General features: G+C 69.6%; 54 protein-coding genes and 2 pseudogenes (1 of these 56 only partly in view). 37 read left to right on the forward strand and 19 right to left on the reverse strand.

Annotated features, from left to right (window positions below):
* Positions 1 to 336: 336 nt before the first annotated feature.
* The 5 genes from ABT154_RS25155 to ABT154_RS25175 form a co-directional block, all read right to left on the reverse strand.
* Positions 337 to 1,995: a protein kinase domain-containing protein gene (locus tag ABT154_RS25155; RefSeq protein ID WP_351859275.1), complete on the reverse strand. Its 1,659-nt coding sequence runs from the start codon at positions 1,993 to 1,995 to the stop codon at positions 337 to 339.
* Between the two features lie 75 nt (positions 1,996 to 2,070).
* Positions 2,071 to 5,292: a type I restriction endonuclease subunit R gene (locus ABT154_RS25160; RefSeq protein ID WP_351859277.1), complete on the reverse strand. Its 3,222-nt coding sequence runs from the start codon at positions 5,290 to 5,292 to the stop codon at positions 2,071 to 2,073.
* Positions 5,293 to 5,303: 11 nt separating this feature from the next.
* Complete coding sequence (locus ABT154_RS25165) at positions 5,304 to 6,581, reverse strand: restriction endonuclease subunit S (RefSeq protein ID WP_351859279.1); 1,278 nt, start codon at positions 6,579 to 6,581, stop codon at positions 5,304 to 5,306.
* Positions 6,578 to 8,608 (reverse strand): type I restriction-modification system subunit M, encoded by a 2,031-nt coding sequence (locus ABT154_RS25170; RefSeq protein ID WP_351859281.1) that lies wholly within the window; start codon positions 8,606 to 8,608, stop codon positions 6,578 to 6,580. The genes ABT154_RS25165 and ABT154_RS25170 overlap by 4 nt, the downstream gene beginning before the upstream one ends.
* On the reverse strand, positions 8,605 to 10,338 hold the full coding sequence (locus tag ABT154_RS25175; protein ID WP_351859283.1) for an N-6 DNA methylase: 1,734 nt from the start codon (positions 10,336 to 10,338) through the stop codon (positions 8,605 to 8,607). Before ABT154_RS25175 ends, ABT154_RS25170 begins: the two co-directional genes overlap by 4 nt.
* A 157-nt stretch (positions 10,339 to 10,495) precedes the next feature.
* Here ABT154_RS25175 and ABT154_RS25180 point away from each other — a divergent pair, with 157 nt between their 5' ends.
* The 3 genes from ABT154_RS25180 to ABT154_RS25190 all read left to right on the forward strand — a co-directional run bounded on the left by ABT154_RS25180 (position 10,496) and on the right by ABT154_RS25190 (position 14,170).
* Positions 10,496 to 11,068 carry a hypothetical protein gene (locus tag ABT154_RS25180; protein WP_351859285.1) on the forward strand — a complete coding sequence of 191 codons (573 nt, stop codon included), beginning with the start codon at positions 10,496 to 10,498 and terminating at the stop codon, positions 11,066 to 11,068.
* Between the two features lie 232 nt (positions 11,069 to 11,300).
* Positions 11,301 to 12,992, forward strand: coding sequence for a DUF6119 family protein (locus tag ABT154_RS25185; RefSeq protein ID WP_351859286.1), 1,692 nt, complete (start codon positions 11,301 to 11,303; stop codon positions 12,990 to 12,992).
* A 242-nt stretch (positions 12,993 to 13,234) separates the two neighbouring features.
* On the forward strand, positions 13,235 to 14,170 hold the full coding sequence (locus ABT154_RS25190; protein ID WP_351859288.1) for a DUF5655 domain-containing protein: 936 nt from the start codon (positions 13,235 to 13,237) through the stop codon (positions 14,168 to 14,170).
* Between the two features lie 98 nt (positions 14,171 to 14,268).
* On the opposite strand, the gene ABT154_RS25195 is transcribed toward ABT154_RS25190, so the two are convergent.
* A complete protein-coding gene (locus tag ABT154_RS25195) occupies positions 14,269 to 15,015 on the reverse strand; it encodes a DNA-methyltransferase (protein WP_351859290.1) in 747 nt (248 codons plus the stop codon).
* Positions 15,016 to 15,592: 577 nt separating this feature from the next.
* Between ABT154_RS25195 and ABT154_RS25200 the strand changes: the two genes are divergently transcribed.
* The 10 genes from ABT154_RS25200 to ABT154_RS25245 all read left to right on the forward strand — a co-directional run bounded on the left by ABT154_RS25200 (position 15,593) and on the right by ABT154_RS25245 (position 25,411).
* Entirely contained in the window at positions 15,593 to 16,738 is a 1,146-nt protein-coding gene (locus ABT154_RS25200; RefSeq protein ID WP_351859292.1) for a C40 family peptidase, read from the forward strand.
* A gap of 87 nt (positions 16,739 to 16,825) precedes the next feature.
* Positions 16,826 to 17,134, forward strand: a complete 309-nt coding sequence (locus ABT154_RS25205) for a DUF6112 family protein (RefSeq protein WP_030195549.1) — start codon at positions 16,826 to 16,828, stop codon at positions 17,132 to 17,134.
* Positions 17,134 to 17,823 carry a hypothetical protein gene (locus ABT154_RS25210; RefSeq protein ID WP_351859294.1) on the forward strand — a complete coding sequence of 230 codons (690 nt, stop codon included), beginning with the start codon at positions 17,134 to 17,136 and terminating at the stop codon, positions 17,821 to 17,823. Before ABT154_RS25205 ends, ABT154_RS25210 begins: the two co-directional genes overlap by 1 nt.
* 27 nt (positions 17,824 to 17,850) lie before the next feature.
* Positions 17,851 to 19,248 carry an SCO6881 family protein gene (locus tag ABT154_RS25215; RefSeq protein ID WP_351859296.1) on the forward strand — a complete coding sequence of 466 codons (1,398 nt, stop codon included), beginning with the start codon at positions 17,851 to 17,853 and terminating at the stop codon, positions 19,246 to 19,248.
* A 131-nt stretch (positions 19,249 to 19,379) separates the two neighbouring features.
* On the forward strand, positions 19,380 to 20,846 hold the full coding sequence (locus ABT154_RS25220) for an SCO6880 family protein (RefSeq protein WP_351859298.1): 1,467 nt from the start codon (positions 19,380 to 19,382) through the stop codon (positions 20,844 to 20,846).
* A 34-nt stretch (positions 20,847 to 20,880) separates the two neighbouring features.
* Positions 20,881 to 21,333, forward strand: a complete 453-nt coding sequence (locus ABT154_RS25225; RefSeq protein ID WP_351859300.1) for a DUF6238 family protein — start codon at positions 20,881 to 20,883, stop codon at positions 21,331 to 21,333.
* Between the two features lie 28 nt (positions 21,334 to 21,361).
* The gene (locus tag ABT154_RS25230) at positions 21,362 to 22,867 is read left to right on the forward strand and encodes a putative type IV secretion/conjugal transfer ATPase (RefSeq protein ID WP_351859302.1); all 1,506 of its coding nucleotides are present in this window, start codon (positions 21,362 to 21,364) and stop codon (positions 22,865 to 22,867) included.
* Positions 22,868 to 22,887: 20 nt separating this feature from the next.
* On the forward strand, positions 22,888 to 23,586 hold the full coding sequence (locus ABT154_RS25235; RefSeq protein ID WP_351859304.1) for a hypothetical protein: 699 nt from the start codon (positions 22,888 to 22,890) through the stop codon (positions 23,584 to 23,586).
* A gap of 133 nt (positions 23,587 to 23,719) precedes the next feature.
* Positions 23,720 to 24,547: a hypothetical protein gene (locus ABT154_RS25240; RefSeq protein ID WP_351859306.1), complete on the forward strand. Its 828-nt coding sequence runs from the start codon at positions 23,720 to 23,722 to the stop codon at positions 24,545 to 24,547.
* 99 nt (positions 24,548 to 24,646) lie between these two features.
* A complete protein-coding gene (locus ABT154_RS25245; protein ID WP_351859308.1) occupies positions 24,647 to 25,411 on the forward strand; it encodes a hypothetical protein in 765 nt (254 codons plus the stop codon).
* 162 nt (positions 25,412 to 25,573) lie between these two features.
* Here ABT154_RS25245 and ABT154_RS25250 read toward each other — a convergent pair whose 3' ends face one another.
* Positions 25,574 to 26,890: an outer membrane protein assembly factor BamB family protein gene (locus ABT154_RS25250; protein WP_351859310.1), complete on the reverse strand. Its 1,317-nt coding sequence runs from the start codon at positions 26,888 to 26,890 to the stop codon at positions 25,574 to 25,576.
* 706 nt (positions 26,891 to 27,596) lie between these two features.
* Between ABT154_RS25250 and ABT154_RS25255 the strand changes: the two genes are divergently transcribed.
* The 15 genes and pseudogenes from ABT154_RS25255 (at position 27,597) to ABT154_RS25325 (ending at position 39,242) form a co-directional block, all read left to right on the forward strand.
* Positions 27,597 to 28,004, forward strand: a complete 408-nt coding sequence (locus ABT154_RS25255; RefSeq protein WP_351859311.1) for a hypothetical protein — start codon at positions 27,597 to 27,599, stop codon at positions 28,002 to 28,004.
* Positions 27,976 to 28,872, forward strand: a complete 897-nt coding sequence (locus ABT154_RS25260) for a hypothetical protein (protein WP_351859313.1) — start codon at positions 27,976 to 27,978, stop codon at positions 28,870 to 28,872. The genes ABT154_RS25255 and ABT154_RS25260 overlap by 29 nt, the downstream gene beginning before the upstream one ends.
* Positions 28,873 to 29,138: 266 nt before the next feature.
* Complete coding sequence (locus ABT154_RS25265; protein WP_351859315.1) at positions 29,139 to 30,926, forward strand: type IV secretory system conjugative DNA transfer family protein; 1,788 nt, start codon at positions 29,139 to 29,141, stop codon at positions 30,924 to 30,926.
* Complete coding sequence (locus tag ABT154_RS25270) at positions 30,923 to 31,153, forward strand: hypothetical protein (protein ID WP_351859317.1); 231 nt, start codon at positions 30,923 to 30,925, stop codon at positions 31,151 to 31,153. The genes ABT154_RS25265 and ABT154_RS25270 overlap by 4 nt, the downstream gene beginning before the upstream one ends.
* The gene (locus tag ABT154_RS25275) at positions 31,150 to 32,325 is read left to right on the forward strand and encodes a DnaB-like helicase N-terminal domain-containing protein (RefSeq protein ID WP_351859319.1); all 1,176 of its coding nucleotides are present in this window, start codon (positions 31,150 to 31,152) and stop codon (positions 32,323 to 32,325) included. Before ABT154_RS25270 ends, ABT154_RS25275 begins: the two co-directional genes overlap by 4 nt.
* Positions 32,326 to 32,368: 43 nt before the next feature.
* Complete coding sequence (locus ABT154_RS25280; RefSeq protein WP_351859321.1) at positions 32,369 to 32,953, forward strand: hypothetical protein; 585 nt, start codon at positions 32,369 to 32,371, stop codon at positions 32,951 to 32,953.
* A 1-nt stretch (position 32,954) separates the two neighbouring features.
* Positions 32,955 to 33,128 (forward strand): annotated as a pseudogene (locus ABT154_RS25285) (DNA cytosine methyltransferase); the annotation flags it as partial.
* 121 nt (positions 33,129 to 33,249) lie between these two features.
* Positions 33,250 to 34,155 (forward strand): annotated as a pseudogene (locus tag ABT154_RS25290) (DNA cytosine methyltransferase); the annotation flags it as partial.
* 93 nt (positions 34,156 to 34,248) lie between these two features.
* Entirely contained in the window at positions 34,249 to 34,866 is a 618-nt protein-coding gene (locus ABT154_RS25295; protein WP_351859323.1) for a DUF4913 domain-containing protein, read from the forward strand.
* The gene (locus ABT154_RS25300; RefSeq protein ID WP_351859325.1) at positions 34,863 to 35,645 is read left to right on the forward strand and encodes a glycosyl hydrolase; all 783 of its coding nucleotides are present in this window, start codon (positions 34,863 to 34,865) and stop codon (positions 35,643 to 35,645) included. The genes ABT154_RS25295 and ABT154_RS25300 overlap by 4 nt, the downstream gene beginning before the upstream one ends.
* On the forward strand, positions 35,642 to 36,121 hold the full coding sequence (locus ABT154_RS25305) for a hypothetical protein (protein ID WP_351859327.1): 480 nt from the start codon (positions 35,642 to 35,644) through the stop codon (positions 36,119 to 36,121). Before ABT154_RS25300 ends, ABT154_RS25305 begins: the two co-directional genes overlap by 4 nt.
* The gene (locus tag ABT154_RS25310; protein ID WP_351859329.1) at positions 36,118 to 36,786 is read left to right on the forward strand and encodes a hypothetical protein; all 669 of its coding nucleotides are present in this window, start codon (positions 36,118 to 36,120) and stop codon (positions 36,784 to 36,786) included. Before ABT154_RS25305 ends, ABT154_RS25310 begins: the two co-directional genes overlap by 4 nt.
* Positions 36,783 to 37,634, forward strand: a complete 852-nt coding sequence (locus tag ABT154_RS25315; protein ID WP_351859331.1) for a winged helix-turn-helix transcriptional regulator — start codon at positions 36,783 to 36,785, stop codon at positions 37,632 to 37,634. Before ABT154_RS25310 ends, ABT154_RS25315 begins: the two co-directional genes overlap by 4 nt.
* Before the next feature lie 129 nt (positions 37,635 to 37,763).
* Complete coding sequence (locus ABT154_RS25320; protein WP_351859333.1) at positions 37,764 to 38,702, forward strand: DUF317 domain-containing protein; 939 nt, start codon at positions 37,764 to 37,766, stop codon at positions 38,700 to 38,702.
* Between the two features lie 51 nt (positions 38,703 to 38,753).
* A complete protein-coding gene (locus tag ABT154_RS25325) occupies positions 38,754 to 39,242 on the forward strand; it encodes a hypothetical protein (protein WP_351859335.1) in 489 nt (162 codons plus the stop codon).
* Between the two features lie 4 nt (positions 39,243 to 39,246).
* Here ABT154_RS25325 and ABT154_RS25330 read toward each other — a convergent pair whose 3' ends face one another.
* Positions 39,247 to 39,513: a hypothetical protein gene (locus ABT154_RS25330; RefSeq protein WP_351859337.1), complete on the reverse strand. Its 267-nt coding sequence runs from the start codon at positions 39,511 to 39,513 to the stop codon at positions 39,247 to 39,249.
* 223 nt (positions 39,514 to 39,736) lie between these two features.
* On the opposite strand from ABT154_RS25330, the gene ABT154_RS25335 reads away from it, so the two are divergent.
* The 7 genes from ABT154_RS25335 (at position 39,737) to ABT154_RS25365 (ending at position 42,274) form a co-directional block, all read left to right on the forward strand.
* Entirely contained in the window at positions 39,737 to 40,084 is a 348-nt protein-coding gene (locus tag ABT154_RS25335; RefSeq protein WP_351859338.1) for an SPDY domain-containing protein, read from the forward strand.
* A 129-nt stretch (positions 40,085 to 40,213) separates the two neighbouring features.
* Positions 40,214 to 40,339 carry a hypothetical protein gene (locus tag ABT154_RS25340; RefSeq protein WP_351859340.1) on the forward strand — a complete coding sequence of 42 codons (126 nt, stop codon included), beginning with the start codon at positions 40,214 to 40,216 and terminating at the stop codon, positions 40,337 to 40,339.
* 105 nt (positions 40,340 to 40,444) lie between these two features.
* Positions 40,445 to 40,705, forward strand: a complete 261-nt coding sequence (locus ABT154_RS25345) for a hypothetical protein (RefSeq protein WP_351859342.1) — start codon at positions 40,445 to 40,447, stop codon at positions 40,703 to 40,705.
* 41 nt (positions 40,706 to 40,746) lie between these two features.
* Positions 40,747 to 40,959 carry a hypothetical protein gene (locus tag ABT154_RS25350; RefSeq protein WP_351859344.1) on the forward strand — a complete coding sequence of 71 codons (213 nt, stop codon included), beginning with the start codon at positions 40,747 to 40,749 and terminating at the stop codon, positions 40,957 to 40,959.
* Positions 40,960 to 41,455: 496 nt separating this feature from the next.
* Positions 41,456 to 41,698 carry a MarR family transcriptional regulator gene (locus tag ABT154_RS25355; protein WP_351859346.1) on the forward strand — a complete coding sequence of 81 codons (243 nt, stop codon included), beginning with the start codon at positions 41,456 to 41,458 and terminating at the stop codon, positions 41,696 to 41,698.
* Positions 41,695 to 42,012, forward strand: a complete 318-nt coding sequence (locus ABT154_RS25360; protein ID WP_351859348.1) for a hypothetical protein — start codon at positions 41,695 to 41,697, stop codon at positions 42,010 to 42,012. The genes ABT154_RS25355 and ABT154_RS25360 overlap by 4 nt, the downstream gene beginning before the upstream one ends.
* A 31-nt stretch (positions 42,013 to 42,043) precedes the next feature.
* Positions 42,044 to 42,274: a hypothetical protein gene (locus tag ABT154_RS25365; protein WP_351859350.1), complete on the forward strand. Its 231-nt coding sequence runs from the start codon at positions 42,044 to 42,046 to the stop codon at positions 42,272 to 42,274.
* Between the two features lie 179 nt (positions 42,275 to 42,453).
* Here the strand turns inward: ABT154_RS25365 and ABT154_RS25370 are convergent, their stop codons facing one another.
* Positions 42,454 to 44,976 carry a hypothetical protein gene (locus tag ABT154_RS25370; protein WP_351859353.1) on the reverse strand — a complete coding sequence of 841 codons (2,523 nt, stop codon included), beginning with the start codon at positions 44,974 to 44,976 and terminating at the stop codon, positions 42,454 to 42,456.
* A 541-nt stretch (positions 44,977 to 45,517) separates the two neighbouring features.
* Positions 45,518 to 46,165 (reverse strand): hypothetical protein, encoded by a 648-nt coding sequence (locus tag ABT154_RS25375; protein WP_351859355.1) that lies wholly within the window; start codon positions 46,163 to 46,165, stop codon positions 45,518 to 45,520.
* 252 nt (positions 46,166 to 46,417) lie between these two features.
* Here ABT154_RS25375 and ABT154_RS25380 point away from each other — a divergent pair, with 252 nt between their 5' ends.
* Positions 46,418 to 47,599, forward strand: a complete 1,182-nt coding sequence (locus ABT154_RS25380; protein WP_351859357.1) for a Shedu anti-phage system protein SduA domain-containing protein — start codon at positions 46,418 to 46,420, stop codon at positions 47,597 to 47,599.
* Between the two features lie 131 nt (positions 47,600 to 47,730).
* Here ABT154_RS25380 and ABT154_RS25385 read toward each other — a convergent pair whose 3' ends face one another.
* From ABT154_RS25385 to ABT154_RS25425, 9 genes are all read right to left on the reverse strand, one after another.
* Positions 47,731 to 48,135 carry a hypothetical protein gene (locus tag ABT154_RS25385; RefSeq protein WP_351859359.1) on the reverse strand — a complete coding sequence of 135 codons (405 nt, stop codon included), beginning with the start codon at positions 48,133 to 48,135 and terminating at the stop codon, positions 47,731 to 47,733.
* A gap of 108 nt (positions 48,136 to 48,243) precedes the next feature.
* Complete coding sequence (locus ABT154_RS25390; protein WP_351859361.1) at positions 48,244 to 50,001, reverse strand: relaxase/mobilization nuclease domain-containing protein; 1,758 nt, start codon at positions 49,999 to 50,001, stop codon at positions 48,244 to 48,246.
* Complete coding sequence (locus tag ABT154_RS25395; RefSeq protein WP_351859362.1) at positions 50,001 to 50,666, reverse strand: plasmid mobilization protein; 666 nt, start codon at positions 50,664 to 50,666, stop codon at positions 50,001 to 50,003. Before ABT154_RS25395 ends, ABT154_RS25390 begins: the two co-directional genes overlap by 1 nt.
* Positions 50,663 to 50,887: a hypothetical protein gene (locus tag ABT154_RS25400; protein ID WP_351859364.1), complete on the reverse strand. Its 225-nt coding sequence runs from the start codon at positions 50,885 to 50,887 to the stop codon at positions 50,663 to 50,665. The genes ABT154_RS25395 and ABT154_RS25400 overlap by 4 nt, the downstream gene beginning before the upstream one ends.
* Positions 50,888 to 50,989: 102 nt before the next feature.
* The gene (locus tag ABT154_RS25405; protein ID WP_502969584.1) at positions 50,990 to 52,057 is read right to left on the reverse strand and encodes a DUF2637 domain-containing protein; all 1,068 of its coding nucleotides are present in this window, start codon (positions 52,055 to 52,057) and stop codon (positions 50,990 to 50,992) included.
* Positions 52,058 to 52,062: 5 nt separating this feature from the next.
* Positions 52,063 to 52,629 carry a WhiB family transcriptional regulator gene (locus ABT154_RS25410; RefSeq protein ID WP_351859368.1) on the reverse strand — a complete coding sequence of 189 codons (567 nt, stop codon included), beginning with the start codon at positions 52,627 to 52,629 and terminating at the stop codon, positions 52,063 to 52,065.
* Positions 52,630 to 52,746: 117 nt separating this feature from the next.
* On the reverse strand, positions 52,747 to 53,445 hold the full coding sequence (locus ABT154_RS25415) for an ATP-binding protein (RefSeq protein ID WP_351859370.1): 699 nt from the start codon (positions 53,443 to 53,445) through the stop codon (positions 52,747 to 52,749).
* Positions 53,445 to 54,464 (reverse strand): hypothetical protein, encoded by a 1,020-nt coding sequence (locus tag ABT154_RS25420; RefSeq protein WP_351859372.1) that lies wholly within the window; start codon positions 54,462 to 54,464, stop codon positions 53,445 to 53,447. Before ABT154_RS25420 ends, ABT154_RS25415 begins: the two co-directional genes overlap by 1 nt.
* 1 nt (position 54,465) lies before the next feature.
* The gene (locus ABT154_RS25425; protein WP_351859374.1) at positions 54,466 to 54,792 is read right to left on the reverse strand and encodes a transcriptional regulator; all 327 of its coding nucleotides are present in this window, start codon (positions 54,790 to 54,792) and stop codon (positions 54,466 to 54,468) included.
* A gap of 641 nt (positions 54,793 to 55,433) precedes the next feature.
* On the opposite strand from ABT154_RS25425, the gene ABT154_RS25430 reads away from it, so the two are divergent.
* Positions 55,434 to 55,908, forward strand: the 5' portion of a protein-coding gene (locus ABT154_RS25430; protein WP_351859376.1) for a helix-turn-helix domain-containing protein. It continues 398 nt past the right edge of the window; the window shows 475 of its 873 coding nt (coding positions 1-475); its start codon is at positions 55,434 to 55,436; its stop codon lies off the right edge, out of view.

Here is a 55,908-nt window from a genome sequence, read left to right on the forward strand (position 1 = left end):
AGCCGGGCCATCAGCCTGGCCACCACCGACCCGAACAACCGAAACGACCCACCGAAAGAACCGACGGACCGTCACGACAGATCGAAGCTAGAGCCGAAATGAGCTTTGTGAGACAGGTCGAGTTGTTCCTGACCTGACACCAGTCGGCCACGGTACTGGAAGCGCGACGCCGAGGGCCTCGCCGCCGTGACCTGGCTCCGCGCGCTCGTCCTCTTATGGAGTCCAGTCCAGCGAGGACATCGGATCCAATCATTACAAACCTCGGTTGCCCGATGGTCTGACCATAGAGGCGGACACGCGCGTCAGCGCCGATGGATCCGGAGAGGTAACCGCCGATCAGCCCATGTCCTGGCGAAGGCGGCGGAGATAGGTGTCGATCTGCGCCAGTCCAGGCCATTCACTCCCCCGTAGACGGAAGGTCTCCGATCGGAGCCGGTCGCCTACGTGCAGTGCCCGCGGGAGGCTTTCCGCCGCGGCATGCAGACTCATCAATCGTGCGAGGGCGTCCAAGTAGCGGTTGACGGCGTCCTCGTCGTCGGGCGCGGGCGTGGCCTCACTGACACGGTCGAAGGCTTGGATGGCGGCGGTGGCCTCGCCGAGTTCCATCCGGCACTGCGCGGCGTAGTACCAGCACAGCTGGGCTTGCTCGTCGTGCTCTCCGTAGCGGTCGGTGTAGTGGTGGGCGAGCGGCTCGAAGAGCGCGAGGGCCTCGCGGTGGCTTCCGGCCAGGAACTTCACCTGGGCGAGGCTGAACTGCATGCCTTCTTTGAGCCCTGGGTCAGTGGCTCTCGCGATGGCCTCGGCGAGCGCGTCGGCCGCCTGGGTGAACTGGCCATCCTGAGCGAGCCGCGCTGCGCGGTCGGAGACCATGTCCGCCTCTTGCTCTGTCAGCGCGGCGGGGGCCGGCGCCGACCCCTGAGGTGCGGCTGCTGCCGGTGGGGGCGCGAGTGGCGAGGGAACGACGAGCGTGGGGGCGTATGAGGAAGCGACACTGGGGCTGGGTGCCCGGCCGCCGAAGGGGCGCAGGAACGGCAGACGGGGGTCGAGGATGCCCTCGTCGGTCGTGGCGGCGGAGCCGGTGGAGGCATGGACGAAGGGCAGAAGGCTGTCGTAGACCGCCATCGCGTCCATGCGCTGCTCGGCTTCCTTGGTGAGCATCGCCAACAGGAGCTTCTCGATGTCGGCCGGCACGTCCGGGCGCAGGGTGCGAATGGGCGGGGGCGGGGTGTGGACGTGGTGCCACATGTGGGAGCGGCTGTCGTCAGGGGTGAACGGCGGCTTGCCGGTGAGGAGTTCGTGGAGCACGCAGGCGAGGGCGTAGACGTCTGCGGCGGGACCGACGGCGTTGGCAAGGCTCTGCTCGGGGGACATAAAGGGCGGGGTGCCCACGGTCATGCCGACCTGGGTGAGGCGGGGCAGGATGCCGACTCCGCGCAGGGCGGCGACGCCGAAGTCGAGGACCTTGACGACGCCTCCGGGGGTGAGCATCAGATTGGACGGCTTGATGTCGCGGTGAACGACGTCATGGCGGTGGACGGTGTCCAGGACGGAAGCAATCTGGGCGGCGACAGCCGCAGCCCAGGAGACGGGGACCGTCTCGCTTTCATAGTCGTTCTCGTCGACGAACGTCTGCAGTTCCCGTCCCTGCAGGAGCTGCATGACGACAAACAGCCGTCCACTGGCCTCGTCGGTTCCGGTGTCGTAGACGGCCGGCACACCCAGGTGCTCGATACCGGCGGTTATCTGGACCTCGCGCAGGAATCGGGCGCGGCGGGTCTGCAGGGTCTCCTCGAAGGCCGCGCCTTGGAAGCCGGGCGGGACCGGGCTCTCGGCCAGCATCATCTTGACCGCGACCCGGCGGTCCAGTCGCTCGTCGTACGCCTGCCAGACCTCGCCCATGCCACCCGCGCCGATGGGCGTGTGCAGCCGGTACCGGCCCGCGATCACGCGGGCCGGTACGCCGGCGTCGAAGCTCGGCGTGCCGCCCTGCACCATGCGAGGTCCCTCTCTGTGTGGTCGGAGCGTGACCACCCCGTTTGGCCCTTGCGTGACGTGCTGCAGAGCACAAGGCTATGCGGTCGGCGGCTCCGCCCGACGGCTTCCGGACGACTTGAGCTCCGCGGCCCGTTGCTCGGCGGCCCTGCGCTCGGCCTCACGTCGGACCGGGCGTCGAATGAGCTGGTACGCCTGCTGGGTCGCGACCTGCTTGAACAGGCGGTTGACGTCGGCGTCGTCAAAGTAACGGACCATCAGGGCGTCGTTGGACGCCGCCTGATCGATGACGATCCGGTCGAGGTCCTTCTCCAGTTCCCCGCCGAAGACGTCCTGGTCCTGGTGCAGAGCGATGGCCCGAAGTTCGGGGTCCTCGCTGACGGCGACAACGAGCTGACCGAGCAGGATCTGGTCGGTGGTGGACAGCCCGGTCCCGTACTCCTCGTTGACGGACTGGATCACCTCGGCCAGCGACATCTCCTCCGCCTCGGCCACCGCTCCGGCCGCCTCGGGTACCAGGCCAGGCAGTACCTGCGCGCCCGCCGCCTCCAGGCGCAGCTCCGGGGTGCCCGTCTGAGCGATGCGCATGTGACTCGGTGCGGCCGTCCCTATATCGGCGCCGGCGCTGCGCGCGGGCGCGGGCAGGCGGCGCAGCAGGAAACGTCCGTACTGGTAGAGCCGTTCCAGTTCGAGGTTCTCGAATCCGATGACGTGGGAGAGCCAGCCGTACGCCTTGATGTAGGAGTCCAGGGCGCGGCGGAATTCGGCGGCGGTGTCCGGTTCGGTGGCGTTGAGGGCGTTGAAGCGGTCCAGCGCCGGCTGCAGGTAGCCGTAGAGGCGGGCGTGGGCCTTCATGATGGCGGTGTCGGTGGCCGAGCCGCCCTGGAAGGCTGCGAAGTACGCGGTGGCGAAGGCGTCCATCTCGGCTTCCACCAAGAGCTGGTAGGCCATCACCTCGCGTTCGCGGTCGAACAAAAGGTTGGGGTCGGTGGGCTCGCTGACCGACGCCTCGTAGTACTGCTGGAAAGCCTGCTCGATATCCTCGGGCCGGTTCGCGAAGTCGAGGATGAACAGGTCCTCGGTGGTCTTGAGCCGGTGGGTGCGGTTGAGCCGGGAAAGGGTCTGCACCGCGGCCAGCTTCACCAGGACCTTGTCCACGTACATGGTGGTCAGCAGCGGCTGGTCGAACCCGGTCTGGTACTTCTCGGCGACGACGAGGATGCGGTGCTCGGGCTTCGGCACGGAGGGCGGGTTTGGGTCGTCCGCGCGGGTGTAGCCGAAACGTGCCGGCAGTTCACGTTCGGGGAAACCGTTGAGCTTGGCCTCGGTGTACTCGATCCCGTCGAGGGTCAGCGCCCCGGAGAACGCGACCAGGGTGCCACAGTCAGTGAAGCCCCGCTGATCGATGTAGGCCCGCATGGCCTGATAGAGCCGTACAGCGTGGTCACGGCCGGAGGTGACCACCATCGCCTTGGCCCGGCCGCCGAGGCGCGGGCTGGAGTGTGACCGGAAGTGGTCGACGATGATCTTCGCCCGTGAGGCCATTGACGCCTCCGACATCAGCGCGGCCCTCACCAATCGCGAGCGGGCCTTGCGTGGATCCACCTGCTGCTCCGCCTCCTCGGCGGCGGCCTCCTGGAGCTTGAAGTACGTGGCGTAAGTGATGTAGTTCCCGAGCACGTCGAGGATGAAGCCCTCCTCGATGGCCTGCCGCATCGAGTAGACGTGGAACGGTCCCTTCTCCTGCTCTCCCGAGCCGGGATTGGCTTTAGGGGTGCCGAAGAGATCGATCGTCTTCGCCTTGGGGGTGGCCGTGAACGCGAAGAAGGACAGGTTCGGCTGCTTGCCGCGTGCCAGCGCTGCGGCCGTCAGCGGGTCACCGTCCTCGTCCACGGCGTCCGAGCCGAGACGTCCCAGCGCCTTCTTCAGTGCCGCCGCGCTCTCGCCGCCCTGGGAGGAGTGCGCCTCGTCGATGATCACGGCGTAGCGCTGACTTCCCAGCCCGGCGACCTTGTCCAGGACGAAGGGGAACTTCTGCACCGTGGTGATCACGATTCGGGCCGTCGGCCCGGTCAGCGCGTCCGCGAGCTGCTGGGAGTTCTCGTCGATCCGCACGACCACGCCGGCCTTGTGGTCGAACTGGTAGATGGTGTCCTGGAGCTGCTTGTCCAGTACCCGCCGGTCAGTGATGACGATGACCTTGTCGAAGACCAGCTTGTTCGCCCCCAGACCGGAGGCGAGCGCAGCGGGTGCGATCTGCCCAGGGTCGTGAGAGGTGTGCAGGCTGGACAGGTGGTGCGCGAGCCAGGCAATAGTGTTGGACTTGCCCGAGCCGGCAGAGTGCTGGATCAGGTAGTTCTCCCCCGCCCCATGGCGGGCCGCATGCGCGATGAGCTTGCGCACCGCGTCCCACTGGTGGAACCGCGGAAAGATCAACGGCTGCGTGTGCGCGCTACCCGGCTTGTGCGACGGCGCCCGGCCGGCCTTCGCGGCGGCGTCCTCGACGTGCAGGAACCGCTGCAGCAGCTCCAGCCAGTTGTCCCGGGCCCATACCTCGTCGAAGAGGTAGGAGGTGGGGTACTTCCCATCGGTGGAGGCCGGGACGTTGCCCGCTCCGCCGATCTGGCCAGGGCCACCGGAGCCGGTGTTGAAGGGGAGAAAGCGGGTCGCGTCGCCGGCCAGGCGGGTCGTCAGAAAAGCCAGCGTCGGATCGACCGCGAAGTGCACCAGGCTGCGTTTGACGAAGAACAGTTCCTTCGGGTCGCGGTCGCGGCGGTACTGCCGCTTGGCGTCCTCGACGGTCTGCTCCGTCAGTTCGTTCTTCAACTCCACCGAGGCAACAGGCAGCCCATTGAGGAGGAACGCCATGTCGAGGGTGTCGGCCGGGTCTGCGGCAGAGTAGTGGAACTGGCGTACGAAGACGAGCCGGTTGGCGTCGTACTCGGCCAAGGCATCAGCAGCGAGAGTATGCGCGGGACGGAAGTACGCAAGCTGGATCTTCACGTTCCGGTCATTCACACCCCGGCGCAGCACATCCAGGAGTCCGCGGGAGTCGATCTCCCGCGCCACGCGCTTCGCGAACCGGCCGATGGCCTGCTCTTCGTCCTCGCCGTAGGCGGCCTGGAGCGCCAGCCACGCGTCCTTCTGCGATGCACGCAGGAACTCGTGCAGCTCGGAGGTATCGATACCAAGAGCGCGGTTGTAAGTGTTCGACAGCCCGCGCTGCCAGCCGCTGCGCAGCAGCGCCGCTTCTACGGCGTTTTCGAATGCCTTCTCGGTGTACACGCGGGCGTCATTCATCTGAATCCCCCTCAGAGGTCGCGGTCGTGCGCGGGGCGAGCGGTGGTGACGTCGAGCTGACCAGTGACGGCAGCGGTGATCAGCGCCTGACGGCGCTCAGCGAGAAGGGTGAGCTGCTTGGTCAACGCTCGCTTTAGCTCCCCGTCTGCGACCGCGGCGGCATCAAGCTCGGTAACCGCGCTGCGCTGCACTTCAATATCCGGGAATGGGAAACGCTGGGGCCGCAGTTGCTCTCGCGTCAGGTGAGTCATGGTGCTGCTGTTTCCCTGGACGGCGAACACACTCATGCGCTCAGCAGCCAACAAGCAGTAGTAGAGCCACTGCGTGAGATGAATCCCCCTCGGACGCAGGCGGTGTAGTGCCTTCTGGTAATAGATCTCCGGAATAGAGCCATCCCAGATTGCCGCGCGTCCGGGCCAGCTGCCTCCCTCACAGACCAGGAGATCACCCGCCCGCAGCGCATAGCGCCTCCAATCCTCAGGCGGGAAATCCATCTGGAGCAGTTCCTCCGTGCTGATCTCCCCCCACTGCACGTTCGCCACCCGCAGATACGGCCGCAGGTGATCCCCTCGCGAGCGCTCCGGGTTAAGCATTTTTCCGAGATCGACATCGAAATGATGAGAAACAGCTGCCACCGGCCACTCTTTGGGGACACTGCCGAGCCAAGGGAGCCCACTATCCTTGCGGTCCCCCAGGACATGCTCTCCACGAATGGTCGCGAACACGCGCGACACCCCAGCTTCGATCAACAGTTCCATCTGCCGCTCACGCAGGGCAACCATTCCGTCAATGAGGCTGGTCTCGGCGTCGAGAAAGTCGGCGACACGGCGTTGCACGTCCAGTGGTGGACGCGGAATGGGAAGGTTGCCCACTTGTTCAGCGTTGAGATTTGATTGGGTATTGCTTCGCGCCTGCTCCAAGAGCGTCGACCTAAGGGAAACTAGGCTATAGCGCAGGAATCGGGCGTCAGTGGTCGAGTCTGAACGCAGTCCGAGGATAGCTTGATTCCAGGCGGCCGGGCTGCTGAGCCATGCTGTGTGACCGAGGCTCGCATACATGCTGAAGAGGAGCGTCCCTGGATCACCCAACGCGATTCGCGCTGAAGCCAACCCTGCATCGGAGACCCGGCGTGTTGTTGTAGTGACGCTGTCAACCGAGGACATGTCGCTGATAGACACCCACGCATGGCCTTCGTCCCCGTCAGACCAGTAGGTCGGCTCTCCCACAGCTGGCGTGCCGCCTGCTGTGAGCACCGCAATTCGCTTCAGGGGGATGGTCGCCCAACTCATCCCGCCACCTCCCCGAGCAGCGCCTGAATCTCGGCCTCCAGCGACTTCAGCTCCGCATCGATCTCCGCGAGCGGCCTCGGCGGCTTATAGATGTAGAAGTGGCGGGTGAAGGGGATCTCATACCCCAGCTTGAACCGCTCCGTCTCCTTCGTCTTCGGGTTGCGGGTCTCCGCGATCCAGGCGTCTGGGACGTGAGGCAGCACCTCGCGAGTGAGGTACTCGTCGATGTCTTCACCAAGCGGTACGTTCTCGTTGTCCCGCAGATCAGGGTCAGGCTCGGGCTTACCCTTGAGGAGCTGGACTTCACCTTCCGGGTCGGTCACACCCACGGCGTCACGCAAAGCCTTCTGGAACGGCGCGACGGAGGGCCACAGCACGCCGCTGGCCACCATCGCGGTACGTAGAGCTTCCCACGCCTCAGCCTTGGTCGACCACTGCGACCCGAGCAGCGGCTTGAGCGCAGCCAACAACAGCTCGACCGCTGCCTCGCCCCCGACTGCCTTGTTCACGGCGGCAGACACGCCGAGCTGAGCAAGGCTGTCCTCGGTCAGCTCGAAGCGGAGCTTGAGCGGCCGGTCCACAGTGATGCGCTGATAGCCGAAGTCCTTGTTGGCGAAGACCTTCACCCGCCCGTGATCCGGATGGGCCTCGTCACCGACGATGCTCAATGCATCGCGGTAGATCGCACAGATATTTCCGATCTGCGCCCGCGTGATCTCCTTGCGCTTCTCACCAAGGGACTTACGCATCTTGGTCCACTGATCGCGGGCGTCAAGCAGGATCACACGGCCCTTGCGATCGGCGGGCTTGCGGTTGGTGACGATCCAGAAGTACGTGGAAATGCCGGTGTTGTAGAAGAGCTGGTCCGGGAGGGCGACGATCGCCTCCAGGTAATCATGCTCGATGATCCACCGACGGATCTCCGACTCGCCCGACCCCGCGCCACCGGTGAACAGCGGGGAGCCGTTGAAGACGATGGCCAGGCGAGTGCCGCCGACCTCGTCGCCCGCCTCGTCCTTCTTGAGCGGCTGCATCTTGCTCATCATGTGCTGCAGGAACAGCAGCGAGCCGTCGTTAATCCGAGGCAGGCCGGCTCCGAAGCGGCCGTCGAATCCCCGGTCCTCGTGCTCCTGGCGTACGACCTTCTCGACCTTCTTCCACTCCACGCCGAAGGGCGGGTTGGCGAGCATGTAGTTGAAGGTCTCGCCGTCGTGGCCGTCCTGGCTGAAGGAGTTGCCGAAGCGGATGTTCTTGGCGGTATGACCCTTCAGCAGCATGTCAGAGCGGCAGATCGCGTACGACTCGGCGTTCAGCTCCTGTCCGAACAGGTTGACGCGCACGCCCGGGTTCAGCTTGCGGATATGATCCTCAGCCGCCGAGAGCATGCCGCCGGTGCCGCATGCCGGGTCGAGGATATCGACAACCTGTCCCGGTTTCCGGAGCCGCTCGGTGTCCGGAGCGAGCAGCAGCTCGACCATCAGCTCGATGACCTCGCGCGGGGTGAAGTGCTCACCGGCAGTCTCATTGGAGGCATCGGCGAACTTGCGGATCAGCTCTTCGAAGACGTAGCCCATGTCGTGGTTGTCCACGGCTTTGAAGCTCAGATCCAGGCCGGCGAACTTGCGCACCACCTGATAGAGCAGGTCAGCGTTGTCCAGACGGTCGATCTGGAGGTGGAACTCGTAGCGGTTGATGATCTCGGTGGCCTCCGAGGAGAATCCCCGGATGTAGTCCTTAAGGTTCTTCGCCACGTTGGCCGCGTCGCTGCTGATCGTGTCGAAGGTCTGCTCGGAAAGGTTGTAGAACTTGAGCTTGGAGGCTGCCAACAGCAGTCCGTCCTTGTTCTCCCCGGTGTAAGAGGCCGCCCGGTCCCACACTGCCTGGCGGGTCGGGGCCATGACGCAGTCCAGCCTGCGCAGCACCGTCAGCGGCAGGATGACCTTTCCGTACTCCGAGCGCTTATAGTCGCCGCGCAGCAGATCGGCCACCGACCAGATGAAGTCGGCCAGTTCCTGGTTCTTGCTCAAAGCGTCCTGTCCTCTCGCCCCACTGCGGCGTCTCCGTCGGTCGTCGTGCTCTGGTGTTCGGCGTTGCCGCCGTCACGGGTCGGTGGCGGATCAAGTGCGCCGCCGGTGAGGCCGTCGCGGGCGAGCCGCGCAGCCCGGTCGCCCATGCTGGCGAGTTCGGCAAGTTCATGCTCGAACGCACCCAACGAGCGAAAGGCGTCGCCGTAGCGGCGCTGTCGCTCAACGTCCATGCGGGGTAGGCGCGCCGCCTGCAGGTCCGCTCGGAACGTACCCGAGGAGGACGTGCTACGACGGGTGTTCGCCGCGCTACTGGCAAATCCGCGCACATAGTCGGGGTCCAACTGGTCGCCGACAGAGATGAGCTCGTCACCATCCAGGCTGACCAGGCCTGCGGCCAGCAAATCGCTCACCGCGATCGGGACGCCATCGTCCAGTCCGTCGGCCCTGCCACGCGGTGGCAGCTCGGGAAGCAGCGCCCGCAGGCGACTCAGGCGTGTGTCGAGATCCTCGCGCAGCTTGGCGTACTCCACCGCGTAGTCGGGTTCCGGCTCGCGTACGTAGCGGCTGGGCGTGAGGTCCACCTCGTTGTCCAGCAGATCGATCAGCTGCACCTCCGTCTCCTGGTGCGGCTGAGGGTCCCACGGTCCGTCCGGGCTATTGGCGCTGAGATCCACCATGCGTACGGTCCCCGCCGCCCGCCCAGGGACGGAGGGACGGCTCAGCAGCCACAGGTGTAGCGGAAGTGCGTGACTGGCAGCAAGGCCGGGCGGTAGAGCCACCACTGCGGTGACGCAGCCGCGACGCACCAACTCCGCACGGATTCTGCGACCGGAGCGACGATGGGCGACCGATGCCGGCAGAACCACCACGGCTCGCCCGCCGGGTGCCGTGTGGTGGTAGCAATGCTGAAGCCAGGCGAGTTCGCTCTCCCCGCGCGAGGGCACACCCGCCTCCCAGCGCGGATCGATGAGCAATTCCTCCCGGCCCCAGTCGGCCACGGCCGTCGGCGGCTCGCACACGACCAGGTCTGCACGGAGATCGGGGAACGCGTCAGCCCGCAACGAGTCGCCCGCCACGACCTGAACCGCCGCCGTCGGACCGTTGGCGGCCAAGGCCGCACGCACCTGCGCTACGCGGGTCGCATCTGCGTGTGTGTCCTGCCCCAGCCGGCGCTGGACCGCACCGCCGCCCACCGCAACGAGGAGCGAGCCGATGCCGCACGCGGGGTCGAAGACGGTGCCTGAGGTCTCACCAGCGAATTCTCGGACCGCGCGAGCCAGCCGCAATGTCGAGGCCCCGTCCAACGCTGCGCGCGCGGTGGACTCCAGCAGCCGGGCGACCAGAGCGTCCATCACCGCGGTGGGCATCCGATCGCCTACCAGCCCGTCCACCGCCTTGCGAGCGGCCTGGTCGGTCAGCTCTTCCGCATCGCCCCGGAGATGGTCCCCGACAGCAGCCAGCGCCCTGACCATTTCCTCACCGTAGGCGCCACGCAGCGCCTGCCAGAGCCGAACCTCCTCACTGACCTCTCGCCCTTCACGCTGCCCTTCCAGCCACTGCCGTACCTCGGCGAGCGAGAACAGCGGACTCGCCGGGGTGCCGCCGACGGGCGCGGGAAAGTCCGAACGGCGCCTCCGCCAGTTAGATACCGCGGCGCGCGTCACGCCAGCCAATCGCGCGATCTCCGCAGCGGTCACCGCGGCACCAGGCACCTCGTCTTCTGCGGTCATGAGGCAACCGTACACCAGGAACGCCGCGTGTCGGAGTTACATCGCGTTGACACCGCCAACTGAATAATGTTGACTTCGCCATCAGGCGCCGACGATGTGGACGCCCGCGCCACATCCCCCAGCAGGCTTCACGGGGGCCGAGTGAGGGGAATCGATCATGACCGCTGATCACGCGTACGACGAAGAGGACGACCGCGAGAGCATCGATACCCTCTACCGCGACTGGGAACATCTGGTCTTTCGACTGCGCAGGACCGGCGATGAGGCGCGGGCTCTCCACGCGCGCACGACGCCGTGGCACGGGTCGGAACCGCGGCGTGCGGCCGACTGGGCCTGGATCATGGATGACTTCACGCGAGCAGCCTCAACCGCCAGCAAGAGCGACTTCGAGAGCTTGATCCTCCAGACCACGGAACTGCACCACCGTGGCACCGGAATCCTCAATCCGGACCGCGGACCCCAGCCCATTCCGTCACCGTTCGTGCGGCGAATGCCCGCAGATCAGGCCAAAACCGAAGCCAAGCGCTACCAGCGCCAGGTTCGACATGTGCTCGCCTATCAAGAGCGCATCCGCCACTCCCTCGACCACTTTGTCATCGCTTGGACGGCACTCGTCGATGCCTGCTCGATCTGCGACTGGGAGATGATCGACGACGAGTTCCCCAAGCTCACGGAGTTGTCCACAGAAGCCCAGAGGGCTTTCGACATCTGGGCATCCCTCGACCAATAGCTGCACAGTTTCATGGACGGAGGGATCGAGGCGGTGCGCATTGGGCCCCACTTTCCTCCCGTTCTCCTGCCGCTTCGGCACGTCGGATGAGCGGGCCGCACTCGAAACCCCGTCAACCAGAGGCCGTCTCAGTCCAACGCGTGGGGGCGAGGCAGGCACCTACCCGAAGATCATCACCGATTGCAACTCCTGACGGCGTTCTTACCAGCACCGCGACTCGAAGGAGCACGACGTGGATGTCACAAAGAAGAGCAAGACCGGTACCCGCAAGTCCACGCTGCACCGGCTCGCCGTTCCCGGCGGCGGTGAGGTCGAACTCCGCGCCCTCGTGCGCCCGCACTATCTCGACAGACCCGGGTACCAAGTCCGCGAGTTCGCTCGGGAGGGAGTCACCGGCCTGCTGGTGAACGGGGGAATCCCCCGGGAGCGTGCCGACTGGTGCCCGGCCGTCGAACGGATCACCGGCCTGGAGGTCAACGAACGGAATCACTCTGCTGCGGGCCTGTTGCTGATGCGCACCGAGCGCGGCCTGTACGCCCTGAGTTACGGGGTCGGCCAGCACATGCTGGATCCGTACTACCGTGATGATGAGTTCGGCCTGGAGTTCGCCACTCGCTGCCTCGACGAGGACGGCATCATCAAGGTACGCAACCAGATTATGGACGGACGAGGGCGTGTCGACGAGTACTCCGTCGCCCGGGGGGAGCGTATCGACGGCTTCGGGCTCGACCGGTTCGGCGCAGTCGTCCGCCGCATCTGTGGAACGGTCAGCGGCATCCCGTTGACCTCACTGCCCTCTGGTACCTCCAAGCATGTTCGAGTCGAGTGCTCCGAGTCGACCATCAAGCTGCCGTTGGCCACCACCCCGGAGGAATTCCTCAACGACCTGCGCGCGATAGAGGAAGTCTGCTCGCGCCAGGATCCGCTGCCCGAACTGGGCTTCGTCGATCGGCTCCGCACGCTCGACAACCGCAGCCGCAAGGCGGTAGACGCCCAGGCAATCCTTGAGCGGATGCTCGCCGACCCGAGTCACCCGCGGCTCACGCTAGGAGTTCCGGAGAGCTGCCAGGAGGGCTTCGGCTCCGCCCAGGCGTTCAGGATCAGCTCGGGTAGCCGCAGCATCGACGTCACCAACCTGGACCTTCCTGTCCTCCTCGAGTTCGTCTCGGACAAGACCGAGGGCGAGCGCCTCAAGGCGCTTGGTCAGGTCCGGGTCGTCCTGTTCAGCGACGACGACTTGAAAACGCCGGCCAGCGCCGCGACCACCGGCAAGGAGTGGCTCATCGCGGACGTCCCCGTGGGAACGGTGCGGTACTTCTACGGCCACGGAAAGTGGTACGAGGTGGGAGCCGGATTCCTCGAGACGTTGGAGGAAGAACTCCGGGAGCTGCTGGGCAAGTCGTCCAGTGTCCAGCTGCCCGCCTGGCCGAAGGGAGTACGGAACACCAAAGGGCGGGACTCTCACGATGAGGACTGGTACAACAAGCAGGCGGCAGGCCAGGAGGGCTACCTCCTCTTCGACAAGAAGAACATCGTCACGGACAAGTTCAACGGTGGCGGACTGGAGGTCTGCGATGTCCTCGGCCCGGACAACCAGCTGATCTGCGTCAAGAAGGCCGCCAGCAGCGACGGCACCGCGCCGCTGAACCACCTCTTCGCCCAGGCGGTCACCGCCGTCGAAACCCTGCGCAGCGACGAAGCTATCCGCAGTGCCTTCCTGAGACAGGTTGCGGACCGTAGTCCCGACCACCGTCTCCTGAGCGACTTCGGCACGCTGAAGGTTGTGCTCGCCGTCCTCCTCAAGGACGGAAAGGAGATCACCGTCGACTCCCTCTTCGCCTTCGCCCAGGTCTCCCTCCTCCAGTCGGCACGTCGCCTGCGCGCGATGAACGCAGAGGTCGAGGTCGTCGCCATCCGACGCTGAGCACACGCTGCCGCGAGGTGACTTCCCATATCCACTTCGCGAGCGCCGTGACGCGTCCAACACCTGTCCGAGTCTGACAAGCCCCACGCGGCTGATCATCTTCCCTGAACGATCCCGAGGCGTCCACGTTGGCTGAGAAGCAGCGAGCGGAGCCCGACGAGGCATGAGGCGCAGGTATCCAATGGAATACCCGCAGGCCGGTTTCGATTGCTCCTCATGTAGTGATCACGGAGGGGACGCTGATGGCCGAGCTGATGTTGTTCCGGCGGGACGCGGACGGGCGGGATGTCGAGCTGTCCGGTTCGACGGTGGCGCTGGAGGTAGAGCTGCAGCGGCGGGTCGAGGCCGGGCTGGAGCAGATGCTCGGCATCCGGTTCGTGGCGTCGGAGTACGCGACTGGTCCGTGGCACCGGGGGCGGATCGACACGCTGGGGCTGGACGAGAACGGCAGCCCGGTCGTGATCGAGTTCAAGAAGGGCTCCGACAGCGGGGTGCTGTCGCAGGCGGTCTCGTACCTGTCCTGGCTGCGTTCGGCGCAGCACGAGTTCGAGGCGCTCGTCCGGAAGGTGCTGGGCGCGGAGGCAGCCGAGTCGATCGACTGGCGCCGTCCGCGGATGGTCTGCATCGCGGCCGGCTTCTCCCACCACGACCGTGTGGCCGTGCAATGGCTGCCCGAGCGGATCGACCTGGTGCGCTACCGGGTCTTCGAGGGCGGCCTGCTGAGCCTGCTGCTCGTCGACTCCTCGCCCGGCTCAGCGAGCGCCGCTTCGTCTCGGCGGAGCCGGGAGAGGGGCGCGGTGGCCGACAGCGCGCCGACGGCCCCGGCGACGCCTTCGCCGGCGGGTGCCGGCCTCGTGCCGGAGTCCCTGCGGGACCTGTACGCGGAGCTGGACGAGGCGCTCACGGCGTGGGGCGAGGTGGAGGTGGCGCCGCTGCGGCACTACATCGCCTACCGGCGGCTGGTGAACGTGGCATCGGTGATCTTCCGTCCGAAGCACGAGGCGATCCTGGTCTATCTCAGACTCGATCCGGACTCGGTCGTGCTGGAGGAGGGCTTCACCCGGGATATGCGCGGTGTCGGGCACCTGGGGACCGGGGACCTGGAGGTACGTCTCGCCTCGGCGGCGGATCTGGAGAAGGCGGCGCCGTTGATCCGGCGGGCGTTCGAGGCGGCGTGACGCAACGAGAAGGGCGGCTGGTGCATCGGTCATTCGATGCTCCAGCCGCCCTTCGGCGTCTGCGGCCCGCCGGCCTCTGACTCTCTCCGCTCTCATGGTCACGCCTCCGGTCCGGCCAGGTCGAAGTAGTCCTTGATCAGCTCGGCGTGGAGCCGCTGCTCGGCCACGTCGGCGTAGTGCGTGGACAGCTCGACGCCCACGAAGCGACGTCCCTCGCGAAGGGCCGCGACGCCCGTGGAGCCGCTGCCGGTGAACGGGTCGAGGACGGTGCCGCCCTCGGGGCAGACCTGTACGAGCTGCCGCATGATCTCGACGGGCTTCTGGGTGATGTGCACCCGGTCCTTGCGGGGCTGGGAGGCGATGTAGTGGCCGGGCAGGTAGAGGTCGCGGGTGTTGTCGAGGGAGCCCTTGACGCCCCAGATGATGAACTCGGAGTCCTGCTTCGGTCCGCCCTTGCGGGGCCGGCTGGCGGGCTTGATCCACGGGATGGTGCCGCTCCAGGTCCAGCCGGCCATCTGCAGGGCGTCTGACGTTGTCGGTTCCTGGCGCCAGTCGGTGAAGACCATGGCCACCGCGTGCTCGGTCGAGGCCCGGTACGCCTCGGTGAGCAGTTCGGTGAGCCAGGAGCGGTAGGAGCGCTGGTCGCGGTTCTCGCCGGGGAAGTTGGCAAGGTCGTGGGCGCTGTTGCTGGTGACGTACTTGGCGCGCGCGGTCCGTCCGGTGCGTTCCGAGCTCGTACGGCCGCCGGAGTTGTACGGCGGGTCGGTGATCACGGCGTTGACGCTCTCGTCCGGCAGGGACTTCAGCACGGTTAGGGCGTCGCCTCGGTGCAGCGTGTAGCTCATAGGAAGGGCCTCTCTCAGGACATGGCAGGGCTGGGACCGCTCCGGGCAGCGCTCAACGGCGTTCTTCCGGGGCGGGGTTGTGCCGGAGGTTAGCCGTGCTTTCCGGCCGGACCTAACGAGGCGGTCCGTGCCGCAGAACCCGGTCCGGGAGTCGTTTGGTGCGGCCGGAATCCCGGTCTACTGTCTCGCCGTGTCACCGGGCAGGAGCCTCGCTCCGCACCCGCTGACCTGTGCTTATCCGTGCTGTCTCGTTCAGTCGAGCGGTATCGGAGGCACGTCCTCCTCTTCCTTACCGCACCGTCAGGAGCCCCGGTGTACTGCCTGAGATTACGAGCGCGGCTGGCTGCCGCGCGTGACCTGAGACCGGCGTCCGGGAGCTACCAACTCCTCTGACCCGGGCCCGCCCGAGCGGCGGATGCACATCGGCGCGGTGCCGGCGGCTTTGCACGAGAAGTCGGCACCACGCCTCCTACGAACAGCGAGGAGTCGCTGCGATGCAGCATGTCCTGATACATCCGCGCCCCGAGCCGACGCCGTCACCCGGCCGGCACCGCCGCCTCGGTGAACGGTGGCGGCGATGAAGAAGACCACCAAGGGCGTCGTCGGTCTCTGCGCAACCGCTCCGCTACTGCTGGCCGTTCCGATTCTCGCTATTGGGGCCGGGACCGCCTCGGCCTCCTGCACGACCGGCGGGGCACAGGATGTGGATACCGCCGCCGTCGCCACCCAGGTGAAGGCCATCCTGAACGGCGGCGACAAGGGCTCGGTCTCCGTGCCAGGTCTGGATGACCCGGCCGAGCAGGTGCCCAACGCCAAGACGATCCAGGCCACCGGTGTCGCGATGAACATCCCGGCCCGCGGGCAGGTCGTGGCCCTGGCGACCGCCCTGCAGGAGAGCGGCCTGCGGAACCTGACCTACGGCGACCGCGACTCGCTGGGGCTCTTCCAGCAGCGGCCGTCGATGGGCTGGGGCACGGCGAACGAGATCCTCGACCCGGTGCACGCCTCGACCAAGTTCTACGAGGGGCTGCGGAAGGTCTCGGGCTGGCAGTCCCTGTCCGTCACGCAGGCCGCCCAGGCCGTGCAGCGGTCGGGCTTCCCGGAGGCGTACGCCAAGTGGGAGCCCCTGGCCACCGCTCTGCAGAAGGCGATCGAGCCCCTGCTGCCGAAGGCCGGTAGCGCGTCACCGGACCCTTCGCCGTCCGGCTCGGCCGACGCCGGTAGTCCTGCGCCCGGTAGCGCGGGCGGTTGCAGTGCCGAGGGGGACGGGACCGACTTCGGCACCATCCCGCCCGGTGCGCTGCCGGCCGAGTACAAGATCCCCGCCAACGCTCCGCGAGAGGTCCAGACGGCAATCCGGTGGGCGCTCGGCCAGCTCGGCACGCCGTACCAGTGGGGCGGGAGCTGCACCGACTCTCACGGCAAGGAAGCGATGGGCCGGTGTGACTGCTCCTCTCTGATGCAGCAGGCGTACAAGGCCGCCGGGGTCACACTGACGCGGACGACGTACACGCAGGTCAAGGAGGGCAAGGCGGTGTCGGTGGATGCCCTTCAGCCGGGTGACCTGCTCTTCACCGAGGGGACGGCCGCCGTACCCGAGCACGTCGGGATGGCCATCGGGCAGGGCCTGATCGTGCACGCCCCGCGCCCCGGCGACGTGGTCCGGATCACGACCCTCGCCTCCTGGAAGCTGCGGATTCTCGCGGCCCGCCGAGTCGTCTGACCGGCGCTTCTCCCCCTTCCCCTTTCCTCGTACCGCCGCTTCGCCCCAGTGGGCTTTGGCGTGCGCGCAATCGAACTGGAGTTCTCTATGTATCTCGCCGACCAGGTCATTCAGCTCGCCTACGATCCCGGGATCAAGCCGAACGAGGGCGGTCTGCCGGGCCTGTCCGTCCTCAAGCAGGTGATGGGCTCGATCAACCTCTTCGGGCTCATCGCCGTGGTCGGCGCCCTCGCCGTCAGCGCGGGCGTGTGGGCCTGGGGCCACCACTCGGGCGGTCACCAGGCGGAGGCCAACGGCAAGAAGGGCGTGCTGGTGAGCGCCGGCGCGGCCCTTCTGCTCGGTGCGGCGAACGGCGTGGTGGCCTTCTTCAGCACGCTGGGGACGCAGGTCCACTGATGGCTCAGCACTCCACCCGCCCCGGCGGCGCGTCTCGCGTGCGCCGCCGGGCGCTGCTCGGCACCGTCGTCCTGGTGGTGCTCGTCGTCCTCGCCGGCCTGGCCGCGTACCTCACCCGCGATGGCAGGGGGCCTTCCGAAGCCCCTGCTCCACCGCCGATTTCACCCTCGGGCTCCTCTTCGGCCCCTTCGGCGTCCGGGTCGTCCACCCCGCACACCCGTCCCCATGCTCTTCCGGTCCCGCCGAAGACCCATGACCCGATCGCGTTCGGGAAGGCAGCCGCAGCGGCGCTGTGGTCCTACGACACCCGTGCGTACTCGCAGCCCGAGCTGCGGAAGGCTCTGCGCGGGTGGGTGACCACGGAGGCGAAGTACGCCGATCCGGCCTCGGTCGACAAGGTCGTTCCCTCGTCTGTGCTGTGGAAGGAGATGGCCGCCAACGGCCAGTTCGCCACGGCCAAGGTGTACGAGGGGCACTTCCCGAACGCGTTTACCCGGGCCCTTCAGGAAGACCCGGGGGCGATCACTCAGGCGTACGTCTACGCCGTCACGGTCTCCGGCAAGCAGTCGATCGTCTGGAAGGGCTCGCCGGCCGGCGGTGCGGAGAGCCGTGCCACCACGCTCGCGGTCCAGTGCCGGCCCGACCGTCCCTGCGCCTTGGTCGGCGTCATGCCGTCCGTCGCGCCCTAATCCCCGTTCAGGAAAGGAGGTATCGCCATGGGAGTCTGTGACTTCCCGCTGATGGACAAGGTGTGCGGCGCCGTCGACTTCGCCACCAATCCCGCCGGAACCGTCACGGACGGCATCGGCGCGTGGATCGCGAAGTCGATGGGTGAACTGGCGGCCAGCGCGGCCGATCTCGCCGCCAAGGCCGTCAACGAGACGACCGCCATCGACCTCAACGCCGGATGGTTCCGGGACAACTACGAGCTCCTGCTGCCCATCGGGCTCGCTCTGACCGTCGGCATCTTCTGCATCCAGCTCATGACCGCGGCCTGGCGACGCGATGAACGCGCTCTTGCTCAGGCTGCGTTCGGCACCATGACCGGCGTCCTCTTCAGCTTCTCCGCCATTGCCTTCACCTCTGTCGCCATCACCGTGGTCGACGCTCTCTCCGACGGACTGTTTCAAGCAGCCAATACCTCCGTCGACGATGCGATCCGGCGTGTGGTGAAGGTCAACGAGTTGGGGGCGATGTACGGCCTCGGCTGGGGTGTCCCAGCCCTGGTCGCCCTCGGGTGCGCGATCGGTGCCTTCTTGTACTGGGGCGTCATGGTCGCCCGCAAGGTCGGCGTCCTGATCATGGTCTCGCTCGCCGTGTTCGCCGGTGCCGGCGGTGGCTGGGAGGTCGCCAAGCGGTGGCGGCGCGGCTGGATCGAGGCCACCGCCACCCTGGTCGTCTCCAAGCTGTTGATGACGGTGGTCTTCCTGATCGGTGTCTCCGCCATGGGCAAGAGCGACGCCGGCGACGGCATGTCGGCCCTGTCCGACGCGATGGCGGGCATCGTCGTGATGGTCCTCGTGCTGCTCTGCCCCTACGCGACGTACAAGTTCGTCCACTGGGCCAGCGACGGCGGCGGCCACGACGACCTGCACCGCACCAGCGTCGCCGGCATGGCGGTCGCCGCCGGGGCCGCGAAGACCGCGGCCACCCTGGCGATGCAGGCTGGCACCGGCGCTCCCGCTCCCCAGGGGCCGAGCCAGGTCCCCGGTGCGGGCGCCGATGGCGTCGCCTCCGGCATCCACCCGGCCGGCGGCAACCTCAGCAAGGAGGGCATCGACGCCGGTCCGCCCAAGCAGCAGACCCGCTTCCGGTATGGCGAGGACCCGAACGCGACCGGCGACAAGGGCCGTGCCCTGATCCAGCGGCCCGGGATCCCACCGCTGATCACACGTCCCGGCGCGGACGAAGCGGAAGGGTCCGAGGCGCTCGTCCACGGCGTCACCGGCACTTCCGACTATCTCGTCGGCGCGTCGGCACCGGGCGGCAGCATGACCTCCCTGCCGCCTGCCGGCCCCGCGACTGCGCCGCCGCCTCCCGCCGGACCGTCGGCCACCGGTTCTCCGACGCCGACGAACTGGGTGTTCCCCACCCAGCCGCCGTCGGGTTCCTGACCGTCACACCCGGGGCGGGCTGTACACCACGGCCCGCCCCACCCTGACCGACCAACATTGGAGTCCCCCATGACCTCCAGAAGAGCGCCGCGCGCCCCGTCCTTCGCCCGCTCCCACCCTCTGGAATCACCATGTCCGGCAAGCACCAGGCCTCTACAGCCACCGTGAAGTTTCCCCACCGCAGCAGGCGCGGCATCCTGCTCGGACTGACCGCCCCGCAGCTGATCGTCGCAAGCCTCACCGGCCTTCTCCTTCTCGCCATCGTCCTCACCCGCGGCGTGGTCGGCGCCCTCCAGCTCATCCCGCTGTGGGCCGTCATCGCCCTGTTCGTCTTCGTCCGCCACCGTGGCCGTGCCCTAGCCGACTGGGCTCCGATCGTCACCCGGTACGTCCTGCGCCGGATGTGCGGCCAGCTCGTCTGGCTCACCCGGCCCTCCCGTCGGCCGACCCGCGAAGGGCTCCTCCACCTTCCCGGCACCGCCGCCAGCCTGCGCGTGGTCACCGCCCCCGACGGTAGGTACGGTGCGGTCCACGATCCCCACAGCGGCACGCTGACCGCCGTGGTCAAGGTCTCCTCCCGCGCCTACGCGCTCCTCGACCCGGGCACCCAGCAGGCCAACGTCAACGGCTGGGGACGGGCCCTGGCCGCGCTGGCCCGTACCGGGCAGATCGCCCGCATCCAGGTGATCGAGCGCACCGTCCCTGACTCCGGCGACGCGCTTCGCCGCTACTGGGAAGAGCACGGCCGACCCCACGCCCCCATGGCCGGCACGATCTACAGCGAGCTGATCCAGAGCGCGGGCCCGGCGGCGGCACCCCACGAGGCATACGTCGCGGTGGCACTGGACATCAGGGCCGCGCGACGGCTGATCAACCAGGCCGGCGGTGGCCTGACCGGCTCCTTCAGCGTCCTGGCGCAGCTGACCTCCACCTTCGACCAGGCCGCGCGGACCGCCGGGCTCAACCCCACCGGCTGGCTCACCGCCCGCGAGATCGCCGCCGTCGTGCGCACCGCCTACGACCCCAAGGCCCTCACGGCGCTGGACCGGTGGTCCACCGCAGGCCGTCCCGAGGCCGAGCCCGCAGCCGCCGGCCCCGTCGTGGTCGTCGAGAAGGCGGACCACATCGCGACCGACTCGGCCGTCCACGCCACGTACTGGGTGGATAACTGGCCGAGGACCGAAACGTCGGCCGGCTTCCTGCACCAGCTCCTGTTCACCGGCGGCGTCCGGCGCACGCTGTCGCTCTCCTACGAGCCGAAGGGACTGGACGCCGCACTGCGCGACGTCCAGCGCAAGAAGGCCAGCGTGATCGCCGATGCCGCCGAGCGGGCCCGGCGCGGCCAGGTCGACTCCGAGGCGGACTCGATCGAGTACCAGGACATCAAGGCGCGCGAGCGCCAGCTCATCGCGGGCCACGCCGATGTCGCCCTGACAGGTCTGCTGACCGTCTCGGCCGACTCCGAGGACGAACTCCGCTCCGCCTGCGCGGTCGTGGAGACCGCCGCCGTCGGCGCCCAGCTCGACGTCCGGCCGCTGACCTGGCAGCAGGCCGAAGCGTTCACCGCCGCCGCCCTGCCGCTCGCGCTCTCCGCCTGACGCCGGCCATTCCCTCCCTTCGAAAGAGCACCCCATGTCCCGCACCGCCAGCCTGACCGCGCAGGACTTCGTGCCCTTCGCCACCGCCGCGCTCGACTTCCACCGCGCGCTCAACCTCCCCGGCGGCCCGCTCGTCACCAGCCGGGCCGAGCTGGACGCTCTGCACGCGCATCTCGTCTCGGTGCACGGGCTGCTCGACGCCCATGCCGCCCGTACCGGTCAGCTCGTGCCGATCGAAGGCGACCAGCTTCGCGCCGCCCGCACCCGGATCTGGCAGGCCGCCGACCGCGTCCACGCCGCCTACCACGCGGCGCCCCGGCCGGACTCCGGCGAGGTGCCCGAACCCGAGGCGTGCCAGGCCGGCCTGCCCGAAGGGGCACCGCAGCTGACCATCTGCCAGCGCCATCAGCGCGCCGCGCACCTGGTCCGTCGCCGTACCACCCCGGCCGAGCTGCACGCGCCTTTCACCGGTCTCGTCCGCCGCTGACCCCATCACCTGTCTGGAGAAACCGTTCATGCCCCGTACCCGCGCCAGCGCCTCTCCCCTCTACGTGCCGCACAACGCTTCACGGGCCCAGCAGAGGGCCGCCCGAGCTGGATTCGCCGAGGCCCGCCGCCAGGCGCGCCTCGCCGGAACACCGCCCAAGCACCGCGCCGAGGAAACCCTCGACCCGGAGCAGCGGCCGGCCTACCCGCCGACCGGTCGTCCCGGTTCGGCCTCGGCCCGGGGCGGCAAGCTCCGCCTGCCCGCCCACCGGATGACCACCGCCACCGCTTCGGGGGCCTACCCCTTCGTGGCGGAGGGCGGCCTGGGGGCGGAGGGCATCTTCATCGGCCGCGACGTCCACGCCGAAGCCGCCTTCTGTTTCGATCCGTTCTCGCTGTACAGCAGCGGCCGGATCGAGGGCTTCACGAACCCCAACGCGGTCCTCGCCGGGATTATCGGCATGGGCAAGTCCGCGCTCGCGAAGTCCATCGCCACCCGGTCGATCGCCCACGGCTACCGGATCTACATCCCCTGCGACCCGAAGGGCGAGTGGACCGGCGTCGCGCAGGCCCTCGGCGGCTACAGCATCGCCCTGGGCCCCGGCCTCCCGGGCCGGCTGAATCCGCTGGATGCCCCGGCCCGGCCCGCCTCCGTCAGCGAGGACGACTGGGCGACCGAGGTCCGAAAGCGCCGCCTGCTGCTCCTGGCTGGCCTGGCGCGCACCGTCCTCAAGCGCGACCTGCTGCCGATGGAGCACACCGCCCTCGACCTCGCTCTCGACCTGGTCGTCGCCGAGGCCGCCGCCCTGGGCACGGTGCCGCTGCTCGGTGAGATCGCGCACGCCCTCGGCTCGCCCGAACGCCTCGACCGGGCCCTCGGCCACCCGGCCGGACACCTCGGGTCGGCCGCCCAGGACCTCGCGCACGCCCTGCGCCGGCTGGTGCACGGCGACCTGAGCGGCATGTTCGATGCCCCCTCGACGGTGACATTCGATCCGAGCGCGCCGATGCTGTCCATCGACCTCTCCCGCCTCGGCGGTGCCGGAGACGACACCGCCCTGGTCCTTGCGATGACCTGCGCGAGCGCGTGGATGGAGTCCGCCCTCGCCGACCCCGCCGGCGGCCGGCGCTGGGTGATCTACGACGAGGCGTGGCGGCTGATGAGGCACGTCGGCCTGCTCGAACGGATGCAGAGCCAGTGGAAGCTCTCCCGGGGCCTGGGCATCGCGAACTTGATGGTCATCCACCGGCTCAGCGACCTGCTCTCGGCGGGCGACGCCGGCTCGCGCGGCCGGGTGCTGGCCGAGGGCCTCCTGGCCGACTGCTCCACCCGCATCATCTACCGCCAGGAGCCCGACCAGCTCGACGCCGCCGCTTCCCTGCTCGGCCTGACCGGCGTCGAGACCCAGGCGGTGTCCGCCCTGACCAAGGGCCGGGGCCTGTGGAAGGTCGCCGGCCGGTCCTTCATCACGCAGCACATCCTCCACCCGGCCGAACGCGAACTGTTCGACACCGACGCCCGCATGTCGGCATAAGCCTGTCCGGAGGATCGATCATGTCTGCTTCTCCCAGTTCTCCCGGCCTGGCCGAGCATCGGCCGCCGGCGGCCACCGACCGCCTGGCGTGGCGGAGGCACATCCCGGCGCTGGCCTCCGCCGCCGCCGGGATCAGGCAGGCGTCCGACGCCTGGGACGCGGTCTCTGACTCCTTCTGCGACGGCGACGGCTGGCCCGTCGACGAGCAGGGATACGAGGACGGCAAGGTGAAACGCGACGCCGAGGCGTGGAAACACGTGGAGGTCTTCCTCGCCCACGGTCCCGAGGTCCTGGCCGGCGTCCGCGCTGCCGCCCGTGGTGCCGACTACGTCGAGGGGCCGGCCAGCGAAGACCTACGCCGGCTGCGCGGCATCGACACCACCCTGGAACGGGCGGGACAGCTCCAGCGCGAGTGGGATCAGATCATGGCTCTCATGGACGCCTCGCTCCCCGGCTCGCGGAAGCTCTATGAGAGCGAGGCGGAGGAGGACCGCAACGCCGACGGCTGGCACTACGCCGACGAGCTGTCCATCCGCGGCCCGGCCCTCGTACGGGCCGCCGACTTCCTGGTCGGCCGAGCGGACCGCGAACAGTCCTCGCGGACCGAACAGGCGCGCGTGGCCCTCGCCCGATCCGCCTCCGGCCGGCGCGGGCCCCTGCCCGCTGCTCCCCCGGCGCCACCGGCACCCGGCCCATCGGTGCCGGGGCGCTCCCGCTGACGCCCGTAGCACCGAGTCCCGGCGGGACCAAACCTTCCGATCGCCAGATCCTCGTGGACCACCGCCCGCCCGGCACCGCGTTCCCGCAGCCCGCACCGCCGACCGCTGGAACACCCCACCACGGAGAAAGCCCATGCACCAGGACAACCCCCTGATCACGTTCGAGCGAGAGGGACCACATATCACCGCGTGGACCAGCACCTCTTCCTCGCCTGTTGTCCCCGAGGAGGCGAAAGAGGATCACGGGTACGGCTACCTCACCACTCCCCTCCGCCAACGCGGCCTGGAGGTCACCGTCGAGTACGGCCTGAGCGACTACATCGTCCACGCCGCCCTCCCCGACGGCAGTTCGCTGATCATCTCGCCGCCACAGGAACCGCCCAGCGAGGACCCCGAGTTCCCCGAGAGCTGGACGGCGATCCGCCACCGGGACACCGGGCCCTCGGTGTACGAGGAGATCTACGACTCGGAACCCGGCGGGCCTGACGCCCGGTACGGCGGCAGCGTCCCGAGTCTGCTCGCCGCCCTCGACACACGCCTGGACCAGCTCGGCGTGCCGCCACGCCCCGAGCAGCAGCGCTCCTCGCAGGAGCACGCCGCAGACACCGTGCTCCACCGTGCGGGTTTCATCGCCGCCGTCTCATTCGACGGGGAGCGCTACCACCGGCTGCCCACGACCATGACCGATCCGACCGAGCAACGACGGGCGGTGACCCGGGCTTTCACCGTGCTGCAGGACGAGGGGTTCACCGTCCTGTGCGACTCGGCCCTGCTCACGTCCAAGGGCCGAAGTCCGATAGACCGGACCGCCCTGCCGGCCTCTGCTCAGCCACGGGTGAGCACTGCTCTCGCGCCCTCGCCGTCGGCCGGACCGCGCACGGTCCGCACGCGCCTTGCGACGGCCCCTCCCCCACGTCCCGTGCTTCCACCCGCACGTCCCTCCACCACCCCTGGTCGCTGATCTCCTCACGTCTCGGAGTACGCCGTATGCCTCTCACCAGCAGAACCGTTCCGGCCCTCGACCTCCCCCGTCATCGAGCCCGCACCGGATGGATCGACCGTGTTGCCCACCTCCGCCGAAGAACTGCTTGCCGACGTCACCGTCGGCCGCCACCCCGACTACGGCATCGTCGCCGCGAACCCCAAGAACCTCGCCGCCAGCACCTGGATGCTGGAGCGGCTCGACTTCCGCTCCGTCCTGGGCGAGCCGACCCTGTACGCCCTGACCGACCAGCAGCGTGACGGGCAGGGCCGCGCCACGCGGGCCGCCGCGCTGCTGCGCAATGCCGGCTTCCGGGTCGACACGGACGCCGTGTTCAACCCCTCCCTCCTGCCTGGCGCGGGGCCCGTCCCGTCCCGGGCTCCGCACGCCGAGCCAGATGTCGCGTTCGCCGAGCATCCACGGCTCGGCATCGTCGCGGCCATCGACAGCCGCGCCTCCGGACTCACCGGACTCGCCCTGGTCGAACACGGCTGGCGGCACGATCCGCGCCTGGACATCTACACACTGCCCGCCGCCACCAGCCGCGACGAGGCCCTGGGGGAAGTAGCCGACGCCACGCTGGCCCTGCACCGTTCCGGTGTCCAGGTCGCGGTGCAGCCCCGCCTCGCCGAGGACGTAGCGGCCCGCCATCGCCCCGCGCCCGCCTCGTCCCGCGACCGCATCCAGGCCGCTGGCCGTAGTTCTCCGATCAGGGCCGCCGCGCTTGCCGCCAGCCCGACCCTCGCCAGTCTCCCGGGCAAGGCTCCGGTGCCAGCTCCCGCCACCGCCAACTCGGCGGCCCGGCCGGTCGACCCCCGCATCGCATTCTCCCGCAACCGCTGACCCAACTCCCGTAAGGAATACCGCCCATGGCCGTGAAGACCATCTGGCCGATCAACCACCTCCACTTCCATGTCGTTCCTTGGCGAGTGGACGAGAACCTGCCCCTTGCCCTGGGCCCCTCAGCACGCCGTTTACGCCGCGCAGAAGGCCTCGCTCTCGGGGTCAAGGCCGAGGCGGGCACTCCAGGATCCGGCCGTCGACGGTCCCTATGAGCAAGTGCCCTTGGGGCGCGACAGCAAGGGACAGTGCGGTGGTCGGTGCTCCTTCGACCTCGAGCTCGGTGTTCCATCGCACCGAGCCGTCGGCGGCGTCCAGTGCTGTCAGGGCGCCGGAGTTGTCGGCCACGTAGACGGTGTCCCCGTCGGTGTCGAGGGCGGTGGCGGGATGATCGGTGCGGTGCTGCCACTGCACTGAGCCGTTCAGGGATCGCCGCACTGTGTAGGCCCCACCGGGTTGGAGCCCGTGGCCATGGTGGACAGCGCCGGCATAGACCAGGGACTGTCCGATTTCGACTGCGGGACCCCCGAAATGGTGCTCTGCTGGTACCCAGGAGTGCGGGAAGAGCGGCCGCAATGTCCCATCGGCGCCCAGGGCGGTGACCCATTTTTCCCTATGCGGCTTGTCCGGGTCAGTACCGACCAGGAGGTACGGTTGGCTCGCGCGGCGGACGGCGAACGGATGATTGAACAGGTCGAAATGGCCGACCTCAGGGCCGTTCACCGGACCGTCCAGGTCGAACATCACCAGCCGTTCGGGACGCTTGCGGCGGCCGCCCAACGGCCTCAGGATCGCCCTTTGGCCGCCTGCGACAAGAACCGTGAACACGCCCGGGCTCAGGGTCTCCAGCACCTGCCCTGTGTCGACGGCGATCCGGGCGACTCGGGGTGCGGAGGTCTCCCAGCGCCTTCCGTTGCGGCGACTGCGGCGCTCGGCGTTAGTCCAGACCGATGTGCCGTCGGAGGCCAGAACCAGCTGTCGGCCGCCTTCCTCGTCCTCAACCGCCCATTGCAGGTCTCCTGATGGCAGCCACGACTCCGCCAAGATTCCGTCCAGAGCGGCCAACACACGGCCGTCCTCCGTGCCTTCGACAGCCCACACCCGCCGGCGCACGGACCACTGCCGGCCGGCCGAGGCCGCGAGGTCCGCGAGGGTTCGGCGGGCCTCCGCACTGTTATCCGGATGGACGACCCGTTCCGCGGGGGCGGCCAGCTCCTCGGCACCGATCGACCCCCGCCCGACGGCACGCCAGTCCGAGCGAGCCACGACGACCGTATGCCCCTGCTCGTGTGCCTGAGGGTTCTCCCAGTCGTCACACGGCGCCAAGACCAGACGAAGAGCCGTCTCGCTGCGCCATTCCACGCTGAGCACCTCCCGCGGGTACAGCAACGTGGACACGACGTCGCCGGAGTCCAGGTGGATCAGCAGCAGCTCACCCTCGAAGGAATAGCCGCCGTCGTAGCACCCCGTACCAACGGCCAACAGAGGAAGAACGGGGTGGAAGGCGAGAGACCGAACGGGGTACCGAGACCGCACCAGGTGCCGACACCGCAGCCCGTCATGCTCATAGACACCCATCCGATGCCCCGTCCATCGGGAGTCCGCAGTCCCACTGCCACTCCACTGGACATGCCCGAGGTCCCCACCCACAGCGACCGTCCGCGAGCGCTCGTCAACGACGGCCAGAGCAGGTTCTCCGATCTCGGCGAATGGGCCGTCGCCGAACACGCGTCGGACTATCGGCACGAGGGTCATACAGGGTTCCTCCCAGGGCGGCACATGAACGACCGCCGTCCCGGGCGCGGCACGGCGGCAGCTCATGATCCCGTCGGGCGGCGGGGTACACCATTGGATTTCATCCGGGCAAAGCACTGCCCCGTACAACCCGTGCCCATCTGGGTGAACGTGGCGAGCTGACGGCATTGCGATCCCCCTGTCTCGCGAGACACACAAATCGCGAAGAACACAGCTGCGGCCATAAAGGCGACCGAGAACCCCTACTTCTAGCCGCTCGGTGCCCCGATGCGGCGGGGCACCGAGTCCTCCTCTCCCGTCAAGGTCAGGGACGGGTGAGCACGGCGTCTATCAGGGATCCCCGGCCGGGCCAAATCCCGAATCCTGCTGATTCTCTCCCTGTTGGTCCGACCTCCGGACCCTCGTTTCTTCCTTCTCTTTCGAGGTAGACACCGTGATCGCCCACCTGCAGCGCGCCAGCGACACCGTCGGCCTGCTCGCGTACCTGTATGGGCCGGGTGAGCGCCGCAACCACACCAGCCCCCGGTTGATCGCGGGCGACGGTCACGGAGCCCCAATCGAACTGCTCGCCGAGCCGGGTTCGCTGTCCTACCTGGCCCGCGCTCTCGACGCGCCCGTCGAGCGTCTCGGGGCCCGCGCCCCCGTGCAGCCGACCTGGGTCTGTTTGGTCCGCTCCGACCCGCATCGGTCCGACCTCACCGATTCGCAGTGGGCCACCGTCGCCCGCAGCCTGGTGTCCGCCGTCGGGCTAGCCCCCGGACGGCGATCCCGACGCCTGCCGGTGGATCGCCCTGCGCAACCAGACCCGGCAGGTGCACATCGTCGCCACCGTCGCCCGTGAGGACGGCGGTCTCCACAACACCTACCGCGACGTCTTTCGCGTGCAGACCGAGTGTCGGCGCCTCGCTGCCGAGCTGAGGCACCTGCCCGCCGCTCCCGACCCGACCCCCCGCGCCCAGGAGGCCCACGTGCCTGCTCCTTCGATCATCATTACGTCCGAGTTCAGCGGCAGCGTCGTGGCAAAGGGGGCCACCGACGATCTCTCCGCCTCGATCCTCAAGCATGCTGGCTTCCAGCAGATCGACGACTGGCACGGCCGGCGCCATCGCCTTCCCACCACCACCCCAATCGCTGACAAGGTCGCCATCGCCACCCACGCAGCCGAGATGCTCCGCGCCGCCCGCTACAGCGTCGACCTGCCTCCCTCCCTGGACACGGCCCGGATGAGCGCGCCGGCACACCCCCTCGGGCTCTATGCCGCCGGAGCGGAACTCCTCCAGATCACCGACCGGATCCGATCGACCGAGAACGGGGCCGACCTTCAGCGGGCGGTCGACCATCTCCTTCACCCCGAGCACGGCGCCCTGGAGCGCGTCCGCGAGGCGTTGGAGGCAGCCAGCGAGCACATCAACGACCTCGACGACGAGGCGTACGCGCTCGCCGACCGGTTCGGCTTCGCTGCGGAGTTCGTCAGCTCGGCGCAGTCCGAACTCGTCGATTCCGGGGCCGAGCTGCGCCGTGTCGGCAACACGCAGCAGCCCGAGACCGAGACGCGGACGCGCTCCCCGAAACTGCCCGATCACCGGGACGCCGCTCTGGCCACTTCGCCAGCCGTGGCCAAGGCCAAGGTTTTCCCGTCCCTCGGCGTCGAGGCGACGCACTCCACTGTGGCCGTGCGGCCGTCGCACGCCCCTGGTCCGCGGCGGTGACTCTGGTGATCTCGTCGTACGCGCCCGCCGTCCTGGCTCCCGCCTACCTCACGCGAGCGGTCGATGCCCTTGCCGACAACCGGACCCCGTCAGTCGGACCAACACCGGCACCAGCGCCCCGCCATCCACCACGCCGCCCCGTCCGCGGAACGCCCCGCTCCCTCTCCCGATGAAGCCTTCCGTTCGATCCGCAAGGAGTAGGCCCATGAGTTGCACGAGAGCCGAGCGCGCCCCGCCCTGCCCGCTCGCACCCCAAGGAACCACCCGTGCCTTCCCCGCGCACCAGCGTGCCGTCGACCACCACCGGATCCGACGCGCTCCTCTATCTCCTGTTCGGCGCCCTCGGCGCCGCCATGGCCTTCGGCTCCCTCGCCTGGCTGACCGGCAACCTCACCAACTCCCTTGCCGGAAGCGGCCCGTGGACCCCGTTCCGTGCCACCGACGCCCTGCTGCACCCCGAGGTGCTGTGGCCGGCCCTGAGCACCACCGCGCTGCTGGTCGGCGTCCGCGTCGTTCCCGGCCTGCTCACCCTTGCGCTGATCACCACCGGCCTGGTGCTGTTGCTGCGCTGGCGCTCCGGCGCCAAGACCGGTCTCGCCCGCAAGTCCGACCTGGCGCCGCTGCTGGACAAGGAGATCACCGCCAAGGCCAAGAGCCTGCGGCCGTCCCTCGGCGACCGGGAGCGCAAGGAGATCGCTCCCGCCGACCGCGGCATCCTGCTCGGCACCCTCGATCCGGGCCGGACCGATGTCCGGGCGTCCTGGGAGGACGTGATCGTCGCGATCATGGCCCCGCGTTCCGGCAAGACGTCCGGGCTGGCGATCCCCGCGATCCTCGCGGCCCCTGGTCCGGTGCTGCTCACCTCCAACAAGGCCGCGAACGACGCGTTCACCGCGACGATGGACGCCCGTGCCGAGGTCGGCGCGGTCTGGACCCTCGACCCCCAGCAGATCGCCCACCACCCGCGCGAGATGTGGTGGGACATCCTGGCCGACGCCCGCGACCTTGCCGGGGCGAAGCGGCTGGCCGGGCACTTCGTCGCGGCGAGCGTGGACGAGTCGAGCGGCTCCGACTTCTGGTCCACTGCCGCGTCCAACACGCTCGGCGCTTTGTTCCTGGCCGCCGCGAGCCATCGGCAGCCGATCACCGACGTGTTGGCCTGGCTCGCCTCCCCCGCTGACCGGACCCCGGTCGACCTGCTCACCGACGCCGGCCACGACGCCGTCGCCGCCCAGCTCCAGGGCACCGTCTCCGGCGCGACCGAGACCCGCGACGGCATCTACGAGACGGCGAGGCAGTACGCGAGCTGCCTGCTCGACCCGGACGTCGCCGCCTGGGTCACCCCGAGCAAGGACCTCCCCGAGTTCAGGCCCCTCGCCTTCGCCACCTCCCGCGACACGCTGTACCTGCTGAGCAAGGACGGCGGAGGCAGCGCGTCCGCGATCATCGCGGCGGCGGCCGACGCGGTGATGCGCGCGGCCGTGATCGTCGCCGAGCGCTCCGGCGGACGGCTCGACCCGCCCGCCCTGTGCGTCCTCGACGAGGCCGCCAACGTCTGCCGGATCTCGGACCTGCCAGACCTGTACTCCCACCTGGGCAGCCGGGGCGTCATCCCGATGACGATCCTGCAGAGCTACCGGCAGGGCCAGCGGTGCTGGGGCGAGGCAGGGATGGACGCCCTCTGGTCCGCCGCCACCGTCAAGATCGTCGGATCGGGCATCGACGATGCCGACTTCGCCGACCGCCTCAGCCGGCAGGTCGGTGACCACGACGTCCAGACCGTCTCGGTGTCGACGAGCGAGAGTGGCAAGTCCACCTCGGTGAGCATGCGCACCGAGCGGATCCTGCCGCCCGACGCGATCCGCGCCCTGCCCAAGGGCAAGGTGCTGCTGCTGGCCACCGGTCTGCGTATCGCCATGCTCAGCATCCGGCCCTGGTACAAGGAGCCCTCCGCCAAGGTGGTCGGGCCGGCCTCCGCCCGCGCCACGAAGGCGATCACCGAGCGGGCCCTGGCGAAGACCGTCGGCCACGACGGCTTCGGGCTGTCGGCATGAGCGCGCCCACGCCGCGTTCCGCGCGGCTGGCGCAGTCTCCGGTTGTCCTGCGCGAGGGCCGTTGGTGGCTGGTCGGCGATGCCGGGTCGGTTCCCGTCACCGATCCCTCCTTCGCCACCGTGCTGGACGACTTCGCTGAGGCGTTGGCCGCTGCCGACCGTGCGGTCGCCGATCTGCGTGCCCGGCCGAGTGAGCCGTCCGCTTCCGGCACGCGAGGTCGTCGATGAACCCGCTGCTGGAGGCCGAGCAGGCGGTCCTCGGCGCGGTGCTGCTCGACCCGGGCCAGCTCTCGCACCTGGAGTGGCTCGCGCCGGATCACTTCTACCGGCCGGTCCACCAGGCGCTGTTCGCCGCGCTACGAAAGCTCCGAGGCGACGGCCACCCCGCGGCGGAGGGCGAGGGACCGGTGCCGCTGTCGTGGGTGACCGACGCTGTCGACGAGGCCGGCCTCCACATCCGGGGGCTGACCGCCTCGTACGCCCATCTCCTGGTCTCGGCCTGTCCGCGTCCGGCGCACGCTCCGGTGTACGGCCGCATGGTGCTTGAGGGGGCGATCCACCGCACCGTCACCCAGCACGCGATCCGCCTTCACCAGGAAGCTCGCACGGGCGCCCTGCGAGGCGAGGTCGAGGGAGCGCTGCACTACGCGGACGTCCTGACGGGGGTGCTCACCGATCTCGCACGGCGGTGGGGCACCCAACCGCGACCGGTCGCGCCCGCGACATCGCAGGCCCCCGACCCGCCTGCCCTTCCGCCGGCTCAGGCCGATCGGGTTGCCGAGGACGAGGAGTTCCTTCTGGCCGTCCTCGTCGAGCGGCCGGGGGCCATGGGCGAGGTAGTGGAGTGGCTGCGTCCCGGGGATTTCGCCGACCCGGTGCACGGGCAGCTCTACCGGTGCCTCGGGGCGCTGCACCACCGGGGCGAGCCCATCGACCGGATCACCCTGCTCTGGGAGGCCCAGCGGCGCGGGCTGCTGGCCGACAGCACGCTGTCGGAAGACCGGTTCGCCGCCATCTGCGACGGCGTGGGGGCCGGCGACGCCGAATGGCTCGGCAAGCAGGTGATGCGTTCCTCCCTCACGCGCACCGCAGCCACCTCCGCCCGCGCGGTCCGCGCCCTCGCCGAGGACGACGTCCTGGCCCCTGGACGGCTCATCAACCACGCCCTGCACGCGCTCGGCCCACTCGACGAGATCCGCGCCCGCTGGCAGACCGCGAACGGCCGGCCGGCTTCACGGGCGCCAACAACCACCGCTACTTCCCCAAGCGGGCCGCCGGCGGCGCGGGTGCACGCGGCCCTCACCCGCAGTACGCCGCGCCCCGCTCCGCCTCCACCAGACCAGCTCGGCCCCAGGCCGACCCCGACCGCCGCACGCCCGCCCTCGCGCAACCGCAGCTGACACGCCCTTATCCACCGCTCCTCCTCACGTACAGGAATTCATCGTGCCCACGAACCCTCTCGCCGACGCTCTTGCCATACGTGCCACGGCCTCAGCCTTCGACGCCCAGCGCGGCAAGCTCCCGGTCCCGGGCGACCCCCACCGTCTCCCGGGCAGCGTCGCCGTCGCCCAGCAAATCTCCGAACTCGGCAAGCTGATCACCGAGCTGGGCGACGAGGTCCTCATCCGCACCGTCAATAGGGAACACCGCTCTCGCACTTCCCTGGCCGTGTCCAGCTTCTCCGCCGCCGTACGACCCGTCGGTGAGGCGGCAACGGCCCTCGGGGACGTAGCCCAGCAGCTCGCGTTCCTGGAACGGACCGAGCACCTGCACGAGCGGCCCGAAACCCGGGATGCCCGTGAGGCGGCGGGGCGGGTGATCGACGAGGCGCTCGGGACGGCGGACACGGCCCTGCGGGAGGCGGCCGACTCCCTGCACGCCGCCTCAACGGCGGTCTCGCCGCCGTCCTCACGGCTCCGGGCCGCCCTCACCCGGACCACCACCTCCGTCTACGAGGCCGTACCGGCTACCCCCGCAGCGACGGCACCGGCGACGGCTCTCGTGCCCCGGGCCGTACGAGGTCGGTGACATGCCCGTCACCGTCTCCCGCCCTCCGCTGATCGGGTCGCTCTGCTCCGGGTACGGCGGCCTCGACCTGGGGGTGCAGGCCGCTCTCGGCGGCACGCTTGCCTGGCACGCGGAGGTCGATCCGAACGCCTCGCGCGTCCTGGCCCGCCACTGGCCCGGCGTCCCCAACCTGGGCGACATCACGACCGTCGACTGGTCCACCGTCCCCCGCGTGTGCGTCCTGACGGCCGGCTTCCCCTGTCAAAGACGTCTCGGTCGCCGGCCGCCGGGCCGGACTCAACTCCCATACCCGATCGGGGCTGTGGCTGCACGTCGCCCGTGCGGTCGAGGCCCTCCGACCCTGCTTGGTAGTGATCGAGAATGTGCGCGGCCTCCTCACCTCCCCCGCCGGTTCCCCTGGCGACGTGGAACCCTGCCCGTGGTGTCTGGGAGACACCACAGGTCAGCCTCCTCTGCGGGCACTCGGTGCCGTTCTCGGATCCCTGGCCGACCTCCGGTACGACGCGAAATGGCTCGTGCTTCGCGCTTCTGACATCGGAGCCCCGCACCGGCGCGAGCGGACCTTCCTCACGGCCTGGCCCGCCGGAGACCCTGCTCAAGACGCCGACCAGCAACATCGGCAAGAACGGCGGCTCCCAGCACCCGGCCAAGAGGAAGAGCGGGGGCCACGGCCCGAACCTGGCCGACGAGGTCGAGTGGCTCCTGCTGCCGACCCCGAAGGCGTCGAACGGGATCAAGGGCTCGCCCAACCAGCGCCACGGGAACGGGGACATGACCCTGCCCAGTGCGGCGGCTTCGCTGTTGCCGACACCGCGGGCCAGCGACACGGGCACCCCGGGCCGCCGCCCTGGCAAGGGGTGGCGCCCTCCCCTGTCGGCGGTGGTCCTGCCGCTGTGGGCGGAGCCATCCCCGAAAGCCGAGGAGTCGAGCGGCGATGGGGACCGTACGCAGCCGCCATCGCCCGATGGGAGACGCTCACCCGCCCCGCGCCGGCGCCTACGGACGCGGCCGGTCGGCTCCGTGCCGACTTCGTCGAGTGGATGCAGGGCCTCGACGCCGGCTGGGTCACCGCCACCCCGGGACTCGGACGCCCGGCTCAGCTCACAGCGCTTGGCAACGGCGTCGTTCCCCATCAGGCTGCTCGGGCTCTGCAGTTGCTGGCACCGCCGTTCGCGCGTTGTCCGCGCTGCGCGGCCGGGTAGCGGCTCCCTACCGGGTTTTCCCGGCCGGGCCAAACCGCGGATTCGCCGCATCCTCTCGGGCATGTCGCCGTCTCACAGATGGAGCACGCTCTCATGTCCGACACCAGCCCGACCGCCCCCGCCCCCGCCCCCGGCCCTGAGCCGTTCCGGGTCTCCGACGAAGACCTCGACGACCTCGCCAGCGCCCTCGCCAAGACCATCGCGGAGGTCAGGCGCCACGGCGTCATCCTCGACCGCCTCGGCTCCGAACCCGATCCCCTACTCCCTGCCGACCAGCAGACGGACGGCGCTCCGGAAGCCGGGGCGGCTGGCCCCGAGAAGGCCGACGGCCCCACCTCGGTGTTCATCCTCGCCCTGGGCGGCGAGGCGTACGCCGTCGAACTCGCCGCCATCAGCAACTGGGTGAACCACCTCCTCCTGCCGGTGTACGGCCGGGAGATCAGCACGACGCGTCCGTGGTGCGCGCTGTGGCACGAGCACCCGGAGGCCGTCGCCCGGCTGCACGCCCTCTGGCTCGCGTGGCAGCAGCTCACCGACACCGAAGCCGGCCTGGCCGGTCCGTCGACCTGGCACCGCGACCACCTGGACCAGGCGCTGGTGCACCTCCGCGCCCCGGACGGTCCGTTCGCCGCATGCACGACCAGTCCGACCCGGCCCAACCACCGGCTGCTGACCACTCCCGCCCCTGTGCAGTCGGGGGTGGCGGCATGAACGACCGCTTCGTCTTCGCCTTTGATTTCGATCTCGACGAGCTCGCCCCCGCCGATGCCGCGTCCGAGGTGGCGGTGGAGAGGTTCTGGTCCGGTGACCTGACGGCGCTGTCCCAGCACCACACCACTCCCAACGGCTCCCACAGCTTCGTCATCGCCCACGACCAGTCAGCCACTTGGGGAGCGCCCGGCGCGCCTCAGGTGATGGCGATCGCCGTCGCCCGGGATCTCACCCGGTTCACGTACACCCTGGAGACGAGCCACCACGCCACGGTGTCCTTCGCCCAGAACTGGCTGGTCGAACGCGGCTGCCCGCCCGAGAAGATCGCCAAGGTCCGCGACGGCCTGGTGAAGCCCGCCGACGACCTCACGGTCCAGGTCGAACGGCAGATCCGGGAGTCGGGCACCCGGTACGAGGTCCTCGACAACCACACCTCGGACTCCGAGCCGTGCGAGACGTGGACGCTGACGCGCGACTCCCGCGCCGCCGAGGCGCCGATTCGGGTCTTCCACGAAGAGTGGGACCACGACGCCGGCACGTACACGATGCGCGAGGGCGCCTTCGCCGACGTCGGCGCCGCCCGCTCCTGGCTGGACGACCGCAGCGGCCCGCTGCCGGAACCGCCGGAGTACAGCGATCACAACGGTGCCGTCGTCCGGGCCCGCATCGCCCTCGCCCGGTCGGCCGGCGCCTCCGCGGCACCGAAGGCGGGCCTCGACGCCCCCCGTACGCCTCCGGTGGGACCGGCCCAGCGTCTGGTCCAGGGGAGGCTGATGTGAGCCGCGCCCGCTTCGCCTTCGCCGCACACCCTGACGCCATCGCCGACCTTCGGGAACTGCCCGATGAGATCCGTGACTTGGCGCTGCTGGAACTGCAGAACCTGGTCCACGGAAGTGACGACTGCCTGCCGTTGAAGGGTCGCCTCGCCGGCTTTCACAAGGTATACGTCGACCCCTCCGTCGCCTACCGGCTGGTCATCCAGTTCCGCCCAGCCCCGCCGACCTCGAACCACAAGCGCGAGGTCTACCTCGTCGCCGCCGGAAGCCGGAAGGACTACGCGGTCTACCGCACGGCCCACCTGCGCACCGCCCCTCAGCAGGGCACCGAGACGGCCTCCGCCGCCGAGGCCCGCGTCCAGGCCGCCCGGTCCCGTTCCTCCCTCACCGCAGGCCGCCCTACGGCCGCCGCCCCGGCAGCTCCTCCCACAGTGGCCCTCTCCTCGGCCGCCACTTCCCGAAAGGTCCCCCAGCGATGACCACCGACCGCGCCCCGCTGTCCCGTACCGGCCTGGCCAGCCTCCTCACCGGGGCCGCGCAGAGCGTCTCCGAAATCCTCGCCGCCGAGTACCCGACGGCCGCCAGCCGCTCCTACCTGCACCCCGTACTGGGCGCGCTGTCCGCCGGTCCGCACGTGGTGGGCGAACTGACCGAACGACTCGAAGAGTTCATGGCCACTGAGCCGCGTCCCGCCACGCCGGCGGGTCTGTTCACTCTGGCCTCCTACGTCTCCGCGCTGGGCTGGCTCACCGAGTCCCTCGCCGAGCTGACCACCGCCGTCGACCAGATCTGCACGCGCGTCGTCATCCCCACGGAACCCGGGGACCTGGCCTTCGCCGCGACCGAGGACGCCGAGGAGGAAGACGGGTTCGACTTCGCCTTCAGCGCGCTGGAGCTGGCGGCGATCCGCACCGCCGCCCGGGCCGCCGGGCTCCCGCCGGGCGACTACATCGACGTGCTCTCCCAGTCTCTGCTCGCGGCCTCCCGGATCACCGACGCCTGCATGGAGATCTCCAGCGGCCTGATCGAAGACGCCGCCTACGTGCTCGACGAGGCAGCCGACCAGATCTGGACCGGCGGCGAACCCGGGGGACTGCCCACTCTGGTCCGTTCGCTGCTCGCCCGGATGGAGGCAGCCGAATGAACCCGCGCGATACGCCCGACCGACCCGCCTTCTTCCCCATCGGTTCGTTCGACGCTCAGCGCATCGAGGACGCGTTTTCCCTGATGGGACCCAAGTGGACCACTTGGTCGGTGATGACCATGGCCCAGGAAGGCCGTCCCATGCGGGTGCGGGATGTCGCCGCCAGGCTCCCCTTCGTCAGCGAGCAGCTGGTCGGCAAGCGGCTGGCCGCCATGCACGCCGGCGGACTGGTCACCCGAACCGACAAGCGCCATAGGGCTCCGTACCGGCTCAGCGCCCTCGGCGAGTCCCTGACGCACGTGCACCGCACCTTGGCCGATTGGTCTCGGAACTACCTGTCGCCCGGCGCGATGGCCGAAGCCGAACGTGTCGAGGACGCCGTACAGCGTCTGCGGCTGCGGCACTCCACCGCCATGATCCAAGTCCTCGACGCGGGCGGCCCTATGCGGTTCGTCCACATCGCCGAAGGCGTCGGCCTGGACGTCAGCCTCACCCAGCATCGCCTCCTCCGGCTTCAGGCCGACGGCCTGGTCACCCGCACAGGCCCGCGCCACGGCGACCCCTACGTGCTGACCGATGCTGGCCGGGAGCTGGGCCCCGTCTACGCGACCGTCGAGCACTGGAGCGCCCCCTTGGCCACGCGGTGGACCCCTTCACCCCCTGCCCCTGTCTCGACGGCCCAACGAACCCACTCTGATATCCCGTTGGGGTCGGACGGCGCCCGGACCGCTGCGGCGCTGCGCCGGAGCGCCGCCGTACCGAATGCCCTGTTCAGCCATGCTCCCCAGCCTCAACCGCGGGTGCCGGCATCCGCGACCGCTCCGTCGGCCCCAGGACGGGTCAGGTGATCCGAGTGGCGCCGAGAACCAGAGGCACCCCGCCATCACCACAGCGGCGTCCGCGTGCGCTCCGGCCCTTCACCGCGCTGCGCACGCGGGCGCGTTCCCCTCCTCCCACACGCGCCTGGAGCTTCGACCATGTCCGCCCTTCCCGACCCGTCCCGCCAAGAAGAGGTACTGGTCTGCCCCATGTACCTCGCCGGCTCCAACGGGACCGGAGACGCCGGCTTCGCCCCCGTGGCCCACTGGCCGCACCACTACCTCGATGACGGCCCCTGCCAGCTCCTCGTCGCCTCTCCCGACCAGCGGATCCGGATCGGCTGGTTCGGCGACGACTTCGAGCTGTGGAGGATCACCGCGGCCGAGGAGGCTGTCGCCGCGCCCCGCTGGACGGCGACCTTCAACCACGTCACCCCGGCCGAGATCGTCGCCGGCCTCACCACCGCCCTGGCCCAGGACTACGCCGAATCCGACCCGTACGAGAACAACGGACGCTTCCTGGCGGACCCATCGCTGTACTGGGCTGACGCCGTCCAGCCACTGCTCGATGCCGACTGGCGCCGAGGGGCAGCCAAGTACGGAACCGTCGAGATCACCGCTCCCGACGGGCTGGCAGGTGTCGAGATCGATACCCTTCGCGGCGGACGAGACGCCGAGGCCGTCATGCTGTGGGCCGGTCCCCGGGGCTGGGGTACGCGGGCGGAGGCGGTGTTCACGGCCCGCACTCCGTCCCATCTGATCGCCGCGACGGCGGCCGTCATGGCCAGTTCGGCCCCGGTGGTCCGTGAACGGCACATGATCCACCGCGAGATGGAGTCGCTGGTCACGCTGACGCCGGTCGGTCCGGCTGCCGATCCCCGGGTCTCCCGCTCTCCGACTCCGCTCGACGTACGCCGCACCGCTGTCACCGAGGCCGTACGCCGTGCCGCGCACGCTCCGCGGACAGCAGCCGACCTCCGCATGATGGCGGCCCAGAGCCGCACCACGCCCTCGGCGCAGAAGCGGTCGAGCACCCTCGCGCCCGCAGCCTCAGCCCGGCAGCCGGCCGCTTCGTCGGCTCCCCGGCACAGCCGCTGACCCCCGCCCGGACCTTCCCGGACACCCTCTCCGGACAACAGGAGTTCCTTCATGGCCGACACCACCGCGCTCGACCAGGCCACTTCCATGATCGAGAAGGCCTGGGGTCAGCCCATCGAGGTCCTGGAAGTCCTCGCGGTCCGTCGCGCCTGCGACAACCTGCTCCTGCGCTCGGCCATGCACATCCGTACGGCCCTGGCCATCACCGACAACGCGGTGTCCGTTCACCAGGATCGCCTGCACACCATGACCCGGCCCGGATATGTGCCGGCCTTCTACGAGCTGGACCGGCTCTCCAGCTCGGCGGCCGACCTTCGCGTCGCGCTCGCGGAGAGCGGTGCGTACGTGCAGGCGTTCCGGCGTGTGGTCGAAGCACGCGAAGCCGCCTCGACCGCGGACCGGGGGCCGGCGGCGAACCTGTCCCGGGCCGCTGTCGCCCGCTCGGGGCTCGCTTCACATGCCCCGGGCCAGGTGCCCGACCAGCCTGTTCCCGCGGCTGTCGTCGGGCCGTCGGCGCCCTCACCGGGGCCGCGCCGTTGAACGGTCAGGCAAGGTCTTCGTCGTGGTGGGCGTCCTCGGTTGGGGCGCCCACCACGCGGGCCAGCTCCTCCACCGTCAGCTCGACGTGCCGTCCTTCCGCGACCCGGTGCTCCACCACCGCGTCCTCGCCCGCCCACCTGTCGGACTGCGCGCCGACGCCCCACTGGCCGTCGGCGACCATGGCGATGTCACCCACGGTCCACGGCCGCCCGGCGGCGCGGATCTTGCGCTCCAGCCCGGCCCCGTCCCAATGTCTGCTCGGCTCCGTCATCCCTGCTCCCCCTTCGGTCCCGTACGGCCCGCTGCCGTAACTCGTTTACGACACCCCCGAGCGTCGTTCCATTCCCTTGCCGCCGACCTTCTGGGCGTCCGCCCGTGATCAGTTCGCCCACGGCAGACAGGGCGTCCCCAGAAACGACTACGGACTTCGGCACACCCCATGTCAACGTACGGATGTCGGGAAAACCGCAGGTCAACGAAGGGATCGTCCAACCTTGAACGCCTCCGCCACCCTCCTGCCCGCCGTCGTCCGGCCGGCCGTGGAAGACCGCCACTGGCTCTCCTCGGACCACTGCGCCACCCCGGTCCTCGAACTCCTTCACGCCCTCGACTGGACGGTCGTCGACACCCCGGAGGCCAATGTCCACGCGCCGAGCCCGGACGGCCGCGTCTACGTCGGCTGGCTCCCCGAGGACCCCGCCGCCTGGACACGCGACATCGTCTGGCGGGTCCAGGTACAGCCCACCGAAGGTGCCGCGTGGGCCCAGGAGTTCGGTACCCACACCCCTGCCGAGGTGGTGGCCGGGTTCGTCGCCGCCCTCGTCGCCCACTCCCCGCGCTAAATCGGTGAGCGGGCTGCACCACCGGCCCGCCCCGCTCACCGGCACCCGTTCTCGGGTCCCCGCCCCCTCCGGGCCGACCGGCCACCCCGTCCCCGCTCACTGGCCCAGCAGGAGGTTCCGATCGCACGCATGCTCCTGGCTACCTGTCCCGCGTACCGCCGTAAGTGCGCCTTCGCCCGTCGCTGCACCTGCTACTACCTGCCCGGTCAGTACGGCCGCCGCGCCAAGCCCCTTCGCCGCCGTGCCGCCCGCTGAGCCGAACGACGCCTGTGGCGGGCGCGGCCTCGCCGAATGACCGAGCGCCCTGACCTCCTCCGCCCCGGCCGTCCAAGGAATCCTCCCCAACACGAGGAACTCACCGTGCCTTTCCACCCCCCGCTCACCAACCACCATGCCGACGGCACCCTCTGCCCGGCGGACCACAAGCACACCAGCTCCGGCAAGCCGCTCCACGCCGACTGCCCGGGGCGCTCGTATACCCAGGCCGTCTGCTCGTGCGGCGGCTGGGAGATGAAGCAACGAGGCAAGGGCTACATCAACGAGTGCCGCAAACGGCACCTCGCCGGGCACGCCCCGGGGCCGAAGATCCTCCGGGACCTGCTCCGTCTCGACGCTCCCTGACGCTCCGATCCCGCCCGCCCGTACCGCTTTCGGAGGCTTCCTTGCCCCAGTACATGACCGTCGGCCACCTGCTCCGCCAGCTCCAGGACCTCGACCCCGCCCTGCCGATCCGCCTCGCTGTCAACCCCGACTTCCCCTTCACCCACTACGTGGGGACCGATGTCGTCGTCCAGGACGGCAAGGCGTTCATCCCCGACGACGGCCAGGAGGACTACCTCCCCACGTCGGTACGCGGCGCCCTCACCTGGTCCTGACCCCTTCCCCCACTCTCCGGAGGCTCTCATCTCGTCGCACATACTCCCGCTGCACGGCCTCGCCGCACTTCCCCTGCCGGACGGCGTCCGCGGCGCGCTGGTCCAGCGCGTCTCCACCCGGCACGACGGCCCACTCGACGTCACATGGCTCGCCGCCAGAGCCCCGAGGCTCCCCCTCGGCCGCATTCGCCTCCACTGGGAGCCCGCCTCTCGCTCCGGTTGGAACGTCACCGCTCACCTGGGCCTGGCCACCAGCGAGGTACACCTCGCCTCCTGGCCCGCCGCCCCGGACGACTGGCCGCGCCTGGTCCGCCCGACCCTCCACGAGGTGACCGGCCTCTGTGCCGCCCTCGCGTTCGCGACCGACGCCCTGGACCTCTCGAACCGCCTCGCCGAGGTCTGACCAAGAGCCGCAGAAGGCCGCCTCTCGCCGATCAGGCAGGGGCGGCCTTGCTATGCGTTGCGTACGCTCATCCCGACGAACGAGGAGGACACGATGGCCGACGACCAGCAGCTCTGGGGCTACACCGAGGTCGCCGCCCACCTGGGCATCAGTGTCGGCGCGGCCCGCAGCCGGAAGAGCCGGGGCAGCCTGCCCGCGCCCGACGACGACAGCGTGCCGGACCGGCCCCACTGGAAGCCGGCCACGTACCAGGGCTGGAAGCCGATCGGCCGGGGATTCCGCAGCGACCTGCACGGCCCACCGACTCCGTCACCTCTCGGCTCAGGAGCATCATGAACAACCTTCTCGTCGGCGCCTTCGTGGTCACCGCCGCCGGCGCGGTCACCGCCGTCGTCGCCGCCGCGCAGGACGACTACGGCCTCTGTGCCGTCGCCTTGTTCACCGTCGCGGCCGGTGCCGTCGGCGCCTACCTGATCAGCCGCTCTCAGGCCGCCGCGACCGATCGCACTGTTCTTCACCGGCTAGAAGAATCGCCCACCAGCCCGTCGATGTCCTCGCGAACGAGCTTGGTCTTCGCCCGGCCGCCGTCCGGCTCAGCCTCACCGCCTGACCAAGGCAGGCGTGCTTTCCCCGAAAGCCGATCCCGCTGATGACGGCTCGCTCGCCCATAGGGTCAGGCGCATGAGTGAGTCCCCGATGCCGTCTCCGCCATTCCCCTCGCCCGACAATGCCGCACTCCGGTTGATCGTCGGCAACGCCATCGAGTCGGTCCGCAACGCTGAAGCCTCGGTGGAGGAGGCGATCCTGCACGCGGCGGTCCACGGCTGGTACGAGGGCCACATCCAGGGTGAGGACGAGTGCCCCGGATGCGACTTCCGGGGCGGGCTGCCGAGGAACACCAAGCGGGGCTGACCACACCTGAAACGCCGAGGAGCGCCACCGATCCGTCGGTGGCGCTCCTCAGCGTTTGGTCCCCGATTTGCGATACTCCCTGACACACCGGGCACCACTCTGGTGAGGACGGGAGGCGGGCTCCTCGACTGACTTGAGGAGCCCGCCGGTATACGAAGACCCGGGTTCTACCGCGCCGGTCAGACCCGCAAGATCAGTGCTTCCACCTGTTCAAGCGTTGTCACGCTCGCCTGGGCTGCGGCCCGGGCCTTCGTCAGCTTCTCCATCCACTCGATCCGCTGATCGGCCGGCAGCGCGTCCTCTCCGAGCTGGACTCGCAGGCGGTGCGCCTCCTCGAAATCCGTCATCAGGGTGTGGGCGGAGTCCACGGCCTGCTCGTAGCCGCCCTCGACGAGTTCCACACGGGCGGGAAGCTCCCGGCGCAGCATGACCAGCTGGTCATGCGGATCGGCCGGCGGAGCGCCGTGCACGGTGGTGACAGCGGGATTCGTGCTGGCTCCGGCCGTGGGGGAAGCGGTGGTGCTTCCGGGGTCGCTCGGGGCGGGGCTGCCGAGCTCCACGGGGAACGTCTCGTCGAACCACGCCTTGTCGGCGACGTAGTGGGTGGGCTGGCCGTCGATGGCAGGAGCGATCACCATACCCGCGGTGATCGGCGTCCGGTCCTTGGCCCAGTGCTGCTCCCCATAGCAGATCAGAGGCATACCGTCTTCCGCCTCGGGCGGCTGCGTCGCGTCCGGGTGCTCCAGCACCGCCTTCGCGAACGCGAGGAGAAGTGCCCGGCTGATGTTCGGGGCGTTGGTTGCCGTGTACGCCAGGGTGAGGGCGGCGAGGGCGCTCTTGGGGGTGCGCCGCACGCCCTTGCGGCCCTCGCCTGCCTCGCTGCCCTGACCAGCGGTGATGAACGGCTGCGGAGCGTGGATCAGTGCCGGTGCCATGCGCTGGACGAGGGCGGCCCAGGCGGTCGCGTCGCCGGCCTCCGCCCCGAGGAGGAGCACCTTGAGTGACCGCGGGTCCTGCCCGGCGCCCTTCGCGGTCTCCGGGACGCCGAAGAGGCCGAGGGCGGAGAGGATATTGCCCCGGTGCAGGAACAGCTGGGCGATGGCGGCGGACCACAGTCGGGTGCGTGCCTCTGCCGTCTTCGCCTTGGTCTGGCTCCACGCCGGCTCCTGCAGTGTCCCCCTGACGATCGGCCAGAAGCGCCCCGTGTCCCGGACGGTGCGAGCGTTCGTCCGCTTCGGGGCCTCGGGCGGGATCTCGGGGAACACGAGCGCGGTGATGGCGCGCACCGCGATGTCGCGGAGCACGGCAGGGGAGGCGTCGTCGCCCGTGGGCACGAGTGGCGCGAGCGGGTCGAGCGGTCCGTTGGCGGTCAGCGCGTCGCGCACACCGACCAGGTCGAGGAGGTCCGCGCCGCGCGCGTCGGGGAACGCCTCGGTGAGCGCGTCCGCGAGGAGCGATTCCCTGGCGTACGCGTCGACGAGTGTCGCGAACAGGGCGATCAGGCGCGCATCCTCGTCGTAGGGCTGGATGCCGCGCAGGTGGTCGTTGACGTTCAGCGTCCGCAGTACGTGTTCCAGAGCCGCCGGCTTGGTGCAGCCGATCACGATCTCCGCGGAGACCGTGGCGATCTTCCCAGCCCGGACCGACGGGTCGGTTTCCTCCGTCTCTGGCTTGGCGGCGGCCTCGTTGAGCCGGTCGGAAAGCCGGTTCAGGATCTCCCGCTGACTCAGCAGCAGCAGCTCGGGGTCGGCCTTCTTGCCCTTCGGCATGGGGAGGAGGGACTGGGGCATCCCCGTGACCAGGTGTTCCGGCCGCACGCGGAAGATGTTGAGACGGGCCAGTGCACGGTTGTTCCCGGTCACGGCGGCCAGGCGCCACAGCTTCGACACCGTGCCGTCGGGGCGGGTGATCTGCCACTGCTGCAGGACGTTCATGCCCTTGGAGAGCTGGCCCGCGTCCACAAGGGATTCTGCCAGGTCATAACCGCGGGTCTGCCCGGCACGCTCCAGATTCTCGGCGGCGTACCGCTGCATGTGGACGGCCACGTCGTAGGGCTGCTCGGCGAGAGCGAGTGCCGCCTTCGGCTCCCCCTCTTCCTCCGCCGCCCGGACCACAGGACGCGGCCGGCGGCCACCGAGGGCGGTGAGGAGGGCCTGGCGCTGGCCGTCAAGTTCCCCCACGCGGCGCTCAGCGTCCTCATGCTTCTGCGTGGCCGCCGCCAGGGCCTGTGCGACGTAGGTGCTGTCACCGGCCGCCCGGCGGCAAGTTTCCCGCTCCTTCTCGGCGGTCTTCGCGGTCTTCCTGGCCTCGTGCAGCGCCTGCTCAGCGGCAACGAGGTCCTTGACGCACTGGCTGGCCCCAGCAACGGGCGGTGACCAGCAGTTGACGGTGCGGTCGTTAAGGTCCCACGGGATCACCGCAGCACCATGGACGTCACACATCAGCAGCAGTACCTGCTCGTCGCCGGCCTGCACGAGACGGTAAGCCGAGGGCTTGAGTACCTTCTTGCCGCTTCGGGTGGCGATCAGGCGCTTGATCTCGGTGTCCGGGAGAGCGGTGGCCAGTCCCTCGCTGATCGCCTGCCGCGGAGGCGGTACGACCCCGAGTTCCGCGCAGGTGTTCGCGATGGCGTCCGCGAGGTTCCGGCCGTAGGCGTCGGTGCCGATGCCCGGGTAAATGCCGTCAGGTCGTTTCGCGACCATGGTGTTGTCCTTTCACCCGGGTGCCCCGGGCGAACACGCAAGCCCCCGTCCGTCGGGAGCGTGTCACGCGCCCGAGCGCCGAAGCCTCGTGCCGGCGAGGAATGACCCGACACCCTGAAGGGGTATGCGGCGGTCCTCGCCCCGTACGGCCCACCTGCCAACGCCCGAAGAACGATCAGCCCCAACAACGCCTCGGTGGCGTCTGGACGTCTCGCAACTTGCTCCTGCTCCGCCGACGGCGGCACGAGGCGGACGCCGGTGATGAGCCACCGACGTGCACCACGGAATCTGCCACCCGCTCTCACGCAATGCCGAACCAGGACGGCGGACTTCATTAGATCAGGTGAAATAACAACCACCTGTGCCGCCCAAAGGCCGATTTGAGGTAAGGCGCGATGGCAATGGAGCAGCAACAACTGGCAAGCCGGGCTACTCGGCTCTGGCCTGCGTGCCGTCGGTCGTGCACCGATGAGCAACTCCGACATGCGCGGTACTCCTGCCTCAGTAGGCCCGCAAGGCGGTCAAAGCTCGGTGAGAACGCTCAACCTTCAGTGAGAGGGGACACTTCCTCCAGTCGCTGAGCAGCGAGGACGATGGACGCAGTACCTGGGTGCCCGCCCAGCTCAGGGGCCCACTTCGGCATGCTCAAGACTGCGACGTCTCCCCGATGCGTCTTCGTGTGGTCGCCGCGCTCTACAGCCTTCATCGCTACCCGGCAGCGTTCTTCGAAGGCGGCCACGATCTGTCGGGTCTCAACGTTGTGCGCGCTACGAAGGACTTCTGCTGCCATAAGAAGGTTGGTGTTCTCAGTCTGATGACCAGCGTGCGCTCCTACTGTCGCGTACAGGTACCGCATGAGGGGTCCACGGGCCTCCGGGCGCACCCAGGTCAGGCGGGCTGACTTCTCCACCAGATCTGTACCGAACAAGCCAGCGCCGTCATACAGGTCATGCGCTTCTGGACAGAGGAGCAACACGTTGTCCAAGCAGTGAAAGCGCCGCTCGGCTATGAGCTGCGGGAACGAACGGCTCAGCGCCTTGATGGCTGGCCAGCTACGCACATGTGCGATCTGGAGTCGACCTTGAGTCAGCCGGTCGAACCCCTCCGCATGATCAGTACTGTGCTTGTTGCGATGCCAGGAGAGAGCCGCAGCTTCAGGATCGTCGGCGGGGCGCCCCTCGGTCAGCACCGGGTCTTGGAGAGCACATCCTGTGCGTCGCATGGCATGGAGCAGTTCCCGTAACGGCCGAGACATGGGCGGGCGGTTGCTAGGCATGAGGCATCTGTATCAGCGAGCACTGACAGCGCCGCTTGAGGTGGCCGACCTTCGATGGCAATCGCTGAAGGTTCGCTGTCACGAGACAACCCCGGCGCCGATTGTGGCTACGGTGGGCGCGTCGTTTCACAAGGAGGGGAAGTGCCAGAGCTAAGGTGGCAGGTCGTGGCCGAGGGCCTCGAACGTAAATGTGCGGCGCCGACGGCCGAGCAGATCACCGTCGCCCGTGCCCTGGGCCTGCCCCTGGGGCAGGCCACACCCGCGCTGGTCGCTGCCGCCGAGCTACGCGTCCTGCTGCGAACGCCTCTGGGGCTCGCGCTCGCAGGGGACTTCGGCGACGACGAGTACGAGGCCCTCCTCGATCTCGCGGACCGCACAGACCTCGCGGTTCCCGACATGGACAGGCTCGGGTGCCGGGAGGTGCTTAACGCCTGGCTGAGCGTCGCCCGTGACCGCGAGTCCGTCGCCGCCCTGCGTCGGCTAGAGCCCGCGGTCGATGACGTTGTTACCGCTCGCGATCGGCGCAGGGGCCCGGATCTGTACGGCGAGATTTCATCAGTCGGCGACAACGGCCGGCTTCACTTCCGCGGCGGCCACGGGCTCGGCACGGCCCCGTCCCGGGTCACCCGCATCACCCGCCCCGGTGAGGACGACTATCTCGATCAGCTCCGCCTGGCCCGCGAATACGCCGCTGCAGTTCAGAGCAACCCGGCGCGGATCACCCGAGCCCAGGAGGCGCAGCTGGACCGCTGGAGGATCAATTTTCCAGCGACCCCGGCGGCGGTCGAGGCACTGCGCAACGCACTGGAGACAGCCGACGACGAGGCCGCGATGCAGCGGCTCCTGGAGAAGCACCCGGCGCTGCTGGCCGGTACCGTAGTGGGCACCCACGACACCTGGATCCGGCCCCAGGTCCAGCTCGGGAACCACTACATGGCCGACTTCATGATCGCCGGTCAGACCTCGCTCGGAGTTCGGTGGACGCTGGTCGAACTGGAGAGCCCGGTCAGTCGCCTGACTAACCCCGGCAACAAGCGGGCGACGGCCACGCTGCGGCACGCCGTCGACCAGATCGAGGATTGGCGCAGGTGGCTGTCCACCAACCTGCACTACGCCCGCTCCGCGCGCGACGCCGATGGACTGGGCCTGCCGGGCATCACCGCCGAAGTCCCAGGTTTGATCATTATGGCCCGTGAGACCTACGACGACGCAGCCGCCGAAATCCGGGAACTGCATGCCCGGCGCTCACACATCCAGGTACGCACCTACGACTGGCTGATGCGCATCAACGAGTTCCCCGACCCCCTGCGCCGAGACGCCCCCGACCAGCGCCTTCGGCTCGCTTGAAACCGGCCGTCACATCCATCCCTCCCGCTTCACGAACACGAAGGGTGGCCCAGGCGAGATGGAGCCACCTGTCGAGCGAACAGAGCTGGCGGCAACGGATGCTGCCGCTGCATCCACTGCAATGCCGCTCGCTACGCCAGGTAGATGCCGGCGAAGACGCCGTCGAAGCCGAGCGCGACCAGGCCCTCCTCGACGCTGGGGTAGGTCGTCCCGTCCGGGCCGTCGATCAGGGCGTCGAAGTCGGCGCGGCTGATCTCGGGTTCGAGCCACTGGTTGCTGCACCGGCAGCGGATCCAGACGTTGCGGCCGTGGTTGATGAGCAGCCAGTCGCGTCGGGCCCGGCAGGCCGAGCACATCACGGGGATGCCGCCGAGGGAGAGTTCGTGTGGGTGGCTGACGCAGCGCGTCGCGCCCGGGCCGTCGGTCGGCTGCGTCTCGTACTGAAGTTGCAGCAGAGGGTCGGTGCCGGTCGGAAGGACGGGCAGCGCGGGTGCCGGCTCCGTGGTGCGGTCGGTGGTTCTGAGCACGAGCGTCATCTCCCGGTCGAGGGCTTCCTGTTTCCATCCGTAACAGCCGGTGGAACCGGCTGCCCATGCATTTCGTGGAGTCCGGTCGGTCGGTGGCCGGCCTTCCGGGCGCGCTGATCAGCGGCGCGGTGGGCGGCTGCGCGGGTCAGTGACGGCGGGACGCGGCGCCGCTGTGGGTGCGTTCCGTTCGCTGGTGCGGTTGGCCGAGGTCTTGGTCGGGCGGGTGCCGGCCTGCGGGCGACGAGGAGCTTCGCCCGGGTGGGCGGGGAGCTGGGCGAGGCGGCGCAGGCGCCAGACCAGGACGTCGTTCACGTCCGCGGCGGTGTCGAGTTCGCGCATGTCGATGGCCTGTTGCAGGAGGGCCTCGGGGTCGTGGCCTGCCTGCTCGGCCTGGGCGAGGGTGGCGACCAGGGCGTCGGTCTTCGTCGGCATGCCATCTGCTCGTACGCCCTGCTCCGGCAGAGCCGCGCGGAGGGTGGCCCCGTGTGTCCGGCGTTGGGCCTCGGGGAGGGCACGACCTTGGTCGTGCAGCACCCGCATCGGGGTGGCGGCGGCCTGGCGGTAGGCGATGCGCAGGTGCTCGGCGGCCTGTCGGGAGGCGTGGGCCTGCTGGGCGTGACCGCGGGCAGAGTGCCAGCGGGCGGCGGCGAGGGTGACCAGGACCAGGGTGGAGAGGAGCATGGCGGTGGTGCCGCCGTCCTCGCCCCGGCCGAGCGCGCCGCCGGCCTGGACGATGCCCCGGGCGGCCGAGCGGAGAGCCCGGATGTCGGCGCGCTCTGCTCGGACGTGGCTGCGGGTCGCCCGCTCGAAGGCTCGGGCGGCAGCAGCCAGCTCGGCGCGGGCGGCGGCCGGGGAGGTCTGGGCGACCGCGTCCAGGAGTTCTCCGACGCCGGCGAGCTGGGCGGCGGCTTCATCGTCGTCGCCGTCGAGGAGGACGGCGGCACGCTCGGCGATCCCGGTGGCGCTGCGTCGCTCTCGGGCGGGCGGGGACCAGTCCGCCCGGCCCTCGGCAGCTGAAGGCGTTGCCCGCTCGGCGGTACCGTCGGCAAGCCGGAGGCGGATCTTCGGAAGGGACAGGTCGGGAGCCAGCTTGGAGCCGGAGTACCAGACCGGTTCACCGTGACGGTTGCGGTCGCCGGGCAGGGCCACGTTGTAGCCGAGCGCGTCACCGGACGGGGCATGGCGCACCTTCACGCGCAGGCCCGCCTCGCGGAGCCGGGTGAAGAACTCCTTCTCGTCGTCCGCTCCCGCGACGGCCTGGCGGACGGCTTCGCGGAGCGTCTCGCGGGAGGTCTCGGGGCGGCCGGTGCGTTCGGCCTTGAACTTCTCGGCGCTGGTGGGGTTCTTCGCTGCGGTGCCGTCACCGGCGTTGAGGCGGCGCAGGCCCATTTCCTGCTCGATGCGCCGGCAGACAGCCTGGGCCTTGTTGAAGTCGTAGTTGAGGCGGGGATTGCGCAGGTCACCGCGGACCAGGGTGGCGACGATGTGGATGTGGTCCTCTGCATGGCGGACGGCGATCCACCGGCAGCCGTCGGGATCGCCGTCCGGGGCGATGCCGGTGGCGTGGACGATGCGCTGGGCGACGGCGCTCCACTCCTCATCGGAGAGCCGCCGGTCGCCGGGGGCGGTCCGGACCGAGCAGTGCCACACGTGCTTGGCGGGCGCGCGGTCGCCGGCCTGCTTGACCCGGAGGTCGAGGGCGGCGGTGAGGCGGGCGAGGGTGACTTGCGGGTCGGTGTCGCGGCCGGGGTCGGGGGCGAAGCCGTCCCAGGAGCCGACGAGGTGCGCGTCGGTGTGTTCCTCGCGCCTGCCGGGGCCGTAGAGGTAGACGAGGAGTCCGTGGGTGCGCGAGCCGCGTCCGATGTCGGGAACCATCACAGCCGCCTGGTCACCAACTCGTTCGCCGCGTCGTCGAGGCGACCGAGGGACCGGGTCAGAACGCTCAGTGCGTGTTCGAGTTCGCCGGGGCGGGGCTGTCCGCCGGCGTTGTGGACGTAGGCGATCTGGTTGATGTTGTTGCCGATCCGGGCCAGGGCGGTACGCAGGGCGGCGAGTTCGTCGATGGCCGTGTCGAGTCGTTCGTTGGTGTGCAGGGCGGTCGAACCGCGGGCTGCTGCGAGGCCGGCAGCTGCGAGGAATCGGGCGACGGTGACGCCGCGCTGCGCGGCGGCGACGATCTCGGCTTTCTCGGTGTCAGAGAGGCGGGTGGTCGTCTTGCGGGTGCGCTCGCTCGGGTTGCGGCTGCGGCGGCGCGGCTTGCGGTCGGGGAAGGCGGGCGTGCTCGGGCTCGGCTGCTCGCGGTCGGCGTGGTCGTCTGCTGCACCTCCCCCGGTGACCGGCGCCCCCTGGTGCCGGTTGCCCGGCTGGTTCCCGAGCGCCCTCGCTCGGGAACCAGTTGGGCTTCCCCCGCCCTCCTGGGCGGGGGCAAGTGCGTGCGACGGGCCGTAGGACCGTCGTACGCGATAGCTTGCTCCGCCAGGATCCGTTGTGGGGTCACGCTGCTGTCCGGCGGTGGTCACCGCCGGGTCGTCGGTGGTCATCGGCTCGTCTCGGGGTTCTGCTGCTGGATTTCGCGGACGAGTTCCTCGATCCAATCCATGGCGAGGACCGGGTGGTGGAGGGTCCAGGGGCGATTGTGCTGCTCTCGTTGCACGATCCAGGTGGTGTCGGGGCCGGACTGGGCGCGGTGGAGGTGGCCGCGCTGGTGAAGGACGGTCAGCCAGGAGTCGACTTCGGCGGGAGTGGCCGGGTGGGTGCGCATCGGGTGTTCTCCGCTTCTGCTCTGGAGGGGTGTGGCGCGGGTGTCCGGAGCGGGTGACCGGCTGGGGTGACCGGCTCGGTTACCCGCTCCCTGGGTGTCCGGTCAGTTCTGGGTGGAGGTGACCGGCTGTCCGTGCTGGGCGCGGAGTTTGGCCATCAGGGCGGTCAGGGTGTCGCTGGAGAGCGGGATCTGCTGACCGCGGATCGCCTGGGCGACCACCTTGCGGGTCAGCTTGTCCTCGGCCCTGACCGCTGACCGGGCGATCTTCAGCAGTTCCTCGGTGTCCGGGTCAGGCCGCCGGTCACCGGGTGTCCGGGCCTCTCGGTCAGTGACCGGCGGCGGCGTGACCGGCGGGGTGGTGACCGCCGCCGGGCTGTCCTGGTCGCCGGTGACCGGGGCGGTGTCGGCGGGGCGGTCAGTGACCGGCCGAGCCGAGTCCGACTGTCCGGGCAGGTCAGCGGCCTCGTGGGACTGGCCTCGGTCATCGGTGACCGTGTTGCTGCTGCCCACCGGGGCCCTGTCCCCGGTCAGTGACCGGGAGGCAGGAGCCTGCTTTCCCAGGGACAGTGGCAGCCGGTCGGTGAGGGCGGTGACCGGCTGACCGGCCTTGACCTGACCGATCGCCGACCGGTTCTGACCGATCCGGTCAGTCCGGGTGACCTCCACGGCGTCGCACCGGTCACCCTGACCCGAGTGACCCGGGTAACCGGGGTGACCGAGGTCCTCGCGGTCACTGCCCTTGACCGGCCCCCGGGCTATGAGGATGTAGAGGTGGACCGCTCCGGCCAGGGCGAGCGGGGCGATGGTGGACAGCGCCGCGACCACCGTGTCCCCGAGCCGGAGGCCGGTGCCGGCGACCGCGTCCTCGTTGAGCCGCACCGCGTGGAGCGCGTTGGCCCAGATGCTGGCGGCGGTGGCCGTGCCGAAGAGCGTCCAGACGTAGAGCCGGGCGCGCAGCGGCGCGTCGCGGAGGACCAGGAGCGCCCGGACGCCGTAGGCGATGAACCCGTCAATCACCAGGGGGAAGAGGTAGGTGAGGAAGCCTCGGATGTGGATGGCGACGGCCATCTGCTGCAGCGCGTCGTACGACAGCGCGCATCCCGCGCCGCCGAGGGCGATGACGACCGCTCGGTCCCAGCCGCATATGTGCGCCGTCTTCGGCGCGGTCATGGCGGTCACGCTGCCGTCCCGAAGTCGTCGCGACCCAGGCGCTCGCTGCCGGCCTCGGACGAGGCGGTGGCCGTCTCAGGTTGGTTCAGGTCTCGGTTGCGCAGGGCGCGGCGGAGTTCGCGGTACCGCTTCTGGGCGTGCTCCTCGGTGATCTTGAGGAGCCAGGCCAGGCGCTGCTCGGTCACCCCGTGGCGGTAGGCGGCGCGGATGACCGCGCGGCGCTCGGCCTTGGTGAGGTGGATGTCGCGACCGGCGATGGTGTCGTTGACGCGGCTGTAGTCGAGGCGGTGGGCGATCTTCTCGTGCAGAGGTCCGCGCTCCTCCTCGGTCAGTCCGCCTCGGATGCCGTCGGTGTCGCCGGCTTCCAGGGCGGCGTCCAGGCAGGTGCGGCGGACCGGGCACTGGCCGCACAGCGCCTTCGCTGCGGTGATCTTGTCGGTCTCATCGGGGTCCGGGAAGAAGATCTCGGGGTCCACCGGGTTGTACTCGGTGCTCTGGCAGACGGCCTGGTCCCGCCAGGTGTGGTCGCCGAGCGACCGGTGGCGGACAGGGCTGTGCGTCGTGCTGGTCATGCGGGTGCTCCGATCGCTCTCCGTGCGCAGGGGCGTCGGCGGAGAGGTGCGCTGGGTCGGGGACGGGCTCGGGGCGGCGCGCAGAAGGCGCGGCCCGGCGTGGCGGCCTGGGGCGGGTCAGGCTGCGAGATGGTGGCGTCTGCGGTCGACCTGCTCGAACTCGACCCGGGTGGTCATCTGTGCGAGCCGGGAGGCGACGCGGTCGCCGAGGTGGGCACGGAGGTCCCTGATCGCCAGGTTGGTGGTGATCAGGGTCGGAAGCTCGTAGTTGTACCGGCGGTTGATCAGCCGGTACGTCACTTCCTCGACCCACTCGCTGGCCTTGGCCGCGCCGAGGTCGTCGATGATCAGCAGCGGGTAGCGGCTGACGGTGGCCAGCTCCCGCTCGCTGTCGGCTCCGGGCCGGGGTCGCAGGTCGGCGTACAGGTCGGCGGCGGTGGTCGCGCGCCAGCGCACGCCGACTCCGCTCTGGACCAGCCGCCGGACCGCGCCATACGCCTGGTGTGTCTTGCCCGCGCCGACGACGCCGGCCATCAGCAGGCTGGGTCCGGTGGTGACCTGTCGCCTGGCTCCCTGGTTGGGAGCGACGGCGGCCTCGGCGACGGTCCGGACCCAGGCCAGGACCTGGGGGTGGTCGGCGACGGCGGCCCGGTAGCGCGGGGGCATACCGGCCGACAGGGCCTCCAGCGGGGAGACGGTCTCGAGCTCCTGGGCCGGTGCGGCGCTGGGGTCGATGTTGCGGGCGGCCAGGATCCGGGCCATCCGGTCCAGGGTGCCCTCGCCGAGGGTCTGCGGTTCGCGGTGACGGGTGCGCATCACAGCTCCTCGGCGTAGGCGGCAGCGGCGTTGGAGGGGGTGGTCCACGCCTGATGGGCGGGCACGTTAGGCCGGATTCCCGGCCGGGCAAAACTGCCGGGGCGTGCATTCATGGCCTCGTTGACCATGCTGGCCAGCACGCTCGGGTGCTTGGGGTTGGCCGCGAAGTTCGCCAGCCCGGCCCTGATGTGCTCCGGCGCGATGCCCTCACCCAGGAGCTTCTTGGCGATCCGGCCGAGATGTCCGATCACGTCGCTGGGCGGACGCTCGTCGCATGAGGCGACGTACTCGCCGACGAGCTGGTTGGCCGAGACGCCGTCTGCGGGCGCCGTGCGCCCCGTAGGGACAAGAGATCCAGGATCCAAGATCCTAGATCCAGGCGCCGAGCCCTCTCCGATGCTTCGGGGAAGGTTCGGGGAGTCCTCGGGGAATGCCTCCTGACCTGCGCTCTTCGTTCCAGCCCGACTAGGAACGCCGCACGCATTGTCGGCGGCTTCCTGCCGGTCGACGGAGGCCCCACCCGCGTCTCCGGAAGGCGTGGAGGTGGTCTTGGCGGGCAGGTCGAGGGCTCGGGGAGCATTCGGCGAGGTCTCGGCGAGGTCTCGGGGAGTAGCAGACGAACCCTCGGTCCGCTTGGTGCAGGAGCCCTTGCAGGGCGCACACCGGTCGGCAGCCTGGTGCTGCGGGCAGGAGGGCAGGCGCGACTGGCTCGGCTTGTCGATCTTCTGGTGGTCGGACCAGGTCACGATGTGGAGGTACCGACGGCCGTCGCAGCCGGTGTACCGGCAGATCAGGCCGGCGGCCGCGAGCTGGTGGAGGTCGTCTTCGACGTGGACCGAGGTGTGTTCGGCGCGGAGGGGCCAGAGGAGCCCGGCGATGATCGCGGCGTTGTCGCGATGACGACCGTGGTCGTCGGCCTGGGTGAGCAGTCCGAAGAAGGTCCGCTCGGCCTCGACGCGCACTTCGGCGAGCGACTCGGAGAAGAATGCCTCCGGCTTGATGGTTCGTATCCGCGCCATGTCAGCGGCCCCGAACAGCGGCGGTCAGGCCGCTGCGCGTGAGGGTGGCGTCGGCAAGGTGGAAGGTGTGCGGTCGCGTCAAACCCGCCTCCGGCCAGGCCCTCAGGATCCAGCGGCCCGCGCCCCTGGCAGTGATGCGGCCCACGTCCATGGTCTTCCCGGCCTCGTCGTCGACGACGGCGTGCAGGTGGGGCCACGTCTGCTTCGGGTCGTTGAGGCTGACCCGGATGGTGGCCGCGCCCGCGATCATGTCCGCGAGCTGGGCGGCGAGGCGGCGCTGGCGGCCAGCGTCCGGGCAGGCCGGGGTTCCGATCGGCATGGCGAGCATGCGATACTCCGTTTTTCGTAGGAGCGCGGTGCGGCGGTTCTCGTGCAAAAGCCCCGCCGCCCGCGTGATGTGTATGGGCACCTCTCGGGGTGCCGACCCGGCGCTTGGGAGTTGGTAGCTCCCGGGCGCCGGTTTTTTGTTGCCGAGCCACGTCAGGGACCATACGTCCGCATTCGCCCCACCTCCTCCTCGATCTCTCTCCTCAGGCATACGGCCTGACCCCCGCAGGCAGGGGTGCGCGTCCCGGCGTCTTACGACCTAATCGGTTCGTGCCTCTCATCTGCTCGTTGCGTCCCTCCCCAGGTCACTGCCCGGCGAGGGACGACGAACATATGTAGACACCTGCAGCAAGTCCATCCCTGGCTCCTTACGGGTCGCACAGGGTTCGCGACAGCCGGTGTCGGGAAAGGGGACCACGACCGGCCGGCAACGACTGGACCGAATCCGACGGCGCGTTGCGCGAGTGGTCACGACAACGCAACGTACATAGAGGTCCCCCAGGGCTGGCACCATAGAGCCGGAGCCCGGCCAGCAGGTGCGATACGGAAACGTACGTCAGTTGCGGAAATGTATCAAGCCTGGGCTACAGTTGCCCCAGAGGCCGCCACCACCAGCCTGATCGCCACCCCGCAGGAGTTCATGTGCCACGTCAGTTCGACGGCAGCCGCGTGCGTGCTGTCCGGCGGGGCAAGGACCTCCACCAGAAGGAATTGGCCGAGATGGTGGGCGTCAGCGCCCCCACGGTCGCGCGATGGGAGAGCGGCCAGGACTTCCCCAAGGGTGAGAAGCTCCCCGCAATCGCAGCGGCGCTCGGTCAGTCGCTCGATGCCCTTTTCCCCCACGACGGCCCGCCGGACCTGCAGCTCCTGCGCTGCGACGCCGGCCTCAGCGTGGCGCAGGCTGCTGCGATCATCGGCGCGAGTCGCGTGCCGGTGAGCAACGCCGAATCCGGCCGGCGCCGGCTCAGTGATGCTTACGTGCAGCCGCTCGCAGAGGCGTACGGGGTGGCCGAAGAGGAGTTGTTGGCCGCCCAGGACTGCTCGTTCGGGCTTCGCCCCAGCGCCTCGCGTGACCAGCATGCGTCCGCACCCCGCACGGCGGGAGAGAAGATCAACT

Origin of the sequence: Streptomyces sp. NPDC001728 (assembly GCF_040297565.1) — a bacterium.
GTDB lineage: Bacteria > Actinomycetota > Actinomycetes > Streptomycetales > Streptomycetaceae > Streptomyces.

Bases quoted from the DNA above. Each gene is read 5' to 3' on its own strand.
- ABT154_RS25155 (WP_351859275.1), bottom strand. From the start codon at position 1,995: ATGGTGCAGGGCGGCACGCCGAGCTTCGACGCCGGCGTACCGGCCCGC.
- ABT154_RS25160 (WP_351859277.1), bottom strand. From the start codon at position 5,292: ATGAATGACGCCCGCGTGTACACCGAGAAGGCATTCGAAAACGCCGTA.
- ABT154_RS25165 (WP_351859279.1), bottom strand. From the start codon at position 6,581: ATGAGTTGGGCGACCATCCCCCTGAAGCGAATTGCGGTGCTCACAGCA.
- ABT154_RS25175 (WP_351859283.1), bottom strand. From the start codon at position 10,338: ATGACCGCAGAAGACGAGGTGCCTGGTGCCGCGGTGACCGCTGCGGAG.
- ABT154_RS25180 (WP_351859285.1), top strand. From the start codon at position 10,496: ATGACCGCTGATCACGCGTACGACGAAGAGGACGACCGCGAGAGCATC.
- ABT154_RS25190 (WP_351859288.1), top strand. From the start codon at position 13,235: ATGGCCGAGCTGATGTTGTTCCGGCGGGACGCGGACGGGCGGGATGTC.
- ABT154_RS25195 (WP_351859290.1), bottom strand. From the start codon at position 15,015: ATGAGCTACACGCTGCACCGAGGCGACGCCCTAACCGTGCTGAAGTCC.
- ABT154_RS25200 (WP_351859292.1), top strand. From the start codon at position 15,593: ATGAAGAAGACCACCAAGGGCGTCGTCGGTCTCTGCGCAACCGCTCCG.
- ABT154_RS25205 (WP_030195549.1), top strand. From the start codon at position 16,826: ATGTATCTCGCCGACCAGGTCATTCAGCTCGCCTACGATCCCGGGATC.
- ABT154_RS25210 (WP_351859294.1), top strand. From the start codon at position 17,134: ATGGCTCAGCACTCCACCCGCCCCGGCGGCGCGTCTCGCGTGCGCCGC.
- ABT154_RS25215 (WP_351859296.1), top strand. From the start codon at position 17,851: ATGGGAGTCTGTGACTTCCCGCTGATGGACAAGGTGTGCGGCGCCGTC.
- ABT154_RS25220 (WP_351859298.1), top strand. From the start codon at position 19,380: ATGTCCGGCAAGCACCAGGCCTCTACAGCCACCGTGAAGTTTCCCCAC.
- ABT154_RS25225 (WP_351859300.1), top strand. From the start codon at position 20,881: ATGTCCCGCACCGCCAGCCTGACCGCGCAGGACTTCGTGCCCTTCGCC.
- ABT154_RS25230 (WP_351859302.1), top strand. From the start codon at position 21,362: ATGCCCCGTACCCGCGCCAGCGCCTCTCCCCTCTACGTGCCGCACAAC.
- ABT154_RS25235 (WP_351859304.1), top strand. From the start codon at position 22,888: ATGTCTGCTTCTCCCAGTTCTCCCGGCCTGGCCGAGCATCGGCCGCCG.
- ABT154_RS25240 (WP_351859306.1), top strand. From the start codon at position 23,720: ATGCACCAGGACAACCCCCTGATCACGTTCGAGCGAGAGGGACCACAT.
- ABT154_RS25270 (WP_351859317.1), top strand. From the start codon at position 30,923: ATGAGCGCGCCCACGCCGCGTTCCGCGCGGCTGGCGCAGTCTCCGGTT.
- ABT154_RS25275 (WP_351859319.1), top strand. From the start codon at position 31,150: ATGAACCCGCTGCTGGAGGCCGAGCAGGCGGTCCTCGGCGCGGTGCTG.
- ABT154_RS25295 (WP_351859323.1), top strand. From the start codon at position 34,249: ATGTCCGACACCAGCCCGACCGCCCCCGCCCCCGCCCCCGGCCCTGAG.
- ABT154_RS25300 (WP_351859325.1), top strand. From the start codon at position 34,863: ATGAACGACCGCTTCGTCTTCGCCTTTGATTTCGATCTCGACGAGCTC.
- ABT154_RS25310 (WP_351859329.1), top strand. From the start codon at position 36,118: ATGACCACCGACCGCGCCCCGCTGTCCCGTACCGGCCTGGCCAGCCTC.
- ABT154_RS25315 (WP_351859331.1), top strand. From the start codon at position 36,783: ATGAACCCGCGCGATACGCCCGACCGACCCGCCTTCTTCCCCATCGGT.
- ABT154_RS25320 (WP_351859333.1), top strand. From the start codon at position 37,764: ATGTCCGCCCTTCCCGACCCGTCCCGCCAAGAAGAGGTACTGGTCTGC.
- ABT154_RS25325 (WP_351859335.1), top strand. From the start codon at position 38,754: ATGGCCGACACCACCGCGCTCGACCAGGCCACTTCCATGATCGAGAAG.
- ABT154_RS25330 (WP_351859337.1), bottom strand. From the start codon at position 39,513: ATGACGGAGCCGAGCAGACATTGGGACGGGGCCGGGCTGGAGCGCAAG.
- ABT154_RS25340 (WP_351859340.1), top strand. From the start codon at position 40,214: ATGCTCCTGGCTACCTGTCCCGCGTACCGCCGTAAGTGCGCCTTCGCC.
- ABT154_RS25355 (WP_351859346.1), top strand. From the start codon at position 41,456: ATGGCCGACGACCAGCAGCTCTGGGGCTACACCGAGGTCGCCGCCCAC.
- ABT154_RS25360 (WP_351859348.1), top strand. From the start codon at position 41,695: ATGAACAACCTTCTCGTCGGCGCCTTCGTGGTCACCGCCGCCGGCGCG.
- ABT154_RS25365 (WP_351859350.1), top strand. From the start codon at position 42,044: ATGAGTGAGTCCCCGATGCCGTCTCCGCCATTCCCCTCGCCCGACAAT.
- ABT154_RS25370 (WP_351859353.1), bottom strand. From the start codon at position 44,976: ATGGTCGCGAAACGACCTGACGGCATTTACCCGGGCATCGGCACCGAC.
- ABT154_RS25385 (WP_351859359.1), bottom strand. From the start codon at position 48,135: ATGACGCTCGTGCTCAGAACCACCGACCGCACCACGGAGCCGGCACCC.
- ABT154_RS25390 (WP_351859361.1), bottom strand. From the start codon at position 50,001: ATGGTTCCCGACATCGGACGCGGCTCGCGCACCCACGGACTCCTCGTC.
- ABT154_RS25395 (WP_351859362.1), bottom strand. From the start codon at position 50,666: ATGACCACCGACGACCCGGCGGTGACCACCGCCGGACAGCAGCGTGAC.
- ABT154_RS25400 (WP_351859364.1), bottom strand. From the start codon at position 50,887: ATGCGCACCCACCCGGCCACTCCCGCCGAAGTCGACTCCTGGCTGACC.
- ABT154_RS25405 (WP_502969584.1), bottom strand. From the start codon at position 52,057: ATGACCGCGCCGAAGACGGCGCACATATGCGGCTGGGACCGAGCGGTC.
- ABT154_RS25410 (WP_351859368.1), bottom strand. From the start codon at position 52,629: ATGACCAGCACGACGCACAGCCCTGTCCGCCACCGGTCGCTCGGCGAC.
- ABT154_RS25415 (WP_351859370.1), bottom strand. From the start codon at position 53,445: ATGCGCACCCGTCACCGCGAACCGCAGACCCTCGGCGAGGGCACCCTG.
- ABT154_RS25420 (WP_351859372.1), bottom strand. From the start codon at position 54,464: ATGGCGCGGATACGAACCATCAAGCCGGAGGCATTCTTCTCCGAGTCG.
- ABT154_RS25425 (WP_351859374.1), bottom strand. From the start codon at position 54,792: ATGCTCGCCATGCCGATCGGAACCCCGGCCTGCCCGGACGCTGGCCGC.